At 65.5% G+C, this 57,671-nt stretch carries 48 protein-coding genes and 1 pseudogene (2 of these 49 cut by a window edge); 29 read left to right on the forward strand and 20 right to left on the reverse strand.

Going from position 1 to position 57,671, the window contains the following annotated elements; all coding sequences use genetic code 11:
- A protein-coding gene (locus tag LJ362_RS00250) for an FAD-binding oxidoreductase (RefSeq protein ID WP_264800190.1) crosses the window boundary here: on the reverse strand, positions 1-865 show its 5' portion. Its footprint begins 509 nt before the window's first position; 865 of the gene's 1,374 nt are visible here — the first part of the coding sequence; the start codon lies at positions 863-865; its stop codon lies beyond the left edge, outside the window.
- Positions 866-1,026: 161 nt separating this feature from the next.
- Here LJ362_RS00250 and LJ362_RS00255 point away from each other — a divergent pair, with 161 nt between their 5' ends.
- From LJ362_RS00255 to LJ362_RS00270, 4 genes are all read left to right on the forward strand, one after another.
- Positions 1,027-2,835: a bifunctional 3'-5' exonuclease/DNA polymerase gene (locus tag LJ362_RS00255; RefSeq protein WP_264800191.1), complete on the forward strand. Its 1,809-nt coding sequence runs from the start codon at positions 1,027-1,029 to the stop codon at positions 2,833-2,835.
- A 168-nt stretch (positions 2,836-3,003) separates the two neighbouring features.
- On the forward strand, positions 3,004-4,083 hold the full coding sequence (locus LJ362_RS00260; RefSeq protein ID WP_264800192.1) for an NAD(P)-dependent alcohol dehydrogenase: 1,080 nt from the start codon (positions 3,004-3,006) through the stop codon (positions 4,081-4,083).
- A 192-nt stretch (positions 4,084-4,275) separates the two neighbouring features.
- Positions 4,276-4,740, forward strand: a complete 465-nt coding sequence (locus LJ362_RS00265) for a VanZ family protein (RefSeq protein WP_264800193.1) — start codon at positions 4,276-4,278, stop codon at positions 4,738-4,740.
- A gap of 126 nt (positions 4,741-4,866) precedes the next feature.
- Complete coding sequence (locus LJ362_RS00270) at positions 4,867-5,340, forward strand: VanZ family protein (protein ID WP_264800194.1); 474 nt, start codon at positions 4,867-4,869, stop codon at positions 5,338-5,340.
- An 81-nt stretch (positions 5,341-5,421) separates the two neighbouring features.
- Here the strand turns inward: LJ362_RS00270 and LJ362_RS00275 are convergent, their stop codons facing one another.
- Positions 5,422-5,895: a MarR family winged helix-turn-helix transcriptional regulator gene (locus LJ362_RS00275; RefSeq protein ID WP_264800195.1), complete on the reverse strand. Its 474-nt coding sequence runs from the start codon at positions 5,893-5,895 to the stop codon at positions 5,422-5,424.
- 102 nt (positions 5,896-5,997) lie between these two features.
- Between LJ362_RS00275 and LJ362_RS00280 the strand changes: the two genes are divergently transcribed.
- The gene (locus LJ362_RS00280; protein WP_264800196.1) at positions 5,998-6,456 is read left to right on the forward strand and encodes a VOC family protein; all 459 of its coding nucleotides are present in this window, start codon (positions 5,998-6,000) and stop codon (positions 6,454-6,456) included.
- On the opposite strand, the gene LJ362_RS00285 is transcribed toward LJ362_RS00280, so the two are convergent.
- The 3 genes from LJ362_RS00285 to LJ362_RS00295 are packed head-to-tail and all read right to left on the reverse strand — an operon-like array spanning position 6,457 to position 8,639.
- Positions 6,457-6,720 (reverse strand): DUF1905 domain-containing protein, encoded by a 264-nt coding sequence (locus LJ362_RS00285; protein ID WP_264800197.1) that lies wholly within the window; start codon positions 6,718-6,720, stop codon positions 6,457-6,459.
- A gap of 45 nt (positions 6,721-6,765) precedes the next feature.
- Positions 6,766-7,737, reverse strand: coding sequence for a methyltransferase family protein (locus LJ362_RS00290; RefSeq protein ID WP_264800198.1), 972 nt, complete (start codon positions 7,735-7,737; stop codon positions 6,766-6,768).
- Entirely contained in the window at positions 7,734-8,639 is a 906-nt protein-coding gene (locus tag LJ362_RS00295) for a PhzF family phenazine biosynthesis protein (RefSeq protein WP_264800199.1), read from the reverse strand. The genes LJ362_RS00290 and LJ362_RS00295 overlap by 4 nt, the downstream gene beginning before the upstream one ends.
- Before the next feature lie 178 nt (positions 8,640-8,817).
- Between LJ362_RS00295 and LJ362_RS00300 the strand changes: the two genes are divergently transcribed.
- From LJ362_RS00300 to LJ362_RS00315, 4 genes are all read left to right on the forward strand, one after another.
- Positions 8,818-9,924: a Gfo/Idh/MocA family protein gene (locus LJ362_RS00300; protein ID WP_264800200.1), complete on the forward strand. Its 1,107-nt coding sequence runs from the start codon at positions 8,818-8,820 to the stop codon at positions 9,922-9,924.
- Positions 9,925-10,066: 142 nt separating this feature from the next.
- Positions 10,067-10,816: a M50 family metallopeptidase gene (locus LJ362_RS00305; RefSeq protein WP_264800201.1), complete on the forward strand. Its 750-nt coding sequence runs from the start codon at positions 10,067-10,069 to the stop codon at positions 10,814-10,816.
- 108 nt (positions 10,817-10,924) lie between these two features.
- The gene (locus LJ362_RS00310; RefSeq protein WP_264800202.1) at positions 10,925-11,602 is read left to right on the forward strand and encodes an HAD family hydrolase; all 678 of its coding nucleotides are present in this window, start codon (positions 10,925-10,927) and stop codon (positions 11,600-11,602) included.
- Positions 11,603-11,774: 172 nt separating this feature from the next.
- Positions 11,775-13,964, forward strand: coding sequence for an HNH endonuclease signature motif containing protein (locus LJ362_RS00315; protein WP_264800203.1), 2,190 nt, complete (start codon positions 11,775-11,777; stop codon positions 13,962-13,964).
- Positions 13,965-14,112: 148 nt separating this feature from the next.
- Here LJ362_RS00315 and LJ362_RS00320 read toward each other — a convergent pair whose 3' ends face one another.
- Entirely contained in the window at positions 14,113-15,723 is a 1,611-nt protein-coding gene (locus LJ362_RS00320; RefSeq protein WP_264800204.1) for a nucleobase:cation symporter-2 family protein, read from the reverse strand.
- Positions 15,724-16,172: 449 nt separating this feature from the next.
- Between LJ362_RS00320 and LJ362_RS00325 the strand changes: the two genes are divergently transcribed.
- The gene (locus LJ362_RS00325) at positions 16,173-17,753 is read left to right on the forward strand and encodes an 8-oxoguanine deaminase (protein ID WP_264800205.1); all 1,581 of its coding nucleotides are present in this window, start codon (positions 16,173-16,175) and stop codon (positions 17,751-17,753) included.
- 78 nt (positions 17,754-17,831) lie between these two features.
- Here LJ362_RS00325 and LJ362_RS00330 read toward each other — a convergent pair whose 3' ends face one another.
- Positions 17,832-18,317 (reverse strand): hypothetical protein, encoded by a 486-nt coding sequence (locus LJ362_RS00330; RefSeq protein ID WP_264800206.1) that lies wholly within the window; start codon positions 18,315-18,317, stop codon positions 17,832-17,834.
- A 145-nt stretch (positions 18,318-18,462) separates the two neighbouring features.
- Between LJ362_RS00330 and LJ362_RS00335 the strand changes: the two genes are divergently transcribed.
- The 3 genes from LJ362_RS00335 (at position 18,463) to LJ362_RS00345 (ending at position 21,720) form a co-directional block, all read left to right on the forward strand.
- Positions 18,463-18,945: a DUF2871 domain-containing protein gene (locus LJ362_RS00335; RefSeq protein WP_264800207.1), complete on the forward strand. Its 483-nt coding sequence runs from the start codon at positions 18,463-18,465 to the stop codon at positions 18,943-18,945.
- Positions 18,946-19,034: 89 nt separating this feature from the next.
- Positions 19,035-19,817, forward strand: a complete 783-nt coding sequence (locus LJ362_RS00340; protein ID WP_264800208.1) for a type 1 glutamine amidotransferase — start codon at positions 19,035-19,037, stop codon at positions 19,815-19,817.
- Between the two features lie 226 nt (positions 19,818-20,043).
- On the forward strand, positions 20,044-21,720 hold the full coding sequence (locus tag LJ362_RS00345; protein WP_264800209.1) for an alanine/glycine:cation symporter family protein: 1,677 nt from the start codon (positions 20,044-20,046) through the stop codon (positions 21,718-21,720).
- 97 nt (positions 21,721-21,817) lie between these two features.
- Here LJ362_RS00345 and LJ362_RS00350 read toward each other — a convergent pair whose 3' ends face one another.
- The 8 genes from LJ362_RS00350 to LJ362_RS00385 form a co-directional block, all read right to left on the reverse strand.
- Entirely contained in the window at positions 21,818-22,660 is an 843-nt protein-coding gene (locus LJ362_RS00350; RefSeq protein WP_264800210.1) for a hypothetical protein, read from the reverse strand.
- A complete protein-coding gene (locus LJ362_RS00355) occupies positions 22,657-23,274 on the reverse strand; it encodes a DUF6114 domain-containing protein (RefSeq protein WP_264800211.1) in 618 nt (205 codons plus the stop codon). The genes LJ362_RS00350 and LJ362_RS00355 overlap by 4 nt, the downstream gene beginning before the upstream one ends.
- Positions 23,274-23,888: a DUF6230 family protein gene (locus tag LJ362_RS00360; RefSeq protein ID WP_264800212.1), complete on the reverse strand. Its 615-nt coding sequence runs from the start codon at positions 23,886-23,888 to the stop codon at positions 23,274-23,276. The genes LJ362_RS00355 and LJ362_RS00360 overlap by 1 nt, the downstream gene beginning before the upstream one ends.
- A 339-nt stretch (positions 23,889-24,227) precedes the next feature.
- Positions 24,228-25,772, reverse strand: a complete 1,545-nt coding sequence (locus LJ362_RS00365; protein ID WP_264800213.1) for an AbgT family transporter — start codon at positions 25,770-25,772, stop codon at positions 24,228-24,230.
- 127 nt (positions 25,773-25,899) lie between these two features.
- Positions 25,900-26,721, reverse strand: coding sequence for a creatininase family protein (locus LJ362_RS00370; RefSeq protein ID WP_264800214.1), 822 nt, complete (start codon positions 26,719-26,721; stop codon positions 25,900-25,902).
- The gene (locus LJ362_RS00375) at positions 26,718-27,467 is read right to left on the reverse strand and encodes a FadR/GntR family transcriptional regulator (protein ID WP_264800215.1); all 750 of its coding nucleotides are present in this window, start codon (positions 27,465-27,467) and stop codon (positions 26,718-26,720) included. Before LJ362_RS00375 ends, LJ362_RS00370 begins: the two co-directional genes overlap by 4 nt.
- Positions 27,468-27,550: 83 nt before the next feature.
- Positions 27,551-28,630, reverse strand: coding sequence for an alpha/beta hydrolase family esterase (locus tag LJ362_RS00380; protein ID WP_264800216.1), 1,080 nt, complete (start codon positions 28,628-28,630; stop codon positions 27,551-27,553).
- Between the two features lie 91 nt (positions 28,631-28,721).
- Entirely contained in the window at positions 28,722-29,381 is a 660-nt protein-coding gene (locus LJ362_RS00385) for a GntR family transcriptional regulator (protein WP_264800217.1), read from the reverse strand.
- Positions 29,382-29,552: 171 nt separating this feature from the next.
- On the opposite strand from LJ362_RS00385, the gene LJ362_RS00390 reads away from it, so the two are divergent.
- The 7 genes and pseudogenes from LJ362_RS00390 to LJ362_RS00420 all read left to right on the forward strand — a co-directional run bounded on the left by LJ362_RS00390 (position 29,553) and on the right by LJ362_RS00420 (position 39,533).
- Positions 29,553-30,569 (forward strand): 1-aminocyclopropane-1-carboxylate deaminase, encoded by a 1,017-nt coding sequence (locus tag LJ362_RS00390; RefSeq protein WP_264800219.1) that lies wholly within the window; start codon positions 29,553-29,555, stop codon positions 30,567-30,569.
- A 2-nt stretch (positions 30,570-30,571) separates the two neighbouring features.
- On the forward strand, positions 30,572-32,995 hold the full coding sequence (locus LJ362_RS00395) for a transketolase-like TK C-terminal-containing protein (protein ID WP_264800220.1): 2,424 nt from the start codon (positions 30,572-30,574) through the stop codon (positions 32,993-32,995).
- Positions 32,996-33,333: 338 nt separating this feature from the next.
- A complete protein-coding gene (locus tag LJ362_RS00400; RefSeq protein WP_264800221.1) occupies positions 33,334-34,728 on the forward strand; it encodes an NAD-dependent succinate-semialdehyde dehydrogenase in 1,395 nt (464 codons plus the stop codon).
- 209 nt (positions 34,729-34,937) lie between these two features.
- Positions 34,938-35,216: pseudogene (locus LJ362_RS17015) on the forward strand (GntR family transcriptional regulator); the annotation flags it as partial.
- A 110-nt stretch (positions 35,217-35,326) separates the two neighbouring features.
- A complete protein-coding gene (locus LJ362_RS00410) occupies positions 35,327-36,967 on the forward strand; it encodes a class I adenylate-forming enzyme family protein (protein WP_264800222.1) in 1,641 nt (546 codons plus the stop codon).
- Entirely contained in the window at positions 36,964-38,331 is a 1,368-nt protein-coding gene (locus tag LJ362_RS00415; RefSeq protein WP_264800223.1) for a beta-ketoacyl-[acyl-carrier-protein] synthase family protein, read from the forward strand. The genes LJ362_RS00410 and LJ362_RS00415 overlap by 4 nt, the downstream gene beginning before the upstream one ends.
- Positions 38,328-39,533 (forward strand): acyl-CoA dehydrogenase family protein, encoded by a 1,206-nt coding sequence (locus LJ362_RS00420; protein ID WP_264800224.1) that lies wholly within the window; start codon positions 38,328-38,330, stop codon positions 39,531-39,533. The genes LJ362_RS00415 and LJ362_RS00420 overlap by 4 nt, the downstream gene beginning before the upstream one ends.
- A gap of 110 nt (positions 39,534-39,643) precedes the next feature.
- Here the strand turns inward: LJ362_RS00420 and LJ362_RS00425 are convergent, their stop codons facing one another.
- The 3 genes from LJ362_RS00425 to pdhA are packed head-to-tail and all read right to left on the reverse strand — an operon-like array spanning position 39,644 to position 43,349.
- Entirely contained in the window at positions 39,644-41,164 is a 1,521-nt protein-coding gene (locus LJ362_RS00425) for a dihydrolipoamide acetyltransferase family protein (RefSeq protein WP_264800225.1), read from the reverse strand.
- Positions 41,164-42,246, reverse strand: coding sequence for an alpha-ketoacid dehydrogenase subunit beta (locus LJ362_RS00430; RefSeq protein ID WP_264800227.1), 1,083 nt, complete (start codon positions 42,244-42,246; stop codon positions 41,164-41,166). Before LJ362_RS00430 ends, LJ362_RS00425 begins: the two co-directional genes overlap by 1 nt.
- Positions 42,243-43,349, reverse strand: a complete 1,107-nt coding sequence (gene pdhA, locus LJ362_RS00435) for a pyruvate dehydrogenase (acetyl-transferring) E1 component subunit alpha (RefSeq protein WP_264800228.1) — start codon at positions 43,347-43,349, stop codon at positions 42,243-42,245. Before pdhA ends, LJ362_RS00430 begins: the two co-directional genes overlap by 4 nt.
- 1,140 nt (positions 43,350-44,489) lie before the next feature.
- Between pdhA and LJ362_RS00440 the strand changes: the two genes are divergently transcribed.
- A complete protein-coding gene (locus tag LJ362_RS00440; RefSeq protein WP_264800229.1) occupies positions 44,490-45,050 on the forward strand; it encodes a hypothetical protein in 561 nt (186 codons plus the stop codon).
- A gap of 536 nt (positions 45,051-45,586) precedes the next feature.
- On the opposite strand, the gene LJ362_RS00445 is transcribed toward LJ362_RS00440, so the two are convergent.
- Positions 45,587-46,528 carry a GlxA family transcriptional regulator gene (locus LJ362_RS00445; protein ID WP_062244175.1) on the reverse strand — a complete coding sequence of 314 codons (942 nt, stop codon included), beginning with the start codon at positions 46,526-46,528 and terminating at the stop codon, positions 45,587-45,589.
- Between the two features lie 107 nt (positions 46,529-46,635).
- Here LJ362_RS00445 and LJ362_RS00450 point away from each other — a divergent pair, with 107 nt between their 5' ends.
- From LJ362_RS00450 to LJ362_RS00460, 3 genes are all read left to right on the forward strand, one after another.
- On the forward strand, positions 46,636-46,947 hold the full coding sequence (locus LJ362_RS00450) for a putative quinol monooxygenase (protein ID WP_264800230.1): 312 nt from the start codon (positions 46,636-46,638) through the stop codon (positions 46,945-46,947).
- A 448-nt stretch (positions 46,948-47,395) separates the two neighbouring features.
- Positions 47,396-47,818 (forward strand): hypothetical protein, encoded by a 423-nt coding sequence (locus tag LJ362_RS00455; protein WP_264800231.1) that lies wholly within the window; start codon positions 47,396-47,398, stop codon positions 47,816-47,818.
- A gap of 165 nt (positions 47,819-47,983) precedes the next feature.
- The gene (locus tag LJ362_RS00460) at positions 47,984-49,933 is read left to right on the forward strand and encodes a hypothetical protein (RefSeq protein WP_264800232.1); all 1,950 of its coding nucleotides are present in this window, start codon (positions 47,984-47,986) and stop codon (positions 49,931-49,933) included.
- Between the two features lie 261 nt (positions 49,934-50,194).
- Here LJ362_RS00460 and LJ362_RS00465 read toward each other — a convergent pair whose 3' ends face one another.
- Positions 50,195-50,650 carry an Lrp/AsnC family transcriptional regulator gene (locus tag LJ362_RS00465; protein WP_009883814.1) on the reverse strand — a complete coding sequence of 152 codons (456 nt, stop codon included), beginning with the start codon at positions 50,648-50,650 and terminating at the stop codon, positions 50,195-50,197.
- Positions 50,651-51,068: 418 nt separating this feature from the next.
- On the opposite strand from LJ362_RS00465, the gene LJ362_RS00470 reads away from it, so the two are divergent.
- From LJ362_RS00470 to LJ362_RS00490, 5 genes are all read left to right on the forward strand, one after another.
- Positions 51,069-51,845, forward strand: a complete 777-nt coding sequence (locus LJ362_RS00470) for an electron transfer flavoprotein subunit beta/FixA family protein (RefSeq protein ID WP_259358109.1) — start codon at positions 51,069-51,071, stop codon at positions 51,843-51,845.
- Positions 51,846-51,856: 11 nt separating this feature from the next.
- Complete coding sequence (locus tag LJ362_RS00475) at positions 51,857-52,834, forward strand: electron transfer flavoprotein subunit alpha/FixB family protein (RefSeq protein ID WP_264800233.1); 978 nt, start codon at positions 51,857-51,859, stop codon at positions 52,832-52,834.
- Between the two features lies 1 nt (position 52,835).
- Positions 52,836-55,277, forward strand: a complete 2,442-nt coding sequence (locus tag LJ362_RS00480) for a cytochrome b/b6 domain-containing protein (protein ID WP_264800234.1) — start codon at positions 52,836-52,838, stop codon at positions 55,275-55,277.
- A 254-nt stretch (positions 55,278-55,531) separates the two neighbouring features.
- Positions 55,532-56,881: an MFS transporter gene (locus tag LJ362_RS00485; protein ID WP_062240123.1), complete on the forward strand. Its 1,350-nt coding sequence runs from the start codon at positions 55,532-55,534 to the stop codon at positions 56,879-56,881.
- Positions 56,882-56,949: 68 nt separating this feature from the next.
- A protein-coding gene (locus tag LJ362_RS00490) for an aminopeptidase P family protein (RefSeq protein WP_264800235.1) crosses the window boundary here: on the forward strand, positions 56,950-57,671 show its 5' portion. It continues 532 nt past the right edge of the window; the window shows 722 of its 1,254 coding nt (coding positions 1-722); it begins with the start codon at positions 56,950-56,952; its stop codon lies beyond the right edge, outside the window.

The following is a 57,671-nucleotide window of genomic DNA, read 5'->3' on the forward strand; positions in this document are numbered from 1 at the left end:
TCGCCTGCACAGTGCAGTGCTCGCCGGGCTCGTCGGACTGGATGACGAGCATGCCCTCGGCCTCGCGGTCGAGACCCATCTTCAGCTCATCCTCGACGGCGTTGATCGAGGGCTTGTCCATGAACTCGAGCATCGAGGGGCGCATGGCCTTCGCGATCTCGAGCACGGCGTTCGTGGCGTCGGCGAGCTTGCCGAACATCGCGACGACGGTCGTCGGGGGCAGCTGGGCGGGAATGAGTCGCAGGGTCACCTCGGTGATCACGCCCAAGGTCCCCTCCGAGCCGACGAACAGCTTCGTCAGCGGCAGACCGGCGACGTCCTTGAGCCGCGGCCCGCCGAGCTTCACGGCCCGACCGTCGGCGAGGACGACGGTCATCCCGAGAACATAATCGGTGGTCACGCCGTATTTCACGCAGCACAGGCCACCGGCGTTCGTGGCGATGTTGCCGCCGATCGAGCAGAACTCGAAGGAGGAGGGGTCCGGCGGGTACCACAGGCCGTGTTCGGCCGCGGCGGCCTTGACCTCGGCGTTGAAGGCGCCCGGCTGGACTGTGGCCATGCGGGTGATCGGGTCGATGCTGATCTCGCGCATCTTATCCAGCGAGAGCACGATGCCGCCCTCGACCGCGGAGCTGCCGCCGGACAGGCCGGATCCGGCGCCGCGGGGCACGATCGGGACCTTCGCCTCGGCGGCGATGCGCACCACCGTCTGCACCTCCTCGGTGGAAGTTGCCCGGACCACGGCCAGCGGCACCCCGGCGTCGGGATCGTTGGCCCGGTCCCAGCGGTAGGCATCCATTGAATCGGGATCGGTGATGACGGCGGCGGCCGGCAGGGCGGAGGTGAGAGAGGAGACAACGTCCATGTTGCTTATCTGGCCTTTCGAGCGGAGTTCGGCACCCGGAATTCGCTTCCGACGTTACCAGGATCACATTCACCCCAGGTGGGCAGGGCCAGGGTGCGGACAAGCGAGCGGGAGACCGTCCGAACGACTGTCCGAGCGAGCCCGCGGCGTAGGCTGGATCCATGACCTCCGCCCCCGTTCAGCGGCCCACCGCCTGCGTGCTCGGAACCGTGCCCGGAACCGGGTTCGAGGGGCAGCGGATCGGGATCGTCGACCTCGACAGCGCAGGTCAGGAGATCGGTCGGATCGACCTCGCCGAGGCGGACCTGCCCGATTTCGTCCGTGACCGTGAGAATGGGGCCGGGAGAGAGGCGACCGGGGCGGCCGGAAACACGGTTCGCGCTCCTGCCCCCGGTCCTAGGTGGGTCCTCAGCGACACTGCGAAATGGTGTCCGCCGCTGTTGGCCGCCGGAGTGAGCATCGAGCGCTGCCATGATCTGCGTCTGGCTCACGCGATCCTGGCTCGTTCAGAACTCGTCACCGCCCCCGAATCGATCCGCGACGCCTCCGAGTGGGACGCCGCGCCCGCCGACGCCGCCGCACCCGAACAGGCGGCCGCTCTCTTCGACGTCGATGCCGGTCGCGGCCACATCCCACAGGTGCCGCACGATCTCGAGGCGGCCCTGGCCGAACATGCCCGGCAGACCGCGGCGATCGAGACCGCGAGCCATCCGGGACGCCTGAGGCTGCTGCTGGCCGCAGAATCGGCCGGAGGGCTCGTCGCCGCAGAGATGCGCGCGGCGGGAGTCCCCTGGGACGAAGCCGAACACGACCGAATACTGACCGAGATGCTCGGCCCCCGACCGATCCGTGACGGGAAGCCGGCGAAGATGCTGGCCAAGGCCGATGAGGTCCGCGCTGCCCTCGAGGACCCGCGGCTCAACCTCGACTCCCCGAACCGACTGCTCTCAGGCCTGCGCAATGCCGGCATCAACGTCGCCTCGACGTCGAAGTGGGAGCTGGCCGAAAGTGATCATCCGGCGATCGCACCCCTGCTCGAGTACAAGAAGATGGCTCGGCTCTTAAGCGCCAACGGCTGGCATTGGCTCGACGAGTGGGTCGATGACGGCCGCTACCGGCCCGTCTATGTGCCCGGCGGAGTCGTCACCGGCAGGTGGGCGGCCAGCGGGGGAGGCGCGCTGCAGATTCCACGCCAGCTGCGCCCGGCCCTGCGCGCCGATGAGGGGTGGCGACTCGTCTCCGCTGATGTCGCTCAGCTCGAACCCCGCGCGCTCGCCGCCATGTCAGGGGATCGGGCGATGGCCGAGGCCGGATACGGCAAAGACCTCTACTCCGGGCTCGTCGACGCCGGAGTCGTCGCCACCCGGCAGGAGGCGAAGATCGCTGTCCTCGGCGCGATGTACGGGTCGACGACCGGTGAGGCAGGGGCACTGGTGCCTCGGCTGCGACAGAATTTCCCCGCCGCGATGCATCTCGTCGACTCCGCCGCCGAGGCGGGACGACAGGGAGGGGTCGTGTCCACCTGGTTGGGCCGGACCTCCCCACCCCCGAGCGAGGGATGGCAGAAGCTGCAGAGGGCAGCGAACCGTTTCGACGCCACCGGCAACGATGAGCAGCGGGCCCGCCGCGCCGCGGGTGACCAGGGACGATTCACCCGCAACTTCGTCGTCCAGGGCACCGCGGCCGAATGGGCGCTGGCCTGGCTGGCCGATCTGCGGCTGCGTTTGGCCGGACTGCCCGCGATCGACGAGAAGCCGGCGACCGCCTCGGGGCCGGTGTTCGCTCGGCGGGCCCACCTCGTGTTCTTCCTCCACGACGAAGTCATCGTTCACGCCCCGGCCGAACAGGCCGAGGACGCCGCGGACGCGATCAGGGCGGCGGCCGCCTCGGCGGGTCGATTGCTCTTCGGGGACGCTCCCGTCGATTTCCCGCTCGACCTGAGCATCGGCGAGCGGGCGATCAAGGACTGAGCACAGCCAAGGGCCCGAGCACAGTCAAGGGCTGAGCCTGAACGCCTGCGCGTGCGCCTGCGGGCCTGAATGTGATCTGAAAGATAAGTCCTTATGCATGGAATAGAATTCCTGCGTCAGGCGCTGGACGATGGGGCCCAGCCTCGCACATCCGAACAAGGAGAGCATATGAGCATCAGCGTCAAGGCACTGCAGAAGACCGGACCGGACCAGCCGTTCCGCGTGGCCACGATCGAACGCCGGGATCCGCGCCCCGATGACGTCCTCATCGACATCAAGGCGGCCGGCATCTGCCACAGCGATATCCACACCATCCGCAACGAATGGGGCGAGGCGCACTTCCCGCTCACCGTCGGCCACGAGATCGCCGGCGTCGTCGAAGCCGTCGGCGAGAACGTCACCGATTGGAAGGTCGGCGACCGCGTGGGCGTCGGCTGCATGGTCAACTCGTGCGGCGACTGCGAAGAATGCCTGGCCGGCCAGGAGCAGAACTGCCTGAACGGCAGCGTCGGAACCTACAACGTCGAAGACGTCGACGGCACGATCACCCAGGGCGGCTACGCGCAGAAGGTCGTCGTCAATGAACGATTCGTGTGCCGCATCCCCGATGCCCTCGACTTCGACGTCGCCGCCCCGCTGCTGTGCGCCGGCATCACCACCTACGCACCGCTCAACCGCTGGGGTGCAGGGGAGAAGAAGGACGGGGTGCCGAAGCAGGTCGCCGTGCTCGGGCTCGGCGGACTCGGACACATGGGCGTGCAGATCGCCGCGGCCATGGGCGCCGAGGTGACCGTGCTCTCGCGTACGCTGCGCAAGGAGGACGACGCGCTCGCCCTCGGCGCGAAGCGGATGCTCGCGACGACCGAGGACGAGTTCTTCTCCGACCACCGCGGCGAGTTCGACCTCATCCTCAACACGATCAGCGCCGACATCCCCGTCGACCGCTACCTGCGCCTGCTGAAGCCGCGTGGAGTCATGGCCGTCGTCGGCCTTCCGCCCGAGAAGCAGCAGTTCTCCTTCGGCTCGGTCATCGGCGGGGCCAAGGCGATCGCCGGATCGAACATCGGCGGCATCGCCGAGACCCAGGAGATGCTCGACTTCTGCGCCGAGCACGGCATCGCCGCGCAGATCGAGACGATTTCCGTCACCGAGACGGACGCCGCCTATGACCGGGTCGTCGACGGAGATGTGCGCTTCCGCGTCGTCATCGACACCGCGAGCTTCGACGAAGTCGAGGCTGTGAGCTGACGGTCTCGGCCGAAGTTCTGTCCTGATTCGGTGCGCTGTGGCGATGGCGTGAGACCGCAAGGGTCGGGGGAGTTCCGCAATCTCTGCGGGACTCCCTCGACCCTCCTGCTGCAGGAGGGCACAATGAGACCGGGGCAAGCGAGTCCGGGCAGACTGAGTCCAAGCGGCCGGCCCTCGACGAATAGGGGAGCGATGACGGGTGCGAGGCGGAGGCTGCGAACGGTGCCCTTGGCGCTGCTCATCCTCTACACCGTCTTCATCGGTCTCGTCACCCTCACGCCCAACCAGCTGGACACGGGCCCCGGATCGGTCATCGCGTTGCTGCTCGAGTTCCTCGCTTCCCACCGGGTGACCTCGTGGATCGACTACGACATGCTCGAGAAGCTGGCGAACGTCGGAATGTTCATCCCCTTCGGGCTTCTCCTGGCGCTGCAGTGCGGTCGCGGCCGCTGGTGGGTCGGCTGGGTCACGGGGATTGCCTTCACCTGCCTCATCGAGGGCACGCAGGCGACTCTGCTCTCACCCACTCGCTTCGGCACGATCAGCGACCTCGTGACGAACAGCCTCGGCGCCGGCATCGGAGCGGTGGCCGGACTCATCGCCATGACCCTCTGGCCGGGGTCTGACGACGTTCCCGTCGATCACGAGGTGCACTGAACACGTGATGCACTGATGTCGCGGTGCATGGATCGTGGGGTGCACTGATCGCGGTCAGCTGCGCATTGACCATGCGCAGCTGCGCATTGATCGCACTCCAAGGATTCAGTCGTATGTTGGACGGTGATGACAGATCGTGATCAGCGCACAGTCGGTGCGCCGCTGGCCCTTCTCGTCCTCTACACCCTCTTCATCGCCGCCATCACGCTGACCCCGCAGCAGATGGGCACCGGCCCGGACACCCTCATCGGGCACGCACTCGACCTCTTCGCCGCTCACCGGGAGACTGCCTGGCTGACCTATGAACGGGTCGAGAAGCTGGGCAATGTGGCGATGTTCATTCCCTTCGGCTTCCTCGCGGCCCTGCACTTCGGGCGCCGACGCTGGTGGCTCGGATTCCTCTTCGGCGCGGGTTTCAGCGCCGCCATCGAGATCTTCCAGGGCACCGTGCTCACTCAGTCCCGCTTCGCCACGCTCAGCGACCTCGTCACGAACACTCTCGGCGCCGGCATCGGCGCGCTCCTCGGCCTGTGCTGCCTGGCCGCATGGCCGAAACGGTCGACGAGGCGGGAATCCGAAAAGGAGCTCGCGCCGGTGTAGGTCCGATCACGTCAGTCCGGGGCCCCGGTTGTCCGCCGACCTTCCAGCCGGCCCTTCGGTGACCGCTCGATCTCCCGGCCCTCAGTCGTCCTCGGCTTCTTCGAGGGCCGCGATGCACCGCCCGAGCGCCTCGGTGACCATCGTCCGAGTCTCATCGTCGAGCGATGAGACCATGCGCCCGGAGACCGCCTCGACGCGGGAGACGGCCTGATCGAGCACCTCAAAGCCCGCCGAGGTGAGGCGTGTGGGCAGGATGCGACCGGACTCGGCCGTGGAGGGTCGCTCAATCAGTCCCCGTTCCTGGAGTCCGCGCAGCAGCGTATTCATCGTCTGCCGGGTGACGAAGGCGCCGCGCGCGAGCTCGGAATTCGACGCGCCCGGTCTCCGGCGCAGCTGTTCGAGGCAGTTGTACTGCGGGGTGGTCAGCTCCAGCGGCCGCAGCGTCTCGTCCATCTTCGACCGCAGCGTCGACTGCAGGTGCTTGAGCTGAAAGCCGAGCAGCGACTCGAGGCTGTCTTCTCCTGCGTGGTCTTCAGCATCCTTCTCTTGACTCATGTAAGCATTCTGACATACATTGGGTCATGTCAGGATACTGACATTAAAGGCGAGGGCGGTCCGCCGCGAGGCGGCGAGCTGCCGTGAGATGAGGAGGACGCCATGAACACGTCAATGAGCACAGAGAAGATGGGCACAGAATCGGCCGCCACGGAATCGACCGGTGCGGAGGCAGGCGCCACACAGCAGGTCGGCTCTGTGAGCGGCCCGGACTTCATCGCCTTGCAGGTCCGAGACGTGGAAGCGGCCGCCCGGTTCTACGAATCGCATCTCGGGCTCACCCGTGCCCCGGTCGCTCCTCCCGGAGCGGTCGTCTTCACGACGTCGCCGATTCCCATTGCCGTGCGCGAACCGCTGCCCGGCGTTGATCTCGACGCCGGGGACCTCCCGGGGAACGGGGTGGCATTGTGGCTGAGGTGCGACGATGCCCGCGCTCTTCATGATTCCCTCGCCGAGGCGGGGGTGGAGATCCTCCGGGCGCCAGCTCCCAGCCCCTTCGGACTGACCTTCGCCTTCGCCGATCCCGACGGCTATGCAGTGACCCTGCACGACGCAGGGTGATCAGCCGAGCGAGTCGACGATCTTCTTGATCCGGCGGTCGCGGGTCTCACCGCCGGCGACGCCGATCTTCTCCCGGTGCTCCTTGGCGAGCGGGAGCAGGTACTTCCCACCCATCACCGTGGTCGTCGAGAAATACGAATAGCCTTCGATCGTGACGATGACCGGGACCCGCTTGCCCACGCCGAAGCCGAGCACGATGTCCTCGGGAACTTCGATGCCGACGTCGTTGCCGAGTTTCAGGAGTTCAGTGGTGAACGTGACCATGCGGCCTCCTCGGTGAGTGGATGGTCTTGACCGAGCGTAGGCCGATCAGTCCTCGTCGACAAGGTCGGGAGCGGTTTCGGTGGTCGAGAAGGTCGGCCACCAGCAGCGTACGCGCTTGGCGTAGTCGCGGTATTCGTCGCCGAAGCGCTCGATCAGGTCGGTCTCCTCGTGGGGGCGGATGAGCCAGTTCCACAGCAGTGAGCCGATGAGTGCGTATACGACGACGAGCCACGAACCGATGAGCAGGCCCATCGCCATGCCCTGGACGATGCCTGCGATGGCCATCGGATTGCGGACGAAGGCGTAGGGACCGCGGGTGACGAGGTGATGGGCCATCTGGGAGGGCAGCGGTGTGCCGGAGCCGAAGTTCGCAATCGCTCTGGCCGACCACACGCCGATGACGCTGGAGATGGCGAGCAGGGCGAAACCGACGACGACCAGGAGGATCGGGAACTTATAGGCGAGGTTCCAGCGGTCTTCGAAGGCATTGATGATGACCGGGATGATGATGAGGAACACGCCCCAGAACACGACGATCTGGATGGTGGTCCGCATCAGCAGGCGGGACCGGATGCGGGTATGCGAACTGTGGAACGCGAAGGGTCCGATGAGGAGCTTCTCGGACGGGATGCGCCCGACGATCATGAGCACACCGGCAAGGAGGCTGCCGAGCGCGGCGAGGATCATGAGGACGGCGCCGAGTCCCGCCTCGGTGGTGGCGGTCGCATAGACGACCATGCCCAGGGCCACGAGCACGGTCCAACCGGTCGCGATCCACACCGCCCAGCGGAAGTTGAGCGCGGCCAGGGCCGAGCCGATGACGAAGAGCGGAATATCGACGAATGCGATGAGCAGCGGGTCGATGCTGCCGAGCGTCGCGTCGGCCACCCCGGGAACCATCGCGGTGCCCAGCCACCACGCCGCTCCGGCGAGGGCCTGGAGGGCGAAGTACATCCGGCCGTGGAAGATGCGCAGTCGTTTCTTCGGTTTGTTCACTTCGGTGAGATGTCGATTCATGTGTGCACCGTCCCGCGGATGCAGATGGATGTGTCTCCGCCGACCCAGATCTCGTCGTCCTCGGCGGCGATGGAGATGACTCCGGAGCGGCCGAGCGCGGTTCCCTGGGTCGCGGTATAGCTGTTCGGGGCCAGGTTCTCACCGATGAGCCATTGGGCGACGGAGGCGTTGAGGCTGCCGGTCACCGGATCCTCGGCGACGCCGACTCCCGGCACGAAGGCGCGGATCTCGTACTCGTGGTCCGACCCGTCGGGGTGGGCGCCGAGGACGCCGAGCTTCGCATCCGGGATCGCCGAGAAGTCCGGGGTCAGTGCGAGCACCTGTTCGGCGCTGGACAGTCGCACGGCCGCCCAGCCGGGGCCGTTGTCGGCCCACTGGTGTCCGAGGATCTCGGAGCGATCGACGCCGAGGGCGGCTGCGATCTGCTCGACGTACGCCTCGTCGAGCGGTCCCGAGCGCAGGCGATCGGGGGCGGCGAAGGCGAGGAGTTCGGAGGATGCGGTCGCTGGTTCGGTTGGGGTGGTCGGGCTGGTCGGATCGGTCGGGCCGCCTCGGCGAGGGGATCTGCGGATGTCGACGAGACCGGCACCGCACTCCTGGACGATGCGGTCCGCGTGTTTCGGGGCGCCGCCGGCGTCGAGCCAGGCCGCTGCCGAACCGAGCGTGGGGTGGCCGGCGAAGGGCAGCTCTCGGTGCGGGGTGAAGATGCGCAGGCGGTAGTCGGCCGCGGGGTCGTCGGGCGGGAGGACGAAGGTGGTCTCGGACAGGTTCGTCCAGTTCGCGATGCGGGCCATCTGCGTGTCATCGAGGCCATCGGCGTCGACGGTGACCGCGACGGGGTTGCCCTGGAAGGGCACGGCAGAGAAGACATCGACCTGGGCGAAACGACGGTGCTGTGACAATGACACTCCTTCGCAATATGCGGACCACGCTGCGAGCGGGGGATTGCGCGGGCGCTTCTCACAGTGTAAAGGCCCAGGCCGGAGCGTCGGTGGATTGGCCCCTGTTGGCGCGGGGGTGTCAGCTGCGGAGGGCGGCGGTTCGGTCGACTCGGTGCGACCGGTGATTGCATAATGAGGCATGCACTCAGGTGACACTGCGCGGAGACGAGGTCCTCGCATCGGAATGCTCGGCGGCGGGTTCATGGGCCGCGTCCACAGTCGAGCCGCACGTTCGGCCGGAGCCGTGCTCGACTCGGTCGCATCGTCGCGGCCGGAGAGATCGGCACAAGCGGCGGCGAATCTCGGCTTCGAGAATTCGACTGCGCCCGACGAACTGCTCGGCCGCACCTTCGACGCAATCCACATCTGCACGCCCAACGACGTCCACGCGGCACAGTCCCTGCAGGCGCTGGACGCGGGGTCGAACATCATCTGCGAGAAGCCCTTGGCCACTGATTCGGCCGCCGCGCGTGCCGTGTTGGCCTGCGCCGACGAGGCGGGTCTGCTTGGGACCGTTCCGTTCGTCTATCGCTACCACCCGATGGTGCGCGAGGCCCGAGCCCGATTCCGCGAGGGGCAAGCCGGGACGCTGCTTACCGTCGACGCGGGATACCTGCAGGACTGGCTGCTCGGCTCGGGCGACGAGAACTGGCGCGTCGAGACTGAGCGCGGCGGCCCCTCGCGGGCCTTCGCCGACATCGGCTCCCACCTCGTCGACCTCATCGAGTTCATCGTCGATGACCGAATATCGTCCCTGGTGGCGACCACGAGGACAGTTCACCCACGCCGAGGCGGCACCGCGGTGACCACGGAGGACACCGTGGCTGCAACCGTCGAGTTCTCCGGCGGCGCCATCGGTTCGCTGCTGGTGTCCCAGCTGGCTCCCGGACGCAAGAACGGACTGACCGTGGAGATCGCCGGCACCGAGGCGAGCATGCGCTTCGAGCAGGAGCAGCCCGAGCAGCTGTGGTTCGGCAAGCGCGCCGACAGCCGCCTCCTCGTCCGCGATCCCGACTCCCTGTCCGCCGATGCCGCGCGCCTGTGCATGGTCCCGGCCGGCCATCCGCAGGGATACCAGGATGCGTTCAATGGCTTCGTCGCCGACTCCTATGCCTACTTCGCCGGCGAGCGACCCGAAGGTCTGCCGACTCTGCGAGACGGGGTGCGAGCCGTGCTCGTGACGGAGGCCGTGCTGCGGTCGGTACACGAACGTTCTTGGGTCGATGTCGAGTCGCTGGGCCTCTAGGCGCCGTGACCTCCGGCACCATGGGCACCCCGACTGCCCGAACCGTGGGCGCCTCCTGCCTGAGTCATCGGAGTCCGACCTCCCGAATCGCTGAGGAGGTCCTGAGGGTCCCGCTCAGGAGCGGTTCGTACACTGGGCCGCTATGGACTTCAAGCAGGCAACGGCGACGTGGTGGGATGCCATCACCTCGGGCTTCGGGCGGCAGGACGGGCTCGAGCTCGACATCCTCGGGCTCGTGCTCGTCATCGGAGTTCCCCTGGTCGTGACCCTGACTCCGGGGATCTGGAGGTTCTTCGGACTGTTCGTGACCTTCATCCACGAACTCGGTCACGCATTCGCCGCCCTGATGACGGGACGCGTGGTCAAGGGGATCTCACTGAACTTCGATCATTCGGGGCAGATGAACTCCTTCGGCCGAGTCGGCTTCTCCGCCACTTGGGCGGGTTTCTGGGGATATCCGGCACCGGGCGTGCTCGGGCTCGTCCTGGCCACCTCGGCGGTCTTCGGTTGGGCCCCCTTGGCACTGTCAGTGGGCGCGCTGATCCTGTTGGTCGCGCTCATCTTCATCCGGAACTTCGCGGGCGCGGTCATCGCCGTGATCACGGCGATCGCGGCGCAGCTCGTCGTCGTGTTCCTGCCGCTGGAGTGGATCTCGGTCTTCGTCGCCGCGCTCGGCACGGCGCTGACGATCGGGTCGCTCAAGGACCTCGTCAAGGTCATCCGCGTCCATACGCGCCGGCGCCACGTGCAGCAGTCCGATGCCTATATCCTCGCGCAGGGCTCGGCCTTGCCCGCCGGTGCCTGGCTGACGCTGTTTGCGCTGGTCATCATCGTCTGCGCGCTCGCCACCGCACGGGTGCTGTATACGGCGGTGTCGGTCGGCGCGGTGTGAATGCGGCGAGCTTTGGGCGGCGAGCGTGCGGGGCGTGCCAGCTGTGGGAGGTGCCTCTGACCCGGCGGGCCGCGATTCCACGTCAGTGCCTGGTGGCAGAATCGGAGTATGGCCCCACTTCCGAAGTTCTCCGCCGTCCTCTTCGACTGTGACGGAGTCCTCGTCGATTCCGAAAGCATCACGAACGGCGTCCTCCACCAAATGCTGCAGGAACTCGGCTGGCAGCTGAGCGCCGAGGAATGCATTGCGCGATTCGTCGGCAAGATGCTCCGCGATGAGGCTGATGTCATCGAGGAGCACACCGGATTCCGCATCGACGCGGAGTGGATGCAGGAGTTCCGACGGCGGCGCAATGCCCAGCTCGAGGCCTCCCTCCAAGCGATTCCCGGGGTCGTCGAGGCCGTTCACCGCATCGCCGAGATCTACCCGGGCAGGATCGCCTGTGCTTCGGGAGCGGATCGTCCCAAGATCGAGCTGCAGCTGCGCAAGATCGGCCTGTTCGATGCCTTCGACGGTCGGATCTTCTCCGGCATGGAGCAGCCGAACTCGAAGCCTGACCCGGACGTCTATTTGGCGGCAGCCGAATCCTTGCAGATCGACCCCGCCGAGGCGGCCGTGATCGAAGATTCCCCCACAGGCGTGATCGCCGGGGTTGCGGCCGGATCCCGCGTGCTCGGGTTCTGCCCGGATTCTCCGGTTCATCAGAGTGCGAAAACGCTGTTGGCTGCAGGTGCGGTTGAGACCTTCAGCGCGATGGATCAGCTGCCTGGCCTGTTGACTGAGTAGGTACCTGGCTCGCTGAGCCTCGGCTGGGACGAAATTGAATCATCAAAATGTATCAAACGGCATTCAGAATCATAGCTTTACTTTTCGTAATCGAAATGTTACATTCATTTCTCCTTCTTGGAAGTAAAATGGAGTCAAGGCATTCACATCGACGTGAAAGGCGGCGAGACCGATGAAGGATCCTCAGGATCCGGGCAACAGCGGTCTCGAGCGTGCCTCGAATGAATCAGTCTCCGGTTTCCCCGCCGCATCGGCGGATCCCTCTTCTTCGCCACAGGTCCCTCTGATCGGCCCCGACTCGCCCCGTCGTCTCGACGTCGACCCCGACTCGCCGATGGCCGTGGTCGTCAGTCTGTCTCAATTGAGCACGGGAGTTCGCCTCGCCGAATTCCAAGCCGTCGCGGGCCTGTTTCTGACCGATGTCATTGAGAAGCTCCGTTACGCCGAGGGCGACAAGATCTACTATCACGCAACGTTCTCTGAGACGGCTGGCCGCTTCATCACGGCACGTGACGGACTGCCGCCCAAGGAGGACGACTTCGTGGACCCGTGGACATCCACCGGCTTCGTTCTCGAAGACCGCGAAGTCGTCGGGTCTGATGACACTGATTCTTCCACCGGCACTGCCACGGGCGACAGCGAAACCGGGGAGAGCATCGTCGATCAGCCACTTGCTCCGCCGGCAGCCCCGCTTCCGAACTTTCCCAAATTCGGACTGCACAAATCCTTCAACAGCTGGGTCCATGATCTTGCTGCTCGCGAAGAGATCGCCGAATTGACCGCGGTCCTCGGCTCGTCGAGCGACGGTGCCTACAACGAGATCACGAACGCCGTCACACTGGCGTTCGGCCTGCCGAAGTTCCTGCAGCGCTGCCTGGCCGGTGAGTTCACGATCGAACACGTGCTTGCCGCGACCCGTGCCATCAAAGACGTCGCCTTTGAGTATCTGCCCCGTCTCGATGCCTACCTGGGCGACCGTCGTGCCGATATCACCCTGGAGACCTTCAGGAAGTCGCTGAACCTCAAGATCGCGGCGATCGTGCCTGTCGACGACCGGGCCGAGCTGGCCAAGAAGCGTCGCCGGGTTGACATCATGAATTACCCCGACGGCACCGCCTCGGTGACCCTGTCCGGACCCGCCGTGGAACTCAACGCCTTCTACCTGCGCATCGAGGCCTTCGCCCGGGCGATCCGCAATGGCAACATCTCAGCACTCACCGAAGAGAGCACCGCCGGCCTCGAGGTTGCCGACCAAGACAGCATCGCCGCCCTGATGTTCGACATCGCCACGCGAGCGACCCCGCAGATGAGCATCGCCGTGACGACGCACGACACCACGACCGGTGAGACCACCACCAACGAGATCGCTCTCGAGACTGCCGACGATTCCGACCCCATGGCTCCGATCACCGCATCCGCGGTCGATCGCACCGCGCAGACTGTGCAGCGCGAAGCGGTAGCGGCAGCCAGCACCGGGGTCGACGTGAAGACCACCATCAAGCTCGTCATGCCCACCCACGGACAATGGGTGCGAGAGCAGGCGAAGATGATGGTGACGGTCCCATATCTCACCGCGGTGGGAAAGTCGGAGCTGCCGGGAACGTTCTCCGACGGCACCCCGGTGCCGCCCGACGCAGCACGGGCTCTCGCAGGTGAGAGCCGCACTTGGCACCGGATCCTCACCGATCCCGCCACCGGGACACCGATCGATGCCCGCTCACGCAGCTACCACATCCCGGCAGAAGTGCGCGCGCCCTTGGTCGGCAAATGGCAGTCCTGCACTGCTCCGGGGTGCACCCGACGAGCGGAGATCTCGGAAGTCGACCACATCATTCCGTTCGACCATGCCGATCCGGCCCGAGGCGGTCAGACGACGTTCGAGAACCTCCATCCGCTGTGCAAACCCGACCACCAGGCGAAGACCGACCGCAGGTTCTCCGTGCGAATGACCGAGGACGGGGCAGTGGAGTACTCCTTCACCCGCGGAGTAGTCGCAACAATGTATCCACCGGACAACCCGATCAACGCCGAGCATGCTCGACAGGTGGAGAACTTTGACCAACTGCCGAATCTGCTCGACCGGCAGAATCCCGTCGATGCTGAGCAGCTTCGCGACGTCGGAAATCTGGGCCCAGCCGGACGACTCGACAATACAGATGCATTTCGCCCTCCTGAACCAGAGGGCCACACCGCAACAGGGGACTCCGAACCAGTAGCCTCCGAGCCAAGGGACTCCAGACCAGGCTCCAGGGAACGAGGGGACAAGTGTGCCCCGAGCGCTGGCGCCAAGCCCGTCTTGAGCGTCGGCCGGGAGCCCCCGTGGAACGACTATTGGGACTCCGGAGATCCTCCCCCGTTCTGACGGCGGGTCCGTTCTGACGGCGAACCCTTTCTGACGACCAGCCCGATCTGACTGCAGCCCGAAATCGCACGAGGCCCCGGACGCGCGCCTTCGCAGGCGGCGGCCGGGGCCCAAGCGGTGTAACCGAGCCTAATTGGCGTATCCGGTTTTAGGTCCCGTCCTCGGCGATGAGGCGGCGGACGTCTTCCTGGGTGCGCACCTCACCCTTCTGGGCGGCGTCGACGACCTTCTCATGCTGCTCCTCGGTGACGACGGGAACTTCTTCACCGTTGCAATCGACGATCTTGCCGTCCTTGACGGTATCGCCTTCATAGAGGATGGCTTCGTTGTCGATGAGGCGCTGCAGCTCTTCCTTGCGGATGACCCGTCCGGTGCCGGCCACGAAGACCGATCGGTCGGAGCGATCCTTCGTCTTCACACCGATGTGGTTGAAGATGAGGTTGAGCAGCACGGCCATGAGAGTGGCCGAGGAGATGCCCGAGTGCAGGATGATGCCGACCCAATCCGGGAAGGCGTTGTAGAAGTCGGGCTCGACGACCGGGATGATGCCGAAGGCCAGCGAGACCGCCACGATGATCATATTGAGGTTACCCTCGTACTCGACCTTCGACAGCGTGCGGATGCCCGACGCGGCGACCGTGCCGAACAGGACGATGCCCGCGCCGCCGAGAACCGGAGTCGGCACTGCGGCAATCAACCCGCCCATCACCGGCAGCAGACCGAGCACCACGAGGATCGCACCGCCGGCAGTGACGACGAAGCGCGACTTCACTCCCGTGATAGCGACCAGACCGACGTTCTGCGCAAAAGCCGACTGCGTGAAGGAGTTGAAGATCGGCGAGACCGCCGAGGACAGCATGTCAGCGCGCAGACCCGAAGCGATGCGCTTGGAGTCGACCTTCGTATCGACGATCTCTCCGACGGCGATGATGTCCGCAGTCGTCTCGGCGAAGGTGACGATGATGACGATGAACATCGAGATGATCGCCGCTGCCGAGAATGTCGGCATACCGAAGGCGAACGGCTCGGGGAACGCGAAGATGCCGCGATCGAGTACATGGGAGAAATCGGCCCAGCCGAAGATGAGGCAGCCGATGGTGCCGATGATGATGGCCAGCAGAATCGACAGCTGGGAGATCATCGCGACGGGAATCCGGCTGAGGATGAGCACGATCGCCAGGGTGACCACGGCGATGAGGATATTGCGCGCGCTGCCATAGTCGGCGGCCTCGGCGTCCCCGCCCATGGCCCAGCCTGCGGCCACGGGCATGAGTGACAGACCGATCGTGGTGATGACCGTTCCGGTGACCACCGGCGGGAAGAACTTCACGATGAGTGCGAACGCCGGAGCGACGATCAGACCGATCACCGAGGCGACCAGCACCGATCCGAAGACCGCAGGAAGACCGTCGCCACCGGCCAGAATGGACGTCATCGTGGCGACACCGGCGAACGAGACGCCCTGGACCAGCGGCAGCTGCGAGCCGAAGAACGGCACACCGACCGACTGCAGAATCGTTGCGAGACCACCGACGAACAGACAGGAGGCGATGAGGAGGCTGATGCCGTTGCCGTCGAGACCGGCGGCATTGCCGATGATGAGGGGAACGGCGATGATTCCGCCGTACATGGTGAGCACGTGTTGCAGACCGTAGGCGAACGAGCTGCCGACGGAAAGCCGTTCGTCCTCCGGACGGGCCGGCTTGCTCGCGGCCGCGGACTTGCGGTCGTTGCTGGGTGACTGATGGGATACCGACATCTATCTCTCCATTGAGTGCGTCCTCGGGCGAAGACCTCACGGTGACTGACCGACCTCAGTGGCCGGTGTAGCGTGCGAGCGGGCATCAGATCGACCGAGGGATCGGTTGCATAATTCCGTTATGCGAAAGGAAATTTCCTTATCGCAAAACTCTAAAGGAATACCATTTGCGCCGCAAGCCATTTTAGTGACCCGCGGCACATGTTAGAGTTCACGGCAGTCGTGTACCCATCCCTCGACAATCTACTGATCGTTCGCTCAGTTCGATGGTTGTGCATCATCGTACCGTCTCGCCGACCAGTGGGTACAGTCGGGGATCCCGGATGGGATACCGACCGGCGGAGCAGCAGACGCCGGAAAACCTGAGCTGGTGGCGTCGGCCCCAGTTCTGTCGCCACTGACCAATAGTGCGCGCTCGTCGCGCACGGTTCAAGAGGAAAGGCGACACGATGACCGACATCAACAAAACCGGCACACCGTCAGCAGGAAGTTCCTCGGCTCCAGGGAGTTTCTCGGCACCGGGAAGCTCCCTGACTACGGGAGACCGCGCATCGAGGAACTCCCAACTGTCAGGGAACTCCCCGCGGCCGGGGGACCCTCCGGCGTCCGCGAACTCATCGACAGCGCGACTGTGGCTGCGCGATCCGCTGGCAGTCCACCTCGGTGTCGGTGTCGATCCGAACCGGGCGGCGCGGGGAATCGTCATCGATCGGACAACAGGGACCATCGTCGAACTCGTCCCGGCCGGTGGTGAACCCACCTCCTGCGGAGCCGAAGGGACCGCGGCCTCCGGGGAGAATCTCGAAGTCATCGACGCCTCAGCGCATGTCATCACGCCCGGGCTGATCAATACGCATCATCACTTCTACCAGACGCTGACCCGTGCATGGGCGCCCGTCGCCGACCTGCCCCTGTTCGGGTGGCTGCAGAACCTCTACCCGGTCTGGGCCAGGCTGACCCCGCGGGCGCTCGAACTCGCCACGACCGTGGCGATGGCCGAACTCCTCGAATCCGGATGCACGACCGCCGCCGACCACCACTATCTGTTCCCCACCGGCATGGACGAGGCCATCGACATCCAGGTCGACGTCGTCCGGAGACTCGGCATGCGCGCCATGCTCACCCGCGGGTCGATGTCCCTGGGCGAGGACGACGGCGGACTGCCCCCGCAGCAGACCGTGCAGGATTCGGAAGTCATCCTCGACGATTCCCGTCGCCTCGTCGAGACCTACCATCAGCGAGGGCCCGGCGCTCAGATCCAGATCGGCTTCGCCCCGTGCTCCCCGTTCTCCGTGACCACCGAGCTCATGCGCGAGTCCGCCGCGCTCGCCGCGGAACTCGATGTCCGTCTCCACACCCACCTGGCCGAGACCATCGACGAAGAGGACTTCTGCCGCGAGACCTTCGGCCTGCGCACCGTCGACTACCTCGAATCCGTCGGCTGGCTGGGGGAGCGGACCTGGTTGGCGCACGGTGTGCACTTCGACGATTCGGAGATCGGCCGCCTCGGCGCCGCCGGGGTCTCCGTCGCCCACTGCCCGACCTCGAACATGCGGCTGGCCTCGGGCATCGCCCGCGCCGTCGAACTCGAGGACGCCGGTGTCAACGTCGGACTCGGCGTCGACGGATCCGCGTCGAATGACGCCTCGAACCTCATCCGCGAGGTCCGGCAGGCCCTCTACATCCAACGTCTGCGCTACGGCGCCGAGGTGGTCACCTGCGACCGCGCCCTCGACTGGGCGACCAAGGGATCGGCGGCGGCACTCGGCCGCGACGATCTCGGCACCATCGAGGTCGGAAGGCAGGCCGACCTCGCGATGTTCCGCCTCGACGGCCTCGCATTCTCCGGATCGCACGACCCGATCCCCGCGCTCGTCCTCTGCGGTGCGGAGAAGGCCGACCGGGTGATGGTCGGCGGTCAGTGGCGGGTCGTCGACGGCCACGCCATCGGCGCGGACGGATACGAAATCGACAAGGAAGCGCTCATCGCCGCACATCAGGAGGAGGCGCGCCGCCTCGTGGCGGGATGAGGGCTGGGGCGGCGGTCGCCTCGGCGAACCTGATTTGAGGGCCGGTCGGGCCTTGGGCACAGATGGGCGGCCGGCCGCTCAGTCCTCGGGCTTGCGGAACACCTCGCGCAAGTGGTCGCCGGTGAGGAAGTCGCCGACGCCGATCATGACCACGCTGAACACGATCTGCTCGGTGATCATCCAGACCGGGTAGAGGCCGGGGATCGCGGCCATGACGAGGGTGATGACGGGGAAGATCTGCGTGAACAGCCGCAGACGCTGGTATCCCCAGTAGAAGCCCTTCGTTGCGCGCCAGAAGAAGTAGAAGAGTGTCACGGTCATGCCGAGGACGACGATCGTGCGCATCCACACGGCGAACGGCACGGGCTCGCCGGCTCTGGCGATGAGCACTGCGTAGACCACGGCTCCGAAGCCGAGCACGAGTTCGAACCCGAGCAGCCAGGTGATCCACGCGAAGGCGCGTTTCGTCTTCGGGTGTTCGAGGCCGTCCGAGGGCACGACGATTCCGGCTTTCCTGCCGCCGGCGAGGCGGTCGATCTTCGTGAGCAGGTTCTCCATGGCCATGCCACCAGGCTAGCGGGATTGCCGGCTCCCGAACCGATTTTCCGGGCCTCAGTACCCTGTGTGATGGAGCATCAATCGAAAGTTGGGGATGGAGTTCAATCCTGTGGGTCAGGAAACCGCGCCCGCGCGCTGATGAAGTGGAAGTATGAAGAAGATATTCGATGCAGCTTTCACGTACATGATCATCGGCGTCCTCTCGGGACTGTTCTACCGCGAGTTCACCAAGGCCAACGACTTCCCCTCCGGTGAGTTCACGCAGCTCGGCCTCGTCCACACCCACCTGCTCACACTCGGCTTCGTCGTCCTCCTCATCGTCCTCGCCCTCGACAAGGTGTTCGGACTCTCCGGAACGAAGCTGTTCTCGTGGTTCTTCTGGCTCTACAACGTCGGCGTGATCCTCACAGCGGGGGCCATGGTCTGGCACGGCTCGCTCACCGTCCTCGGCGAAGAGTCGAACGCCATGATCGCCGGAATCGCCGGCCTCGGCCACATCGCCCTGTCCGTCAGCCTCGTCCTGTTCTTCCTCGCCCTGCGCCGGAAGGTCGTGGGCGGCAAAGCTGTGGCCGGCAACGCCGCGACTGGCAAGGCTGTGACCGAAGGTGCGGAGGCGACTTCGCCGTCGCGCTGACCGGAACACCTTCGCCGAGGCGGTTGCATCCAACGACGTCACCGTCGGGGTGCGGGCCCGAAATCCTGCTGAGGGGTGACAATGGTGCCATGAGCAGTGATTCCCAGCGCCGGGTGCGCATCCTCGCCATCGAACACGAACGTGGCACCGGACCGCAGCGGTTCGGTGAATGGCTGGCCGAAGCCGGCGCCGAGGTGGTGGTGACCCGTCCCTACCTCGGCGAGGTCATTCCGGAGCTCGGTACGTTCGACGCGCTCATCGTCCTCGGCGGATCCGCAGGGCCCACCGAGGACGCTGAGAATCCCTGGTTCCCCGAGGTCAGGGACCTGCTTCGCCGGTCGATCACTGGGGAGTTCCCGAGCCTCAACATCTGTCTCGGTGGCGAGATGCTCGCTGTCGCCGGCGATGCTCCGATCACTCGGCGGGCACACCCGCAGATCGGGATCTACGAGCTGGGTGCCACCTCGGCGGGGGAAGCCGACCCGGTATTCGGGGCGCTGGCCAGTGGCGAGTCAGCTGGTGGGGCGACAACCGGTGCCGAGTCAACCAGCGGCACTGGGCTGCCGTCCGTGCTCTTCCATCAGGAGGAGATGGCGCTGCCGAACGGAGCCGAACTCCTCATCACCGGTTCCGACGCCCCGGTCCAGGCCTTCCGCCTCGGCGAATTCGCGTGGGGCACCCAATTCCATCCGGAAACCGATGCCACACAGATCGTTCGCTGGCTGGACGGCAATGACTTGGCCCTGCCCGCAGGCAAGACCGAGGACTCGATCATCGCGGAGGTCGAGGCTCACGACGCAGCACTCACGGAAGCGGGCCGCCGCTTGGCCGGATCCTTCGTCGACTTCCTCTCCGCTCGGCAGCACGGATAAGTCTGTCCGGCGGATAGGAGAGTGCAGTCCGATGGGCGAGGAGACGCTGCTCACTGGTCAGGGGAGTTGGGGAAGTCCTTGAAAACTCAAGAAATTGTGAGAACCCTCAGAGCCACGCACTTTTCCTGAGCGATCGCTGACACTTACCTATCCGGTTGCTACGTTGATGACAGGTGCCGGTCCCGGACCAACCCTCCGGACGAAACGCAATGACGCGCCCGCAGATATGACTTCCATAACCGAACATCTCGCCCACACCGCCTCCGCGGCCGACCTTTCCGCCACAGGGAACGATCTCGTCGCCGCCGGAGTCGACGCAGCCATCGAATCCTTCCTCGGGCCAGCCGCACAGACCTTCAGCAATATCGTCTTCTTCGAGCTGCAGATCGGCTCGCTCGGCATCCCGCTCATCGTCGTGTGGCTCATGGCCGCCGCTGTCTTCATCACCTTCTACCTCCGCTTCCAACCGATCACCGGACTCCGCTACTCCGTCGGCATCATCCGCGGCCGCTTCACCCGCAAGACCGACCCGGGGCAGGTCTCGAGCTTCCAGGCGCTCGCCACCGAACTCTCTGGCACCGTGGGCTTGGGCAACATCGCCGGTGTGGCCGTGGCGATCACGATCGGCGGACCCGGTGCCGCTCTGTGGATCATCATCTTCGGCTTCTTCGCCATGACCGTGAAGATGGCCGAGGCGACACTCGGCGTGAAATACCGGCAGATCAACGAAGACGGGTCCGTCTCCGGCGGACCGATGTACTACCTGCGGGCTGGCCTGGCCGAGATCGGTCGACCCAAGCTCGGGAAGTTCCTCGCCGGGTTCTATGCGCTCACCGCTGTGCTCGGCGTCATCGGTGCCGGCAACCTGTTCCAAGCGAACCAGGCGGCCGCGATCATCGTCCAGGCCACCGGCAGCGAGTCGAGCTTCTTCGCCGACAAGCTCTGGCTCATCGGAGCGATCATCGCCGCCCTCACCGCTCTGGTCATCCTCGGCGGGATCAAGAAGATCGGACAGTGGACGTCGAAGCTGACTCCCCTCATGGCCATCCTCTACTTCCTCTCGATCATCGTCATCCTGATTCTCAACGCCGGGCAGATCCCGCATGCCTTCGGGCTCATGTTCACCGGAGCCTTCAGCCCCGGCGGAGTCGCCGGTGGCGCCGTGGGCGTGGCGATCGTCGGCATCCAGCGGGCACTGTTCTCCAACGCGGCCGGAATCGGCTCTGCAGGTATGGCCCATGCCGCCTCGAAGACCACGAAGCCGGCCACCGAGGGATTCGTGGCGATGTGGGAGCCACTCATCGATTCCGTCATCATCTGCACCCTGACCTCGCTGGCGATCATCACCACCGGTCTCTACAGCGAAAGCACCGAGGATGGAATCGGCTTGACCGCGCAGGCCTTCGGCACAGTGTCGAGCTGGTTTCCGATCCTGCTCACGATCGCCGTCGTGCTCTTCGCCTTCTCGACGATCCTCGCCTATGGCTACTACGGTCAGCAGGCGCTGGGCTACCTGACGAAGAACTCGAAAGTCGCCGACAAGGCCTACCAGATCTTCTGGATCCTCGCAGTCATCGTCGGCGCCTCGATGTCGCTGGACTCGGTCATCGCCTTCTCCGACGCGATCTTCTTCCTCATGGCGTTCCCGAACCTGCTCGGCATCTACTTCCTGGCCCGCATCCTCCGTCTTGAAGTCCTGCGACTGCGCAAGAAGATCGACGCCGGTGTGATGCGGGAGATCACCCCCGTCGAACTCCAAGTCGGAATGGGCGATCACGAACCGACGGCGGAGCAGATCAGGGCCGCCGAGGCGGGGCGGAAACGCAAACGCGACAAGCTCCGCGAAGTCCGCGATACGCTGCGCCGGAAGAAGCTGGAACGCAGCAAGAAGGCCGCGGACTGAGTCCGCGGCCTTCGGGCCTGGTCCTTCTGGGCTGAGCCCGACCCTGTCGGGTGGTTCCTCTTCACGGTGAAGGAGGAACCACCTCGGCGATGGTGGGTCAGTCTTCGACCTTCTTGAGTTTCTGATCGGTGTTCGAGTAGGCGATCGAATCAGCGGTGGATCCGACGAGCCCCATCGTCACGCGCAGCAGTCCGGGTTCGACGTCGTCCATGGGCGGAGGGGTCTCCGGTCCCAGGGTCAGCGACTTTCCGTCCTTCGTCGTGGCTGTGATCGACCCGATGTACGTAGTGACATCGCCACTGAGCGTCATCGTGTCGGCCTTCGTCACCAGTCCTTCGTGCTCCTCGGGAGGTCGAACCGTGAGTAAGAAGCCGGTGATCTTGATCTCATCGGCCTGAATCTTCAGCACCACGATGGACCCGCCGTCGGCGGTGGGCACCGATACGAACGAAATGCCCTTCAGACCCTTGAACGAGAGCCCGTCCGAACCCATTGCGGCCGGAGTCTCCGTGAAGACCGGCGCGTTCTCATCCATCTGTGCATCGGACGGGAACTCGCCGTTGCCCTCTATCTCCGAGTCCTCATCCCCGTCCTCGGTCGGGTCGTCGCTGGGCTCATCGAGTCCCAGACCACCCGGGTCCGTAGGTTCGTCGGACGGCTCCTCCGTCGGTTCCTCGCTCGGTTCATCCGTGGGACCCGGTGCGGGCAGCGAGGGGTCCGACGTCGGTGGATCACTGGGTTTCACCGGCATTCCGGGCGACAGGCTTCCCGCAGGTGAAGAGTCCTTGGTCTTTGCTGAGTCCTCGTCATCGCAGGTGCCCACGAGTGAGCACAACGGTGACGATTGGGCGGCTGCAACCGAACCCGCCCCGAGAGTCGTCGGGAGGATCAGGACAGCTGCCGCGAGGATTGAGGCCGTGCGGCGGCTGTGTGCCCTCATGCAGTCTCCCCCTCAGCGGCTTCGGACTCCTTCGGCCCGCGCGGTCCCATCCATGCGACGACCAGGATCGCGCCGATGGTGGACAGCAGCATGCCGATGATGAACCCGCCGAGGTTCACTCCGATGAGTGAATAGACTGCGAGGACGAGAGCGATGATCCCGTAGAACACATGATGCGTGGGACGGAAGATTGACAGCAGAGCGAGGACGACGATGGTGATCGGAACGACCGTTGCCTGCAGACCCTCGATGCCGAACTGGATCTGCATATTGCCGAGGTCCAGCTGACCCGAGAAGAACAGTTCGATTCCTCCGAGGATGGCAAGCACGCCTCCGATGAAGGGACGCTGCCGACGCCATTGCTTGAACCTCTGGCGCTTGTTCTCGGCGCCTTCGGTCATCTCGGCTCCCTTGCTGTTGTCAGCATCCCCCGTCTCCGGCGTCGGGACGGCGAATTCTGCCGTCTCGACGCCGGAGACGGAATGGTCGCTCCGCTCATCGGCGCGTCGACTCCGCCGGGACAGCGCAAGCAGGCTCGTCTTCTGCACGGTGTCCTCCTGTTCGGCGGCCCCCCGTTCATCGGTCGGCTGCCCGTTGGCTGCTGAGTCCCTCATCAGTCGCACTGCTCAGATCCGTCGGTGAGCTTCAGCGACATGTCCTTGAGGGTGAAGACCGAGGCCGTGGTCGACCAGGAATCCTGCTTGAGGTCCTTGATCGAGATGGTGTCGGCATCCTGGGAGAAGTCGCCCTTGCTGCCCTTGGCCTTCGTATTGACGTCGGAGGCATCGACGCCGATTCGAATGTTCTTGAATTCCGCATCGCCCTTGAGGCCGGTCATTCCGATCTGAAGGTTCTTCGCCGAGGCGGGGGTGCCCTTTCCGCCGGCCTTGATGAGGACGCCCACCTTGCCCAGAGGAGTCTCCTGGACGGCAGACTGACAGAGGTTCTCCAGGGTTGCGTCCTTGATGTTCGCGGTGACGACTGCGTGCTTGCCGCCTTCGGCGTCCTTGGCGACTCCGCTGTACTGGGAGAAGCCGGTTCCCTCGAGCTGCGACGAGGAGATCTTGAACTGTGTGCCGGAGATGGCGAACGAGACCGGGACTGCTCCCTGGGCCACCCCGCCCATGAGCATCGCTGAGACGACGCCTGTGGGAATCGCGACCATGGCGATGCGACCGGCGTGAGATGAGACGAGCCTGCGGATGAGGCTGGGATTGCGGAACTTCATTGATCCTCCTTGACCACCGACAGCACAGTCGGCATCAGCGTGTGATGTAAGTTACTACGGGGTGTTACCCGACAGTATCGCGGGTGAAGTTTGACCGTCAACAGCTTTTGTCGACGAGGCTTGAGAGGGCAGCAGCGGGGGTGGTCGTGCGGTCGGGTCTAAAGCCGCCTTGTCGGATCCTCAGGGTTGCCATCGGCCCAGCTCAGAGGATGTGTCAGGGGCGGTTGTCAGGGTGATCCGAATCACTGGCGACACACCCGCGGTCCCGCCCGAGGCGACGAAATCCGCAGGGGCGCCGTTCGTGAACAAAACTTTCAAAACTCAGCTCGAGCTGAACGCTCAGCGCACCGGAGCATCGGGACCGAGCGGAATGCCCAGGCCCCACCACAGGAAGAACAGCAGGCTCCAGCTGATCGTCATGCACACGGCCAAAGGCAGGGTGTGGGAGGCGAGCGTGCCGATGCCGGCGTTCTTCTGATACTTCTGCATGAACCCGAGCGCGAGGATGAAGTACGGGCTCATCGGGGTGATCGCCGTCGAACCCGAGTCGGCGATGCGGAAGATCGCCTGCGAGGTCTCCGGCGGCACCTCGAGGAGCATGAGCAGCGGCACGATGACCGGGGCCATGATCGCCCACATCGCCGAGCCGGAGGTGATGAGCACGTTGACGACGGAGAGCACGAGCAGGACGAGGATGAACACCACCCACGTCGGCAGACCGAGGCCGGTGAAGAGTTCGGACACGGAGACCGAGACGAGCATGCCGATGTTCGTCCACTCGAAGTACTCGAGGAACTGGGCGATTGCGAAGAAGAGGACGAGGACCCCGGAGATCGAGGCGAGCCCCTGACCCATCAGCTTCGGCACGTCCGACCAGGTCTCGATCGTGCCCTCGCGGAAGCCGTAGACGATGCCGCCGATGCCGAAGAGCATGGCGATGAGGAAGGCGATTCCGGTGAGGAACGGGGACTCGCCGAAGGGGCCGTCGCCGCGCAGGGGCGCGCCCTCGGGGACGACGAGGACGACGATGGCGATGACCGCGGCGATGACGGCGAACATCGCCCAGCGCAGGGCTTTGCGCTCCTTGTCGGTGATGACGAGGTCTTCGTGCTCGGCATCCTCGTCGGCTTCGAGGTTGTCGCGCTTCATGAGCACGAGTTCGGTGACGATCGTGATGACGATGGCCAACAGGAAGGAGCTGGCGATGTTGAAGTACCAGTTGCCGATCGGGGTGACGATGTAGTCGGGGTCGATGATGTTCGCTGCGGCGGTCGTGATGCCCGCGAAGATCGCATCGTTGGGCGTCGGGATCGGGCTGGCATCGTAGCCGGAGGCGATCGAGGTGTAGGCGACGATGACGCCGAGGACGGGGGAGCGGCCCACGGCCTTGAACACCATTCCGCCGAGCGGGACGAGGATGACATAGGCCGCCGCCGAGGCGACGTGGGAGACGGTGCCCATGAACGCGACCGTGAAGACGATGAGTCCGGCCGGGACACGGGCGATCGAGACCTTCATCGCAGTCGACAGCAGACCGGTGCGTTCGGCCAGGGCCACGCCCATGATCACGACCATGATCGTGATGAGCGGCGGGAAGGTCTCATAGGCATCGAGCGCGGTGCTCACGGCCATGGCGATCCCGTTGCCGCTGAGCAGGTTGTTCACCGGGGTCCATTCCCCGGTGCCGGGATCCTCGACTCCCGCGCCGGCGAGGGAGAGGACGAGGCTGAACACGGCGAGGATGGCCGCGAGGATCCAGAACAGCCAGAAGGGGTTCGGCAGCTTGTTGCCGACGACTTCGATGACGTTGAGGGCCCGGATGACCAGCGGCAGCTTCTCCTGCTCGTCGGTCTGCGGGGTATCGGTGGTCTGGGTCGGTTTCATTGTGAGCTCCTGAGAGTCCAGTCAGGTCTTTCGGGCAGGGTCCACCAGGGCACGGTGATTACGGCGCTGGAATCGGGTGATCTGTGGTGGGGTGCGGGCCGGGCGGCCGGTCAGTGAGAAGCGGGTGTCACAGTCTCTGCAGCTCCTGACAGTAGGCGACGAGTCGGTCGATGACCTCGCCGAGGATGTCCTCCCCGGCCGCGGCCGTGGCGGTCCGTGGATCGCCGAGTACGCCGTTGTCGGCGTAGCGGTCGAACGTCACCGCTGTGGACGGTGATTTCGTTCGTGTAAGTCGGGCGCGCGGGTCGAGATCGTCGAGCCGGGTGGCGCCGGGGTTGAGGTGGACTGTGTCGACGAGGGATTCGTCGATGGCGAGCATCTGCGAGGTCTCGGACTCTCCGCAGTGGCCGCTGACCTCGGTGCGCGGCAGCTGGGCGGTCGCCTCGGTGGCCAAAGCGGAGACCGGAGCATAGGCGAAGACGAAGTCCGGGTGGGTGGCGAGCAGAGACTGCTGGACCACTCCGAGCGCGGCGAGGTTGCCGCCGTGCCCGGTGATGACGAGGAGTCTGTCGAATCCGGCATCGGCCAGCTGACGCACGATCGAGGAGACGAGGTCGATGAACAGCTGCGGGCCGATGTTGATCGTGCCGGGCAGGAAGCGGTGATGCGGGGAGACGCCGTAGTCGATGCTCGGCAGGACGAAGGCGCTGCCCGCCCGAACCTGGTCGCCGTCGGCGCTGTCGGTGAGTCGGTCGACGACGGCACGGGCGACGTGAACGGCGCGGATGTTGTCGGTGCCCAGGGGCAGTCCGTCACCGTGCTGTTCGCAGGCGCCGACAGGAAGGACGAGCAGGCTGTTTCGGTCCTTCGCGAGTTCGACCTCCAGAGAGGTGAGTTCGGCGTAGTCGCGGATATGGGGGCGGATCTCGGAGATCGTCGGGCGGCTCATCGCTGGGATCCTTCGGCGGTGTCGGCGTCCCCGGCCTGGTCCGCGGCGTCTGCCTGGACTGTGCTGTTTGCCAAGTCCGTATCGTCCGTCCAGTCCGCGAGGACGGCGGCCTTGATCGCCTCGAGGTGCTTGCGGGTGCGGTGGGAGGCTTCGAAGCCGTCGCCGCGACGGATCGCATCGAGGATGTCCGCGTGTTCGTCGTGGTCGCGCAGTCGGTCGTAGCTCGTGCGCGCCGCCTGCTGGGTCCGCGAATGGATGGCCAGCAGGGACACGAGCATCTCGTGCAGAGCGCGGTTGCCCGAAGCGCGAGCGAGTTCGACGTGGAAATGACCGGCCGGGACCGCGGTCTCGACCTGGAGGGCATTGTCGAGCGCGGACTCCATGGAGGCCACGGCGTCGGCGGCCTGGACCGTCGCTGCGAGCTCGGCGATTCCGGGTTCGACGGCGATGCGCGCATCGAGGAGTTCGATGGCCGCCGCGAGATCGACGGGCACATAATGCGGGTTGTCGAGGATGCGGCGGTTGATCGCTTCGCGGACGTAGGTGCCCGATCCGTGTTTGAGCTCGACCGAGCCCGTCGCTTCGAGGCGGCGCAGGGCCTCCCGGACGGTGGGCACGGTGACCTCGAAGCGTGCGGCGAGGACCTTCGCGGAGGGCAGGGTCTGCCCGGGCTGGAGGTTCTCGGTGCGGATGGTGTCGACGATTTCGCGAGTGAGGCGTTCGACGAGTCCGACGGTGGACGTCATGGTGCTCTCCTTCAAGTGTTTAAGTCATCTAATCACTTTGAGTGATGTGTGTCAACGGTCACTTCTGGGGCGGATCCTGTTGGTCACTTCTGGGTGGGCCCCTGCGTTGCTCCCGGGTGGCTGCGGAAGAAGTCCCAGACCGTTTCCGTGGCAGAGAAGTCCTTCGTGACGTACCCACCGCCGCTGTAGACGACCTCACCTGGCCAGACGTGACCGCCGTCAGCGACGGAGTAGAGCTCGACGGCTGCTGACCTCTTGCCGGACTTGCCGACCGAGCGGCTTTCCGTATCGCCTTCCTTGCTGCATTCCGTCCACTGGGTACGCACAACGTCTTCGCCCTTGCGTCCGACCTGGCGTTCCTTCGTCGTCGCGCAGTCGGAGGCCTCCGCCCAGGGCTCGATCCACTCGCGGACTCCCGGGTAGTCCTCGCCTTGGCGGTGGCCGCCCTCGTAGTGCATCGTGGCGTCCCCGGTGCCGTGGATCGCGAGCATCGGCGTGGGCGTCGAGTATTCGCAGCCCTCTGTCGACTGGGGATAATAGGCACCGGCGACGGGAGCGAACGCGGAGAAGCGATCGCGCAGGTGGCAGGCGAGGACGGAGACCATGCCGCCGCCGTTCGACTTGCCGGTGGCATAGACCCGATTGAGGTCGATGCAGTGCTCGGATTCGATCGAATCGAGCAGATCGGCCACGAAGGCGACGTCATCGGCACCGCTGGCGTAAGGAGCACCCTGCCAGGAACGTTTGCCGCCACCCCGGTCGCCGTCGGGGAAGACGGTGATCGCGGGCAGGGTCGGCAGTCCCGTGTAGTTCTGGAATTCGGCACCGTCTGACCCATTGCCGTGGAACCCGAGGACGAGCGGCAGCGGCGTCGAGATGTCGTAGTCGCGCGGGATGTTGATGCGGTAGCTGCGCTCGCCGTCTTCCGTAGAGATCGTCTTCTCGTCGTTGCCCGGCTTCTGCTCGGTGCCGCAGCCGGCCGATGGGGCGGCCGGCATCGGCGGTGCCTTTGCGCCGGTGCCCGTCGCCGGTCCCGCGGTGCCTGTCAGCAGGGCAATGCTCGCGCGGCCGCGAGCAGAGTGGTCGTGATGCGATTCGTCATTGATGACATCGTCAGTCCTTTGATCGTCGGTGATCGTGGTGTGGACTCTAGCACAGGTCATCAGATGACTAAATGAATTGGCTATGTCGGTCGCGTCGTCGAGGAGGCAGTGGTGTTGCCGATTCGGAATCCGCAGTCGGAAGGTGTTCGACTCAGGCCATCTGCGGCGAATCCCCTTCGATGGTTGACCAGTTCGCCTTCGTCAGTGCGACGGCATGCGCATGTTCACCGGCACGGACGGCGGCGATGATCTCGGTGTGCTGCTCCGGTGAGGCCGATCCCTCCACCGATTCGAAGTGCAGGAACTCCGCTCGGCGCAGAGTGGCGGTGACGACCTCGAGGTGATCGGGAATGAGGGGATTGCCGGATCGAGTGAGGGCCACCTCGTGGAAGTCGTCATCGGCGGCGATCGCCGCCTCGGCGTCGCCGACTGCGAGAGCCGCGCTCAATCGGCCGTTCGCCTGCTCCATCTCAGTCAGTGCCGCCTCATCGAGGGCGGGGAAGGCGAGGTCGATCGCCAGACCGTGGAGTTCGGCGGCGATCTGCCGGGCCGCGAGGATGAGTTCCGGATCCTCTGGGGCCACGCGCGTCATCCGGCCCGGCTCCGCCACGACGAGTCCGGCCTGCGCCAACCGTTGAAGCGCCTCGCGCACAGGCGTTCTGGACACCTGCAGCCAGGCGCCGAGCTCCTGATCGCGCAGCTGTTCCCCCGGGGCGAGCTGGCCGCGGACGATGGCGTCGCGGATCGACCGATAGACGTCATCGCGAAGCAGGCTGCGCTGCAGGGCGGGGGAATCCGTGGGGATCGGCACGCTCGGTCACCTTGTCTCTGAGTGGGCAATTCTCGTCCCGCGGAATGGGACGCGAACTCTGACCCATTGTAACCACCAGCAATATGCAATATATTGCATATTGCGATCCAGGACATATCGCACGAGAGAGTGGTCGCCCCGAAGCGAACGCCCCAGATAACAGAGGACATCATGGCCATCACCGACTTCGAACGCCACCCACTCACCTTCGGGCCGAGCCCCGTGCACGAGCTCCCGCGACTGAGCGACCACCTCGGCGGGGCCCGTGTCTGGGCCAAACGCGAAGACGTCAACTCCGGACTCGCCTTCGGCGGCAACAAGACCCGCAAGCTCGAATACATCGTTCCCGACGTCCTCGCCTCGGGCGCGGACACGCTCGTGTCCATCGGCGGCTACCAGTCCAACCACACCCGCCAGGTCGCCGCGGTCGCCGCTCACCTGGGGTTGAAGGCGCGCCTCGTGCAGGAACGCTGGGTCGACTGGGAGGACCCGGTCAACGACAAGGTCGGCAACATCGAGCTCTCGCGCATCATGGGCGCCGACGTCCGTCTCGACTCGGCCGGATTCGACATCGGCATCCGTTCGAGCTGGGAGAACGCCCTGGCCGAGGTCGAAGAATCGGGCGGCAAGCCCTACCCGATCCCGGCCGGCGCCTCCGAGCACAAGTTCGGCGGACTCGGCTTCGCGAACTGGGCGTATGAGGTCGCCGAACAGGAGAAGGAACTCGGCGTCTCCTTCGACACCATCGTCGTGTGCACCGTGACCGGCTCGACGCATGCCGGAATGATCGCCGGATTCGCCGCCCTTGAAGCCGCCGGCGGACCGAAGCGCAAGGTCATCGGCATCGATGCATCGGCCACGATCGGGAAGACCCGCGACCAGGTGAAGAGAATCGCGAACAACACCGCCGCACTCATCGGCCTCGGGCGTGAGATCACCGACGACGACATCGATATCCGCACCGGATGGGAAGGCCCGGCCTACGGCATCCCCGACGAGACGACCGTGAACGCGATCCGCACCACCGCCCAGCTCGAAGGCGTCATCCTCGACCCCGTCTACGAGGGCAAGTCGATGGCCGGACTCCTCGACCTCGTCGGAGGCGGCACGATCGGCAAGGATTCCACCGTCCTCTACGCCCACCTCGGCGGACAGCTCGCACTCAACGCCTACTCCTCGATCTTCTGACGATGAGCACCGCACAGGAACCGAGCGCACAGGACACGGACCGCCACCAATTCGAGACCTCCCTGCAGGTCAGCCCGCCCGGGACGAACGACCGTCCGCTGCGGGCCTCGACCTCGGGTGATGATGAGATCCTCGACGAGATCGCTCAGCGCGTGCTGTGGCTGGCGACCTCGATCATCGACCGCGCCAACCGCGGCCGAGTCAACCCGGACGGGGTCAAGGTCGGCGGTCATCAGTCCTCGTCGGCCTCGATGACCGGGATCATGACGGCGCTGTGGTTCACCCGACTGCGCGCCATCGACCGCGTCTCGGTCAAACCCCACGCCTCGCCGGTCCTCCACGCGATCAACTATCTGCTCGGAGACCTCGGCGAGGAATTTCTCGACACCCTGCGCAGCCGCGGGGGACTCCAGCCCTACCCGTCACGGACGAAGGATCCGGACACGGTGGACTTCTCCACCGGATCCGTGGGCATCGGCGCGACCGCTCCGATCTGGGCGGCCCTGTCCCACCGCTACGTCTCCGACCGGTTCCCCGAGACTCCGGAGGCCGGCCGCTTCTACTCCCTGCTCGGCGACGCGGAGATGGACGAAGGGGCGGTGTGGGAGGCGATCATCGATCCGGAGGTGCGCAGCCTCGGCGAGATCGTGTGGATCGTCGACCTCAACCGGCAGTCGCTCGACAGGGTCATTCCCGATGTCCAGATCCGCCGTCTGCAGGGCATGTTCGATGCCGCCGGGTGGCAGGTGCTCACCTGCCCGTGGGGGCGCCGACTCGAAGCCGTGTTCGCGGCCCCCGGCGGTGAGGCGCTCAAAAAGCGGCTCGTGCAGATGCCCAATCCGGAATACCAGCGGCTGCTGCGCGCCCATCCGTCCGAGATCCACGACCGGCTGCTCGCGGGGCTGGCCGACACCGAGGCGGCCGCCCTGTCCGCGGTCATCGACGACTTCGACGCGGACGGTCTCGCTTCCCTCATCCGTGACCTGGGCGGACATGACCTCGGCCAGCTCGTGTCGACGTTCGACGCGATCGACGACGACCGGCCGACGGTGGTCTTCGCCTACACGATCAAGGGCAAGGGGCTGGCCACGGAGGGCCATCCCGGCAACCATGCCGCGCAGCTGACCGAAGCGCAGATGCGCGAACTCGCTGCCGCCTCGGGGATGGACCTCGATGACCCGTGGGTCACCTTCGCTCCGGATACCCCGGCCGGCCGATTCTGTGCCGAAACCGCGCAGCGGCTGCGGCGGGAACCGGTGACCGACCACGCCGTGGCCGAGGTGCCCGCCGAACTGGGCTTCACCCCGCGACCGCAGATCTCCACCCAGGCGGCGCTGGGGCGGTTCCTCTCCGACCTCAAGCACGTCGCCCCCGAGGTGGCCCAGCGCGTTGTGACCCTGTCGCCGGACGTCGCGACGTCGACGAACCTCGGCGGATGGATCAACAAGACTGGGATCTGGTCGCCGGCGGGCCGGCATGACTGGTTCTCCGATGATCGGGAACGAGTGCTCCGGTGGCAGGAGGGCACGAGCGGACAGCACATCGAACTCGGCATCGCCGAGGTCAATCTCGTCTCCCTGGCCGGGGAACTCGGGTCGACCGGGCAGCGGTGGGGACAGCCGCTGCTGCCGATCGCCACGATCTACGATCCCTTCATCAACCGGGCCCTGGAGCCTTGGACCTTCAGCCTCTATGCAGGTGGGCGCTCGATCATGGTCGGCACGCCCTCGGGTGTGTCGCTCGCGCCGGAAGGTGGGGCGCACCAGTCGTTCAACACACCCTCGGTGACTTTGGAGATCCCGGGTCTGACGAGCTGGGAGCCGGCCTTCGCCCAGGACCTCGAGTGGGCCCTGCTCGAAGCGCTGCGCGAACTCGCCGACCCGGACGGCGACTCTGCCTACTTCCGGCTGACGACGAGGCCCGTTTCCCAGGAACTCGCGAGCGTGCCCGAAGATCCGCTGCTGCGGGAACGTCGCCGTGACCAGGTCATCGCCGGCGGCTACCGGCTCTCGGCCAGACCGGCCGCCGAGGATGAGGTCACTCTCGTCGGTGCAGGGGCCATCATGACCGAGGTGATCGAAGCGGCGACCCGGCTGGAATCCCTGGGAGTGCGGGCCGGAATCGTCTGCCTGAGCTCCCCGTCGAAGGTGTTCCGGTCGGTGCAGGCGCGGTCGCAGGTCCGTTCGAGTGTCCGCTCGGCCATCGCCGACGAACTCTTCCCCGCAGAGCATCCGGCCCCGCTGGTCACCGTCCTCGACGGGCACCCGCACACTCTGGCGTTCCTGTCCGGAGTGCGCGGGGATCGCACACGGAACCTCGGGGTCACCGAATTCGGTCAGGCATCCTCGGTGAGCGAGGCGTACGCGATCCACGGGATCGACACGGATTCGATCGTGCGCGCCGGACTCGACCTCGTGGGACGGTGACCGAGCGGCGAGATGAACCGTTTCGGTCCTCTGGTTCGATGAACAGGGACCGGAGCGGACCCCTCGCCGAGGAGGGTGGTCCCCGATCGCGGCCAGTGTCCCTCGCCGGGGGCGCGGTTCGGATTTCGTCGTGAATGATTCGGAATCCGCACCGCCTCGCCGAGGGGATCGCGGTCGATCCGGGACTGAGGATTCCCCCAGGTTTCGGCACTTGTTGCGCGGGTCACGTCTTGATAGCGTGGGTGGCAGGCATACGCATTCCGTCGATTCTGACGGCAAACAGGTATGCAATTGCTTCAGCGGCGCCAACAGGCGCGCACAAGTCAAAGGAGTCTGGAATGAGCAACGTAGGCAGTGCTGCAGGCGGCTACCGTGTCGAGAACCCGGCCACGGGCGAAGTCGTCGAGAAGTTCGACAATGCCACCGACGAAGAGGTTCAGCAGGTCCTCGAATCCGCACACAAGGGCTACCTGAGCTGGCGCGAGAAGACGATCGAGGAACGCGCCGCGATCGTCAACAAGGTCGCCGCTCTCTTCGGCGAGCGCAAGGAAGAGCTCGCGAAGATCATCGCCGAGGAGATGGGCAAGCCCACCGCCGAAGGTGAGGAAGAGGCCGAGTTCTGCGAAGAGATCTTCAACTACTATGCGAACAACGGACCGAAGTTCGCCGCCGATGAGCCGATCGAATCGATGTCGGGCGGCAAGGCCTTCATCCAGCGTCGCCCCGTTGGCCCGCTGCTGGGTATCATGCCCTGGAACTTCCCCTACTACCAGGTCGCCCGCTTCGCCGCACCGAACCTCGTGCTCGGCAACACGATCATCCTCAAGCACGCGGAGATCTGCCCCCGCTCCTCGGCGAAGATCGCCGAGATCATGAAGGAAGCCGGCATCCCCGAAGGCGTGTACAACAACATCTACGCCACCCACGACCAGATCGAGACGATCATCGCCGACGACCGCGTCGAAGGCGTGTCCCTGACCGGTTCCGAGCGTGCCGGATCCGCCGTGGCCGCGACCGCGGGCAAGCACCTCAAGAAGGCCGTGCTCGAGCTCGGCGGTTCCGACCCCTACATCGTCCTCGACACCGATGACATGAACGAGGCCGTCGACACCGCGTGGGGCACCCGCCTGTACAACACCGGTCAGGTCTGCAACGCGAATAAGCGGATGATCGTCATGGACGACATCTACGACGACTTCGTGTCCGGGTTGACCGAGCGGGCCCAGTCCTGGGAGAAGGGCACCCCCGCCGAGGCGGGCGACGGCAAATACTCGCCCTTGTCCTCGCGTTCGGCCGCCGAGAACCTGCGCAAGCAGCTCGACCGCGCCGTCGAGCAGGGTGCGACTCTCGTCGGCGGCGAGCTCGCCACCGACGGTTCGGCCTATGTCTCGCCGGCCGTTCTCACCGGAGTCACCTCGGAGATGGACGCCTACCGCGAAGAGCTCTTCGGCCCTGTGGCCACCGTCTACAAGGTCAGCAGCGATGACGAAGCACTGGCCCTGGCCAATGACTCGCGTTTCGGCCTCGGCGGCGCCGTGTTCGCCAAGGACGAGGAGCGCGCCGCGAAGCTCGCTCAGCGCCTCGACGTCGGCATGTCGAACGTCAACACCCCTGCCGGTGAGGGCGCGGAGATCCCGTTCGGCGGCACCAAGCGCTCGGGCTTCGGTCGCGAGCTCGGCCCCTACGGCATGGACGAGTTCGTCAACAAGCGCATGTACTACGTGGCTGACTGACTGAGGGCTGGCCTCAGCCTTCGTCGAGAAACGGGCTGGGTGTCGAGAAACGCATGTGCGCATGTGTTTCTCGACACCCAGCCCGTTTCTCACTGTTTTCGCCGCCTCCGGAGGGCCGGGCAATCGTTGCCGCAGGATGCGAAAGGAGACGCGCAGCTCCTGAAGGGCGCTCAGGCGACTGTGAATCTCAGATTCTGAAACGACGCGAGACGAAGACCGGCAGCGGCACCTTCGTCATCGCCTCCGCGCCGGAGACCGGACTGCACCTCGGCGACTACTCTTCCCAAGACCTCCACGAGGCCCGCCCGCACATCGAAGTCCCGGCTGCCGAGCTCGCGGCCACTCGCCGCACCGTGGCCGATCTCGTCCGCCTCCACGTCGTCATCGCCCGTGCCAGTGGGAATCGCGTGTTCGAAAGCGTCATCGCCGAACTCCGCGGAGCCCTGACCGCCCAGCCCGAGCTGCTCAACCTCGCCGCCAGCCGCCAGCCGGAGGACGCGGTTGGCGGCGCCGCTCCTATACTGGGGATCGGTGCTCGGTGCATGCCCAAGACGGCCCGGGAACGGGCCCGCGAGGAACGAATTCGAGGAGGACGGAATTGCCCATCACGTCGAGGATCCTCGAGGTTGCGGCCGCCGATCCGGACCAGTTGGCCATCGTCGGAGGCCCCTCTGGCAGCCCCGCCCACGATGAGAGCGCCCACCATGCCGAAGGAGCAAAGGTCCCACGCTCCCTCACCCATGCGCAGCTCGTCGCCGACTCGGCCACGATGTTCGCCGCCGTCGACGCCCTCCACCGTGCCCAGACCGATCCGCCGACTCCCGCGCCCGAGACCCACGCGATCCCGATCACGGCAGTGAGCCTCACCTCGGCGTTCGAGACCTCCCGCATCATCGCGGGCCTCGCCGGCTTCCGCGCGGTCTCGGCCACGATCGACCCCCGCTGGCCGCTCGACCATCAGGTCGGAGTCATCACGACCACCGGCATCGGCCTCGTCATCAGCGACTCGCCCCCACTCGCCGAGGCGCTCGCCGCCGCCGGCTGGACCGGAACCGTCATCACAGCGACCGACCTCCAAGCCCGCGAAGCCGCCATCGACCCCGCCGACACCGCACCGCCGACCGTTCGCGAGGCGCATGAGCCGTTCCTCATGCTCTTCTCCTCCGGCACGACGAGCAACCCGAAGGCCTTCATCAAGACCCGCCAGCAATACCGCGACAACGTGGCCGTGTCCTCGGCCCACCTCGAACCCTTCGCCGGAGTGGCCACCTTGGCGCCTGGCCCCGTGTCCTACAGCCTCACCCTCTACGCCGTCGTCGAAAGCCTCGCCACCGGCGGCAGCGTCCACGTCGCCGACGACTTCGACCCCTTCACCATGGGCTCGCGCATCACCGACGAAGCCATCACCCGCGTCGTCGCCGTGCCCGCCGTCGTCAAGGCCCTCGCCGAGGCGGCCCGCCGAACACCTGAGAACTTCCACGGTCTCGACCTCGTCGTCACCGGAGGAGCGAACCTGCCCGCTTCCATCCGCTCGGCACTCGCCGACGTCCTCCCCGACGCCCGGCTGATCAGCTACTACGGTGCCGCCGAGATCGGATTCATCGGCGACAGCCGTGATGGCGACGGCACCTGGATCTCGATCTACGACACCATCGGCGTCGAGGTCCGCGACGAATCCGGCGCCTGGCTGCCGGACGGAGAGATCGGCACGGTCTGGATCCACGCCGCCGCCTGCTCCGACGGCTATGTCACCGGCACCACCGACGCTCAGCTGCGACGCCCCGACGGCTGGGCCACCGTCGGCGACCAGGGACGGATCGAAAACGGACTCCTCCAACTCGCCGGACGGGCCGGTGACATCGCGATCACCGGAGGGCACAAGGTGTCCCTGCCCGAGGTCGAACGAGCCTTTGAGGGATTCGACCGCGAGGATCCGCGGTCGGGGCCGGGCCGCCTCGGCGAGGTCTGCGCGATCGCACTGCCCGACGACGGTCTCGGCAGCATCGTCGCCCTCGTCATCGAACCGGGTGCTCTGGGCTCCGGGAGCCATGCCGGGGATGGCGAATCGACTTTGCCCGACAAGGCAGCTCTGCTCGCCCAGGCACGGGCGAAGCTGGCCCCGCAGTTCGTGCCGCGACGGTTCTACTTAGTCGACCGGCTGCCGCGGACCGTCGGCGGGAAGATTCGACGCCACGAAACCGTTGACCTGGTCATGAGCGGAAAGGCACAGCGGCTGTGAACGCCTCCCGGAGCCATCAGCACCGACCGGACAACACGCGTGACGTCACCATCACCGGACTCGGCGCCATCACCCCGAGCGGCCAGGACCCCGAAACCCTCTGGCGATCTGTCCGCAGCGGTACCAGCGCCATCGACGTCCTCGCAGGTGAGCAGTTCGATGACCTAGCAGTGCGAATCGGCGGGCAGATCAAGGACTTCGACGCCGAGGCGGTTCTGCCCCGAGCGCTCGCCCGCCGGCTCAGCCCCGTCCAACATTGGGCCATCGCCGCGGCCGACCAAGCGCTGCGCGCAGGCGGCATCGAGTCCGCCGTCGACGATCTGCCCTGGGATCGCGACCGCACGGCCGTCATCGCAGCCACCGGATCAGGACCGGTCGACGCCATGCAGGAGGCCACGCGCCGCCTAGACGCCGACGGCCCCAGGTCCGTGCCGCTGACCCTGTCCATCCACGGAGCACCGGACTCCGCGGCAGCGCTGATCAGCCAGCGCTTCGACCTGCGCGGTCCCGGCCAGGGAGTCTCGGCGACGTGCGCTTCGGGGGCAATCGGCCTCGGCGAGGCGATGCGCCGCATCCGCCACGGCTACGCCGACGCCGTGCTCGTCGTCGGCATGGAGGACTGCCTCGGCCCGGTCAATCTCGCCTCGAACGCGAACATGCGCGCGCTCGCCGCCGGATACGAAGACGATCCGACCGCCGCCAGCCGCCCCTTCGACCGGGGCCGAAACGGCTTCGTCATGAGCCAAGGTGCGGCCGCGATCCTCCTCGAATCCGCCGACTCGGCGGCCTCACGTGGGGCGACGCCGCTGGCCGAGCTCGTCGGATTCGGCGCCGCCAGCGATGCCCACCACCCGACGAACCCGCATCCGGGCGGACGGGGAGCCGCTTCGGCTGTGGTCCAGGCAGTGAACGATGCAGGGCTGGAACCCTGCGATATCGACCACATCAACGCTCACGCCACGGGCACACCGGCCGGCGACCGCGCCGAACTCGCCGCCTTCGGCGCGGCCCTGGGGGAGGCGGGACGGTCGACCCCGATCTCGGCCACGAAATCGACGACAGGGCACCTCCTCGGCGCATCGGGGGTCGTCGAGGCGATCATCGCGACCCTGTCGATGCGTGATCAGACGCTGCCGCCGACGCTCAACCTCGACGACAACGAGTTCCCCGACTGGGACATCGTCACAGGTCACGCCCGTGAGATGGGCGGTGAACCGAACCTCGCCGAGGCGGCCGTCGACACTGTGCTGTCAACGTCGTTCGGCTTCGGCGGGCACAACGGCGCGATCATCCTGCGCCGCACCGCGCAACACACAACACCGTCAGCAGAAGCGACCGACCCCTCGACGAAAGAGAGACGATGACCGACCGTGAGACACGCGTGAGCGAACTCGCCGCGCGGTACCTGCCCGATGATGTGCTCGAACGATTCCGCGAACGAGCCGACGTCTATGACCGCGAGAACCGATTCTTCGACGAGGATCTGGCCGAGCTTAAGGACTTCGGCTACCTCACCCTCTTCGTGCCCGAGTCCCACGGCGGGCCCGGTTTGAGCCTGTTCGAGGTCACCCGACTGCAGCAGAGGCTGGCAGCGGCGGCGCCCGGAACGGCGCTGGCGATCAACATGCACCTCATGACCACCGGAGTGGTCAAGGCGCTGTCCGATCGCGGCGACGACTCGCTGAACTGGGTGTTCGACGAGGTCATGGCCGGCGAGATCTTCGCCTTCGGCATCTCGGAGCCGTCGAACGACTGGGTGCTGCAGGGCTCGAACACCGAGGCGGTGCCGACGTCCGACGGCGGATACGAACTGACCGGGGTCAAGATCTTCACTTCGCTGTCTCCTGTGTGGACCAGGCTCATCGTCCACGGTGCCGTGGCCTCCGACGACGACGGGATCGCCGGTCCCGATGCGGAGGAGCCCGCCGAGGGGCAGCTCGTCTACGGATTCATCGAACGCGATGCACCCGGGATCACGGTCTCGGACGAGTGGGATGTGCTGGGAATGCGGGCCTCGCAGTCGCGGGCGACGATCCTCGACCACGTGCCGATGAAACCCGAACGGGTCTCACGCGTCATCCCCGCCGGCAAACACCCCGATCTGCTCACCTTCGCGATCACGAGCAACTTCCAGCTGCTCATCGCTGCCGTCTATGCCGGAGTCGCGGCCCGTGCGCTCGAGCTGGGCGCCGCCGGACTGCACAAGCGGAAGTCAGCGAAGGCCGGCGTCACCTTCGCCGAGGTCCCCGAAGCCCGGACGCGCCTGGCCGACGCCCACCTCGACTTCAAGCCCGTGACGGCGATGATCGACGCGTATGCTCGGGACTTCGATGACCTCATCGACCACGGCTCCGGGTGGCCGTTGCGCCTGGTGGGGGCGAGGATCAAGTCCGCCGAGGCGGCCCGCCGCAGCGCCGAGACCGCGCTGATGTGCACGAGCGGCAGCGGATTCGGCAACAAGCACGAACTCTCCCGCCTCTTCCGCGATGCCACGGCCGGGCTCTTCCACCCGCCGAGCGCGGATGCGGCCCGTCCGATGTACGCGGCAGCGCTGCTCGACGGGTAGGGAGTTCGGCCCGCCGCTCGTTCAAGGCGAAGCGCACTTGTCGAAAGGTGTACCCCACGAAAAGTGCGCTGACGCTTGAACGACACCGAGGCGACCCTCGCCGGATGGCCTCAGAGCTCGGGCAGCAGCGAGATCGGGTTCTCGATGCAGTCGGCGACGAAGGTGAGGAACTCGCTCGGCTCCTGACCGTCGCACGCCCGGTGGTCGAAGACGAACGACAGGTACATCACTTTGCGTACCGTGAGCTCGCCGTCGACAACCCACGGGCGGTCCTTGATCCGACCGAGACCGAGCATGGCCACCTCGGGGAGATTGATGATCGGGGCCGAACCGTCGACGCCGAACACCCCGTAGTTGTTCAAGGTGAACGTGCCGCCGGAGAGTTCCGCCGGATCGAACTTCCCCGAGGCGGCCTTCCCAACGGTCTCGGACACGGAGTCGCGCAGCTGCCGCAGGCTCATCTCGCCGGCCCCGTGCACGACGGGAACCATGAGTCCGCGCGGGGTCTGCGCGGCCAAGCCGAGGTTGATGTCGCCGTGGGTGACGATCTCGCCGGCGGCCGTGTCGATCGAAGAATTGATGATCGGGTACTTCTTCAACCCGGCCACGACGAAGCGGGCGACGAGGGACAGCAGCGAATACTTCTCACCCGTGCGCGCCTCGAGCGCGCGCTTCGTTCCCAGCAGCTCGGTGGCGTCGACATCGAGCCAGATCGTCGCCTCGGGGATCTCCTGCCGCGACTTCGTGAGACGTTCGGACACGACCTTCCGCAGCCCCGTGATCGGGGTGCGGGTATCGCGGTCGGCCCGCCCGACAGGCGAAGGTGCCCCCACCGAGGTGGCGCTGCGTTGCGTGGTCGACTGAGGTTCGCCGGCTGGTGACGTCCCCGCGTGGACGTGAGCGCTCGCCGCTTCGACGTTCGCAGCCGTGCCCGACTCGATCGCGGCGAGGACATCGGCCCTGGTCACGACCCCACCCGGACCCGTGCCGGGCATGTGTTTGGCGCTGATGCCGTGGTCCTTCGCGAGCTTGCGCACAAGTGGGGAAGAGACGGGGGAGACGCGCTCGCTTGCCTCCGTCGATGACTCATCGGTGGAGGTCGACGTCTCTGCCGGCGGCTGCGATGGGGCGTCCGGGATGACGGTCGGAACAGCGGGCGCTTCAGCCGGGCTCGGAGTGGATGCCGCACCAAATTCGGCCGCACCAGGCCCGGCCGTGTGCTTGCCGCCGAACGAGCGCTTCTTCGTCGACCGGGTCTTCGGCTCCGATGTACCGTAGCCGATGAGGTTCGCGCCGCTCGATTCGCCGGCACCAGTTTCGCCGCCGTCCACAGCCCAGGCGCCCGCGCCCGCCTCAGCGCTCGCCTCGGCGCTCGCCTCGGCGACGGAGAGCAAGGGCTGACCTGCGCTCACGGTGTCCCCGGCGTTCGCGTGAAGGCTGACGATCCGCCCGGCGTACGGGCAGGGGAGTTCGACGACGGACTTCGCGGACTCGACCTCGACGACCATCTGATCGACGTGGACCTCGTCCCCGATCTCGACCTTCCAGGAGATCAGCTCCGCCTCGGTGAGGCCTTCGCCGAGGTCGGGAAGGATGAACTCGCGCGTGCCCGTATTCAGATCAGCACTCATCACAGCTCCCAATCCCAGGACTCGAGCGCATCGAGCACGCGTTCGACGGTGGGCAAATAGAACTCCTCGAGCTTCGGCGACGGATACGGCACATCGAATCCAGCGACCCTCAGGATCGGGGCCGACAGGTGGGTGAAGTTGCGCTCGGTGAGGCGGGCGGCCACCTCGGCGCCGTATCCGCCGAACTGCGCGGCCTCGTGGATGATCGCCGCGCGCGAGGTCTTGCGCACGGACTCGGACACCGTCTCATCATCGAACGGCGACAGCGTGCGCAGGTCGATGACCTCGATGGACAGTCCGTGCTCGGCCCCGGCCTCGGCGGAATCGAGCGCCGTCCGCACCGTCGGACCATAGGCGAGCAGGGTGACGTCGGTGCCCTCGCAAATGACCTGGGCCCGATTCATCGGCGCCGTCGTCACCGGCAGAGACAGCGTCTCCTTCATCCAGTACCGCGACTTCGGCTCCATGAACACGACCGGATCATCGGAGGCGATCGACTCGCGCAGCAGCGAATACGCATCGGCCGGATTCGACGGCGTGACGACGGTCAGACCCGGCGTCGACGTCCAATAGGCCTCGGACGAGTCCGAGTGGTGTTCGACTCCGCCGATGTCGCCGGCATAGGGAATCCGGATCGTGATCGGCAGGCTGACCCGGCCTTTCGTCCGGTTCCGCATCTTCGCCACATGGGACACGATCTGCTCGAACGCGGGGTAGGCGTAGGCGTCGAACTGCATCTCGACCACCGGGCGCATGCCGTTCATCGCCATGCCGATTGCGGTGCCGATGATGCCCGACTCCGCAAGCGGGGAATCCCAGACCCGGTTCGACCCGAATTCGGCCCTCAGTCCTTCGGTGACGCGGAAGACCCCGCCGAGGCGGCCGACATCCTCACCGAAGACGAGCACAGTGTCGTCGTCGGCCAGAGAATCGCGCAGCGCCTGGTTGAGGGCCTTCGTCATCGTCACCGATGACGGTGCTGCCATTGTCGCCGGTTCGGTGCTCGCCGAGGCGGCCGGTGCTGTTTCGTCGTTCACCGCGGTCGGATCGGACGTCGGGTCGGTGCCTGTTTCGACGCTCATGCGTGGCCTGCCGCGGCGAGTTCGGCTTCGAGGACCTGCTGCTGTTCGGCAAGGGCCGTGCGCGGGGTCGCATAGACGTGGGCGAAGAGTTCGCGCGGGTCGACCTCGGCCTCTTGGTTCATCGCATCGCGCACGGACGCGGCCAGGGTCTCAGCCGCCTCGGCGACCTCTGCGACCGTCGAATCGTCGAGGGCACCGGTCGTTCGCAGATACTTCTCGAGACGGTCGATGGGATCGAACTGCTTCCAGTGCTCGACCTCTTCTGAGTCGCGGTACTTCGTCGGATCGTCGGAGTTCGTGTGCGACTCCATCCGGTAGGTGAGGCACTCGATAAGGGTCGGACCGTCCCCATTCCGACCCTTATCGAGTGCCGCGGCGACGGCGGCGAACACGGCAGCGACATCATTGCCGTCGACGCGCAGGCCCGGCATCCCGTAGCCGGCGGCGCGATCGGCGAGCATCGTCGCGTTCGTCTGCTCCCGCAGGGGAGTGGAGATCGCGTACTGGTTGTTCTGCAGCACGAAGACCGTCGGGGTCTGCCAGACGGAGGCGAAGTTGAAGGCCTCGTGGGTGTCGCCTTCGCTGCTGGCGCCGTCGCCGAGGAAGGTCAGAGTCGCTGCATCCTCGCCTTTGAGCTTGGCGGCCATCGCGAATCCGGTGGCATGCAGAGTCTGCGTTGCCAGCGGTGTCGCCGCAGGTGAGGCGTGATACTCACGCGGGTCGAAACCGCAGTGCCAGTCCCCGCGGAAGGCGGCGAGGATCTCGGCGACGGGCACTCCGCGGGTCAGCAGCGCTGCCGAGTCGCGGTAGGTGGGGAAGAGCCAGTCGTTCGGGGCCAGCGCGGTGGTGGCCCCCACCTCGGCGGCTTCCTGTCCTGCCGCGGAGGGGTAGGTCGCAAGTCGACCCTGCCGGGTCAGATGCGTGACCTGCGCTTCGAACCGGCGGACGAGGACCATCTGCCGGTAGAGACCGGTGAGGGCGGCATCGCTGGGGATCCGCAGCCCTTCGGTCGGAGTGTCGGTGAGCCGGCCATCTGCGCCGATGAAGCTGATCGGCTGCAGCTGGGGCAGTGAGCGGCCTGTGGTGGGAACGTCAATGGTCATGGCCCCATGGTGGCGTGAGCCGAGTCACGATTCCATGGCTTAGGTGCAGGTGAGGACGGGCGGCCAAACGTGTCGCGAACTCGGGACGAAGGGGCCGGTTCCGGCAGGTCGAGTGGACGTTTGGCTGGACGGTGAGGGCTCTTTCACACAGCCGTGCGTGCAAGTCCAGCGCAGTAGATCAACATTTCTTGTGCAATTTCATCTTTCTGGGGGATGTGCGGAGGCCGAGTATGAACATAACCTCTATACCGGCCGAGAACTACCGGAGTTCCAGCAGAGAGGAATCATGTGAAGAAGATGGAGCTCAAGGCCCGGTGTCGTGGTCCGGAACCTACAAGATGAAGTCGAAGCAAACAAAGACAGCGACGTTCTCGGGCTCTGCGTCGTTGAGCAGCAAACGGCCATGCGCTCGTGCTCTGATGAAAGACACGATTTCGGGCAAGAACTACTACACGAGAACGACGTTCTGTGCAGGACTGTAAATGCTTAGATATCTAACTGCACTGCCCTACGCACTTCCGGTCGCGGCAGTTGGTGCGATCGTTGCAGCAGTAATCGCAAAGCCTGTTGGCCGACGGCTTCGAGAGCATCCAGTAATCGTGTTCTTCTGGATGGCAAGCGTGTCCGTTGTGATCGCTGCGACAGTGACACCGTCAGGGCACGCGCCTGGATTGAACGATGGTTTGACGACGACCCGAGTCTGGGCGTGGTCGTTCCCGGCCCCAGGGGCGCTATTCTCGGTCAATTGGCAGTCGATGAACCTGTTGCTTTTTGCGCCATTAGGGGTATCTAGTGGACTGTTCCTTCGGTTCCGCCACATTGTCGGGGCCGCTTCCATTGCAGCGTTACTGTCGCTGGCTGTCGAACTTGTCCAGTACATGGTTATCCCGCTGGGCAGAGCACAGTTCAACTCAGCGACGGTCGTAATCGGATGGGTCGGGATTGTAGTGGGAATGCTGGTGGGAAGACTGGTAGCGAGCCAGATTCGGAAGACTAAACAAAAAGGGGATCAAGGCCAGCTGCAGAGCTGACTATGCCCCAAGTGTCAATACTTCAGACACGCAGATAGGGAACGAACATAGATGGGTCGAGGCGAATACGATGATTGGACTCCGGCCGCACTGGATAGAACGGATAATTATGAAGAAGCTTGTCTCAATTGTTGGTGGGCTTGCCCTGGTCGCCGGTTCAACGTTCGCCGCGGGACCAGCATCGGCAGTGTTGAGTGAAGACATCCAGCCGGTAGCGTCTTCGCCTGCAGATGAAGACGCTCAAGTTGATTCGCTGCTGAAAGACGGTGCCGAAGCAGACCCGCTGGAGCTTGTACCCGGTGCGACCACCGACCCTGACAAGGTCAAAGAGATTGACGAGTCGGGAGCTCCAGCAACTGTAGTGGTCGATCCTGACAACGGGAAGATCGTCGCAGCAAAACTGGAAACCACAATCTCGGCCCACAAGATATCAATTGTCGGCCCTGGGTGTTCGGCGGCGAGCGGATATTTCTGTACGAGGGGCTCTAATTACTACGGGTTCAAAGGAACTGGCTCTCTGTCCGGGAAGTGGAAGAGCATCAAGTGGTTCCACACCGGCAATAAGCAGGGTGCAGTTCGATATGGAGGAAAGTGGCAAAGCTGGCACCCGAAGAACCGGGCCGTGCAACTGACGAAAGCCGTTACAGTGACTGGGCTAAAACGGCAGTAAAAGAAAGAAACGCAACTGTCACACTAAACACAGCTGAAGCCATGGACTATTCAGTTTTCGGCATCGAATTATGCGCGTTGTATTTGGGAACGTCCTCAGCGCTAGATGCTTTCGGGGTCTCTGCCCTGGTTCGCGGATAAGTGGCTCTTCCCAGATGAGGGTGTAGGTCGGCCGGGCGCGTCGGTCCGCAGATAGACGTCGAGATCTCCCTACGACGGAGGTTCCTACGCCATCCATCCGAAAGACCCCGACGTGTCCGACGCTACCCCGCCGGCCGGCTTCGGCCGCCCTGACCTGACCGCCTTCGCGTCTTATCCCAATCGACTCTGATCGGGTCTGCTGATCCTCTCGACGAGAACGCAGCGACATCACAGCCACCCAACCCCGACCGTCCGGGAAGCCGGGAGACGTCACATGGCCTATGCTGCGGGCGTGTCGAGTGGGTCGTCCAGGGGCGACGCAGGAGCGTCGACGCGACGTGCTGAGAGCTGGTTCCAGTCGAGTACCAGCACACCGGCTACAGGCATGGCGATAGGTCAGGAACGGCGTCGCTCCCTACGCAGGAGGGAGCGCAGAGTCTCGGCGTTCGCGTAGCCGACCCGTAGCGCGATCTCGGCGGAGGTGAGGTCCGTGGTTGCTGAGAGGTGCCGAGCTCGCTCGATGCGAAGCCGTTGGACGAAGCCGAGCGGAGTGAGGTTGAGCGCCGCACGGACTCGTCGTTCGAGGGTGCGCCGGCTGGTGCCGAGCGACTGCGCGACGAAGGCGACGTTGAACGGTTCGTCCAGGCGGGCGCGCACGAAGCGTTCGAACTCGACGACGATCGGGTCCTCGTGCCGGAGATGTTCGTAGGCGACGAAGGCCGCCTGCGACGGGCGCTCGTCGATGATGAGGAGCTTGGCGACGTGTTGGGCCAGGTCGGGGCTGATCGATCGCACGAGTGAGAGCGCGAGGTCGATGTGGGCGAACGCGGCGCCGGCGGTGACGAGGTTCCCGTCGACCACGACCATGGTGTCGAGATCGAGGGCGACGGTCGGATAGCGCTTCAGGAACTCCGGCCCCAGGAACCAGCTGGTCGTCGCCCGCCGATGATGCATCCGTCCGGTCTCGGCGACAGCGAACACGCCGGTGCACGCCGCGGCGATCCGGGTGGTCGCCTCGTCGAGGCGCCCGAGCGAGGCGATGACCGAACGAGCATCTCGGCTCTGGAGGGCGTCGTTGGTAGCGGCGGCCGTAAGGGTTCCAAGCGCAGGGACGACGACCACGTCGAACTCTGCGGACTCCGACAGCGGGTGGTCCACCGACAGGGTCATCGATGCCGTCGTGGTCACTCGCCGTTTCGGTCCGAGGATGGCGAGTTCGATCGGGTCGATCCGCGGGTCGACATCGCCGCGGGCTCCGTCGGCCACCCGCACGATGTCGATGATCGACGCGATAGCCGAACCGAAGCAGCCGTCGATCGCGATCAGTCCGATACGCATGACGTAAACAATAGCAATACTGCCGTATACGCCACTACCCACCGGCCCTCGCTCGTCATACGCTGAACTCGTCTCACAAAGAACCTCGACGTCAAGGAGAGTCCCTCATGTCCACACCCGCATCACTTCCGTATGCCTTCGTCGCCAAGATCGTCGCGGCCGATGGCCAGCACGACGCGCTCGCCGATCTGCTCGCCGGCGCTGTCGCACTCGCCAACGAAGAAGTAGGAACGATTGTCTGGTTCGCGGTCAGGACCCACGCCGATACCTTCTGGATCTTCGATGCATTCCCCGACGAGGCCGCTCGCGACGCCCACGCCAACGGCGCCATCGTCGCAGCCCTGATGGCCAACCAGCACCTCCTCAGCGCAGAACCCGAGATCATGGCGGCCGACGTCCTCGCGTCCAAGCTCCCGTAGTCCGCCAACGCACGAGACGATCGCGCCCCGCCGAGCCGTCGCCAGGTCGCGACGCAACGCCACGCTGCGTTGCCGAGCGGCGCGAGGCCTATCGGCACACCACACGGACAGGATGCCGGCCGCGAGCGCTCAGCCGGCGAGGGTCCGTCGCAGAGGAGAGCGACGTCGGTGTCGGGCAGAGCCGGGAGGCCAGCGCTTCGCGCGACCACCAGAACCGAACAGCCCCTGCCCTGCGTTTCCGCAGGTCAGGGGCTGTTCGCCGGGGCCGCCTGTCGGAATCGAACCGACGACCTGATTACGTCGGCTTTGCGTCTATCGCTTGATGCGCCCACTGGGCGAACGAACCGCTGACCTGCGCAAACGCCGAGCGTGGGGGACGCCGCCATCCGGTGGTGACCGACGACGACCGACCAGTACCGATCGTTTCACCGGAGCTTGCGGCGGCGTCATGAAGGCCCGTCCCGGCGAAGGGACCGGGCTGGCTGCGCTCGAGCGGATCTGTGCGGAGCTGTTCACTCTGCCCGATGTGCTCACCTTGCTCTTCGCCGACAACCCGATCATCAGCGATGAATCCTTCGCCGAGGCGGCGGCCGAGTCCCGGTCAGGCGCTGAGTCCAGCACGTGCGCTGAATCTGCGGATGCCGAGGATGATCCCCTCGAGGCCGTCATCGCGAAGGGGCAGGCGGACGGTTCCATCGATGAAGGCGTGCCCATCGGATGGGCGGCGGCGTTCGTCTACCTCACCATCGGCTCCGGACACCTCTACAGCGTGAGCGTCGGCGTCGACGATCCGACCGCACGCGCCCAGTCTCTCGAGCTGACCATCAGGGCGGTGCGGAAGACCCTCGCCTCGTCAGGGGCTGAGTGCTGACCAGGGCGTGAACACCGACCGGGCCCGCAGAGCTGTGTGCGGTACCGCCGACTCCCGAAATGTGATCTCGGTGAAGCCGCGGGGCCATGCCGAGGCAGTTGTGCGGCCGACGAGGTCTGACTTGTTACCGTTATTGCTTCAGTTCATCCTCGGCAGGAGCAATGCGTGTCTACTTTCTTCGACGGTCCCGAATTCCACGGAATGGCAGCGGGCGGCAGTATCAGCCATAACCCCGGCATGGGCGATCGGATGATGCGGGAGCTGGCGCCGTTCCTCAAGGCCGAAGGCGTCGACATCGACGATCCGAATGCGGACTTCACCGAAGCCGAATTCCACGCAGCCATGGAGAAGGCGCAGGAGGAGTACAACCGCCGCCTGTTCACCCCGGTCGGTGCCCACCGCGGACTGGCTCTGGGGAAGCTGCGGTCATTCTCCGTGGCCTTTGCCGAAGGCGACATCAAAACCGCGGAGGCTGTTGTGGCCTCCCTGCCCTCTGACCCCCAGGACTTCAACCCGAGCGTCGCGCAGGTGACCGGGGCGGCGATGGACCTCCTCGACGAATGGTTCACCGACGACGTGCACGGACCGAAGCTCGGCGGAGTGATGGCACCGAAGTGGTCGGCGAAGAAGTCCCGTGCCGTGGCCCGCGACATCCTGGCCCTGGCACATAAGGGCCGCGTCGTCGACAGCCTCGATCGCCTCATCGCCAGCAACAGCGGACGTCCAGTCCTCGAGGGCTCCATGCTCGCCGTAGCCGCCGCCGTCGCGCGGTTGGCCAAACGAAACAAGGTCTCGGAGCAGCAATTCGTCGACGAGCTCATGCCGCTCGACGGCTATCCGGAACCGGTTGCGGGCACCTACGGTTCCACCGACCGAGTGTTCCAGGACGACCAGGACGTCCAGGACGGCCCTGCCGCAGAACAGGACCTGCCTGAGTGGCTCGGCGGATCGAGCGCCGAGGCGAGCGCACAGGCGAATCCCCACGCCGACCCGCAGAGCGTCGACGAACGAATGGACGCGGTCGAGAAGACCGTCTACGAGATGCCGCTCTATCAGCGCTTCCGCGACTGGCTGGCCGAGACCTACGACGACGTCGACGAGGACTCAGAGGTCTTCGACATCGCCCACCTCCTGTTCTGCATCGCCGTGTCCTCCCGCGCAGATATCGACGAACCGGAGGGAATCGACGACCTCCTCGACGTCCTTGAAAGCTTCGCAGTCGACGGACAGGAGGAGGCCGAGAAGTCCGATGGCGAATCGCCGTCGACGGTGATCTTCCTCGACAGCCTCGAAGCTCTCGACAACTATCTCCGCTTCCGCATGGACACCGACGAGAACCCCGAACGCTGGAACGCCGCCCGCGCCCGAGCCGAGGCCGCGAGCATGCGCACCGACCCGCTGCCCTCGGCCCTGATGGCCGCAGTCGAAGCCAATGCCCTGAGTGAGGAGCAGCTCGCGCAGCCCATGCCGCACAATCGCCTCGTCGCCGGTGTAGCCGGCATTCTCGACTGGATCGGCGACTCCCGCCCGCTGACAGGTACGGGACGGGTGAAGCGGGCCGATATCGCCGAGGCGGCCGAAAAGTTCGGCATCAAAGCCGTCGGAGTTGCGTCGAACGCCCGGTACGAAGACGGCGTGAACTATGCGCGCAGCGCCGATGAGGTGCCCGTCCTCGAAGCGATGTGGGCCGTGATGCAGAGTGCTGAGATCACCGAGATCACCGGCACCAAGGTCCGCCCGGGAAGCGCCGCCGACGAGTGGAAGAAGGGTGAGGTGAGCGCGGATACCGCACTGCCGGTCATCGGCGCCTTCATCTACGAGCGGCTGCTCGACGTGATCAACCTCGTTCCCGGAGAGGACTACGGCGCCCCTGCGATCACGATCGCCCAACGCCTCATCGAGATCCTCACTCCTGACTCGGCACCCGAACGCCCCGACCTCGACCTCGGCGAGGTGCGCGCCGAGCGACTCTCCACGCTCTTGGCAGACGAGCTGCAGGAGCTCACCGAGCTCGGGCTCCTCACAGCCGACGGAGACACGCTGTCTGTCGAGCCGGTGTACAAGCGCATCGTCGCCGGTGCCGCGCTCATGCTGCTGTCGGGGCCGCGCAGCTGAACAGTGACTGCCTCGCAGGCAGTGCGACCGAAAAAGTCTCCATCGATCTGTTGTGTACTCTCAATCCTCGGTTAGGCTAACCTATGAGAAATACGCAACGCTGATCTTTCCTAAGGTGGTTGACACGCTAGCTTGAAGTGTTGGATCCGGCGTGGGCGGTTCTCTCTGTTTCACGTCAAGAAGCCCTCGGCACAAATTCCGGTGCCGGGGGCTTCGCTCTGTCAGAACTGAGTGCCCTATCGGGCGGAAGCGCCGCGTTCCTCAGCCGGCGCCCGGCCTGTGGCCCTCCGCCTCATCGAGGATGAGGAGTGAGCGGGAGGACACGACGCCCGGGACTTCGTGGATCCGGCGGAGGATCACCTGCGACAGCGCAGTGTTATCCGGGGCATTGACCGTCACCAGGGCGTCGATGTCCCCGCTGACGGCTTGGACCTTCTCGACGAAGGGAAGGGCTGCCAGGTCATCGCGGACCTGCGGCCAGGGGCGCTCGCCGATCTTGACGACGACGACCGCGGTCACGGTCATGCCGAGAGCCTCGCGGTCCACCTCGGCGGTGAATTTTCTGATCGCACCCGATTCGATGAGGGTGGTGAAGCGCTTATGTGCGGCGGAGCGGGAGATGTGGACACGTTCGGCCAGCTGGCGCACGCTCAGGCGCGAGTCCTCGACGAGGGCGGCGATGATGCTGCGGTCGATGTCGTCGAGGTCGAATGCCACGGGGCGCTCCTTCACCGTTGATGTCTGCGTCTTGCCTGCGACCTCTGCGTTCAACCTGCCCTGATGCACTCGCGCGGAGAGGCGGCGATGGCACCGGGAGGACTGGTCGTTCTCCTTCCCATTCTAGGGCCCCGCCTCGGCGAGGGGATGGCCCTGCGTCGAGGTCCCGTCGTCGACGACAGGGGGACCGCCTCGGCGAGGAGAGTCCGCATGGTTGCGGAGTCCGGCGCACTGGACAAATTCTGTCGATCGTTCGTACAGTTACGGAGATATCTGTGGTGCCTACCACGTACCATGGGTGATGGACATGATCGGTTCTAACCCGGACCCGGTCAACGGACGGAAATCAGCCACCTGTAGATTATGAGACGAAAGTCTCACGCAGCTGGAACTGCTTCACGAACCTAAGGAGTCATCCTTGAAGATCGCGGTGTTGGTCAAAGAGGTCCCGGATACGTACGGCGACCGCAAGTTGAACTTGGAAACCGGGCTCGCCGATCGCGGCGCCTCGGAAGCCGTCCTCGATGAGATCGGTGAGCGTGCCCTCGAGGTCGCCCTGACGCAGAAGGACTCCGACGGCGACACCGAGGTGACCGTCATCTCCATGGCGCCCGATACCGCGACTGCGACGATCCGCAAGGGTCTGGCCATGGGTGCCGACAATGCCGTGCACGTGGCCGATGAAGGCTTGGCCGGTGCGGACCTGGGCCTGACCGCCGAGGTGCTCGCCGCCGCTCTGCGCCGCGGTGAGTTCGACCTCGTCGTGACCGGCAACGTCTCCACCGACGGCAACGGCGGCATGATGCCGGCGATGCTCGCCGAGCACCTCGACTACCCGCACGTGACCGGCCTGACGACCGTCGAACTGGGCGACGGCAAGGTCTCCGGCACCCGCGCGGTCGAAGGCGGCAAGCAGCAGGTCTCGGCCGAACTGCCCGCCGTCATCTCCATCACCGAGGCGCTTCCCGAAGCCCGATTCCCGAACTTCAAGGGCATCATGGCGGCGAAGAAGAAGCCCTTCGAGGTCATCAGCCTGTCCGATCTCGACATCGATGCCGAGGACCAGTCCGTGGCCCGCTCGATCATGGTCACCGTCGCCGAGAAGCCGCCGCGCGAAGCCGGCGAGAAGGTCGTCGACGAAGGCAATGGCGGAGTCGAACTCGCCGAATACCTCACCAAGAACCGTCTGGCCTAAGGAGAATCGTCATGTCAGAATTCCCGCAGGACTCCATTCTCGTCGTCCTCACCGCCGATGCCGAAAGCCAGCTGGAGAAGCCGGCCGCCGAACTGCTCGGCGGAGCCGCTGAGATCGGCTCGCCCGTCGCCCTCGTGCTCGCCGTCGGCAGCGCCGAAGCCGCTGCCGAGAAGGCCGCCGAACTCGGCGCCGTGGCAACACTGACCGCCGCAGCCGCCGAAGGCAACCTCGGCACCGCAGCCGTCGACGCCGTGGCCGCAGCCGCGGAGCTCACTGCTCCCGACGCCGTGCTTGTGCCGAACACCCTCGACGGTCGCGACATCGCCGGTCGCTACGCCGTGCGCAGCGGATCGGCCGTGTGCGTCGACGCCGTCGGACTCGAACGCGACTCCGAAGGCATCGTGGCCAACCACTCCGTCTACGGCGGCGGCTACACCGCTTCCTCGGCTCCGACCTTCGGTGCCCCCATCGTTACCGTGCGCCTGGGCTCGATCGAGGCGCGTGCAGAAGCTCAGTCCGCGAACACGCAGGCCCTCGAGGTCGCCGATTCCGGTAAGCGCTCGGCTGCGATCGACTCGTTCGAAGCCGTCGTCGAAACCTCCTCGCGTCCAGAGCTGCGCGGTGCGCAGAAGGTCGTCTCCGGTGGTCGCGGCGTCGGTTCGGAGGAGTCCTTCGAGCTCGTCGGCGAATTCGCCGACACCCTCGGCGCAGCCCTCGGCGCGTCCCGTGCGGCCGTCGACGCCGGCTACATCGCCCAGTCGCACCAGGTCGGCCAGACCGGTGTGTCGGTGTCCCCGCAGCTCTACGTGGCTCTCGGCATCTCCGGCGCGATCCAGCACAAGGCCGGCATGCAGACGTCGAAGACCATCGTCGCAGTCAACAAGGACGCCGAAGCCCCGATCTTCGACATCGCCGATTTCGGCGTCGTCGGCGACCTGTTCAAGGTCGTTCCCCAGGCCATCGAATCACTGAACGAGAACAAGTCCTGATATGGCAACCTATTCCAGTTCGCTGCGCTCGGGTCTGCCCCGGGTCGAAGGCGGAGACCCCTGGCCCCCGGAGGGCACCATCGGTGAACCCTTGGAAGAGGGCGCGTCGTGGCTGCCGGAGACTGCCGAGACGGAGGAACTGGATGAAGGTTCCCCCGCCGAGGCGGCCGAGTCCGATGTGACCGAAGCCGAGGAATCGACGGGGGCAGATGCTTCCGCTGAAACCGATGAGCCCGTTGAGGATTCGGTCGAGGAGCCTGCTGAGGCAGTTACTTCTGCCGAGGTGCCTCTGCGTCGTGGTCTTCCGCGCGTCGAGGGTGGAGAGCCTTGGCCGCCGGAAGGCCTTGCTCCTGCCGGAGTGAAGGCCACCGCTGCTTCTGCTGCGCCCGCAGTGTCGGCCGAAGTACCAGCTGCCGAAGGGGATTCCTCTGTCGAAGATTCGACCGAGGAATCGGCGCCCGTCGAGTCGGACGAAGAGTCCTCGGCCGCTCCTGCTGCCGCCGCGGCAACGGCTGGAGCCGGCGTGGCTGCAGGCGCTGCCGTCGCCACCTCTGCCTCTGATGATGAGTCGGCTGCGGCAGAACCTGCCGCCGCCGATGCTCCCGCTGCGGAATCGGCTCCTGCCGCCGAGGTTCCCCTGCGTCGCGGTCTGCCGCGTGTTGCCGGTGGAGATCCTTGGCCGCCGGAAGGCTTCGCGCCTGCCGGGGTCAAGGCTGCAGGTGGCTCGGCCGCCGGTGCTGCTCCGGCAGCGGCTGTATCCGCTCCTGTCGAGAGCACAGCGGACGAATCCGCGGCTCAGCCCGATTCCGCCGAAGCCGCCTCGACTGATACGTCAGCCGATTCCACGTCTGAATCGACATCCGCTGCTCCCGCGGCCGCCGCTGCTGGCGCGGGTGCTGCCGGTGCCGGTGTGGCCGCAGCTGCTGCTGGCCGCTCGGACTCCGGAGAACTCTCCGATGTACCTCTGCGCCGCGGACTTCCCCGCACCGCCGGGGGAGACCCCTGGCCGCCGGAAGGCTTTGCTCCAGCACGCGCTGCCAAACCTGCCGCAGGCTCGGCCGCCGCTTCGGCTCCGGCTGAAGAGAAGGCCGCAGACGCTAAGTCGACCGATGCCGCATCTGCCGAGGCAGACAAGCCGGCCGAGGCGAAGCCGGTTGCAGCTGACGATTCCGCTGAGAAGAAGCCCCAGGGGCGGCGCACCGGAATCGGCGGCGTCGGTGCCGGCGCGGCAGCCGCAGGTGCGGGAGCCGCCGCCGGCGCAGGTGCCGCAGCAGCGGGAGCCGCCTCGGCGTCGGAGAAGAAATCTGACGAAGCCGAGAAGAAACCCGCTCAGCGCAAGCCGATGGCCAAGCCTCCAGCGAAGACGGCGGACAAGCCCGCTCAGCGCAAACCGATGGCCAAGCCCGCCGCGAAGGCGGACGACAAGGCTGCCGCACGCACCGCGGACAAGCCGGCTGCGAAGACGGCACCGGCCGCGAAGGCCACATCGTCCGGTTCGGGCAGTACTGCCTCGGCGAAGCCCGCAGCGAAGAAGGAACCGGTCATGATCGGTTCGAAGTCGCTGGGACAGTGGTCCAAACTCGTCGGGCTGGGACTCGGCGGACTCATCGTCGTGGCCGGGATCCTCATCCTCGCCGCGCGCGGTGTCACGACCCTGCCGGGCGTGCCGGAGTTCCTCGAACGCTACCCGGGCGAATACAACATCCCGGAATTCGTCGATCCCGGTTTCCCGGGCTGGGTGCGGTGGACGCACTTCCTCAACATCTTCTTCATGGTGCTCATCATCCGTTCGGGTCTGCAGGTGCGTCACCAGCAGAAGCCGCCGGCGTTCTACACCCCGAAGAAGGGCGGGAAGAAGGTCAGCATCAACCTCTGGCTGCACACGAGCCTCGATCTGCTGTGGCTGGCCAATGGTGTGGTCTTCGTCGTGCTGCTCTTCGTCTCCGGGCACTGGGCACGCATCGTGCCGACCAGTTGGGAAGTCTTCCCGAACGCGCTGTCGGCGGCGCTGCAGTACGGAACGATGGAATGGCCGATGGAAGATGCGTGGGTCAACTACAACGCTCTCCAGCAGCTGATGTACTTCATCATCGTGTTCATCGCCGCCCCGCTGGCCGCGATCACGGGTGTGCGGATGAGCGAATGGTGGCCGAAGAACGCGACGACGCTGAACAAGATCTACCCGGCGCCGCTGGCGCGGGCGATCCACTTCCCGACGATGCTGTTCTTCGTGTTCTTCATCCTCGTCCACGTGTTCCTCGTGTTCACGACCGGACTGCGGCACAACCTCGGCTACATGTTCGCGGGTACCGATATGCTCGGTTGGGCCGGACTCGTCTGGTTCCTCATCGCGATGGTCGTGGTCGTGGCCGGTTGGTTCGCCGCCAGGCCGCTGCTGCTGGCCCCGATCGCGAATCTCTTCGGACGCGTCTCGAGCAGGTAGGCGACACCGGACGCATCAGCGAAGCCCCGCACGATCGAATGGTCGTGCGGGGCTTCGCTGTGTCGGTGAGTACAGTTCCAAGGCCCTGTCGGACATGCAGTCCGGCAGGGCCTTTCGCCTGCCGCTTTCTGATTGCGCGCAGTTCTGAGCAGAAATCTCTTGACCGGGTGACCGGGACAGAATAATCTTAAATGCAACGCAGTTGTAAAGAATGCAACACCGCGTTGTCACCGTTCACAACGATGGAGAAGACAATGAAGTCCGACCTCGCTCCAGAGGACAACGACGCTGTGAAATCAGATGCGTCGGCGACCGCGCAGCCGAATATCGAGCAGAAGCGGACGCTGCGGCGCGTCGTCTCCGCCAGTTTCGTCGGCAACTTCGTCGAATGGTTCGACTACGGCGTCTACGGGTATTTTGCGACGACCATTGCGATCGTCTTCTTCCCTGAGTCCGAAGGCAATCTCGCGCTTCTGTCCACCTTTGCGGTCTTCGCCGTCTCCTTCGTCGTCCGCCCCATCGGAGGCTTCATCTGGGGTCATATCGGAGACAAGATCGGACGACGTTCCGCACTGTCCGTCTCGATTCTCATCATGTCTGTCTCGACCTTTGCGATCGGTCTGCTGCCGAGCTTCGCGGTCGCCGGCTTCCTCGCTCCGGTGCTGCTGCTCGTCGTCCGCCTCGTCCAAGGATTCTCTGCGGCAGGCGAATATGCGGGGGCCTCGGCGTTCCTCGTCGAATACGCACCACCGCGGCGACGCGGACTGTACGCGGCAGTGGTTCCCGCCAGCACCGCCACCGGATTGCTATTGGGATCGGTGCTCGCCGCAGTCCTCTCGTCGACGCTGAGCGATGGACAGCTGGAGAGCTGGGGTTGGAGGCTCCCATTCTTCCTTGCCGCGCCCATGGGACTGATCGGCCGCTATATCCGAACCCGACTCGAGGACACGCCGGCATTCCGTGAACTCGCTCAGCAGGATGAAGTGATCAAAGCCCCGGTCTTCGCCATGTTCCGGGACCACTGGCGGCCCCTGGTCATCTCGATGTGCGCAGTGCTGCTCAACGCCGTCGGGTTCTATGTCGTCCTGACCTATATGCCCACCTATCTCACGACCGAGCTCGGCTATGGGGCTACTGAATCGTTCGTCGCCACCACCATCGCTCTCGTCACCTATATCGGTTTCATCCTGCTCACCGGTCTGGCCTCGGATCGGTTCGGTCGCAAGAGGATGCTCATCATCGCGTCAGTCACTTTCATCGTCCTCACGGTGCCGGCCTTCATGCTGCTGGACGCCGGCAGCTTCACGCTCGTCGTCCTCGTCGAGATCGGACTCGGAGCCATGCTCACCCTCAACGACGGCACTCTGCCGAGCTTCCTTGCCGAGATGTTCCCGACACGTATCCGGTACACCGGGTTTGCCGTGAGCTTCAACGTGTCGAACGCCCTGTTCGGCGGCACCGCACCTTTTATGGCCACTCTGCTCATCGGCCTGACCAATTCGCATCTTGCCCCCGGTTGGTACCTCATGGCTGCGGCCGCAATCTGTCTCGGTGCAGTCATCTGCGCCAAGGAGACCTTCCATAAGCCTCTGCGCGACGTCTGAAGTCGTCCAGAACCCCACCACACCGCCGCGGCACCGAGATGGCGGTGTCGAACGAATAGGAGAAACCCATGACCACCTTTGCTGACAATGCCTCCGTCGCTGACCTCGAGCGGCTCAAGGTCCTCCACAACGGGTCCAAGACACCGCTGACCTTCTCCGATGGGGAGATGGAGCGGAGACTGACCGGACTGCGCGCCATTATGGCCGAGAAGGAGCTCGACGCAGTGGTCCTCACCTCTTATCACAACATCAAGTACTACTCGGACTTCCTCTTCACCTACTTCGGTCGCTCATATGCCATGGTCGTCACGGCCGACGACACGGTGACGATCACCGCGAATATCGATGCAGGCATGCCGTGGCGAACCAGCTACGGGGAGAACATCGTGTACACGGATTGGCGTCGTGACAACTACTACTACGCGATCCAGGAGGGCCTGCGTCAGCGCGGAATCGGAAACCCGCGCCGTCTCGGCGTCGAGGACGACAACCTGCCCCTCGAGAATCGCAACAGGCTCCAAGATGCCTTCCCTGCAGTGGAACTCGTCGACATCTCGAAGGAGTCGATGCGCCAGCGGATGATCAAGTCACCCGAGGAGATCGAGGTGATCAAACACAGCGCTCGAATCGGTGACCTCGGCGGTGAGGCGATCAAGGCCGCCATCACCGAAGGCATCAGCGAGTACGAACTCGCGCTCATCGGCACTGAGGCGATGACTCATGAGATCGCTAGGACGTTCCCTGACCAGGAGATCCGTGATACCTGGGTGTGGTTCCAATCGGGTATCAA

The sequence above is a fragment of the Brevibacterium sp. JSBI002 genome, from assembly GCF_026013965.1.
GTDB lineage: Bacteria > Actinomycetota > Actinomycetes > Actinomycetales > Brevibacteriaceae > Brevibacterium.

Coding starts and splice junctions, on each gene's coding strand:
- LJ362_RS00480 (WP_264800234.1), top strand. CDS start 52,836: ATGGCAACCTATTCCAGTTCGCTGCGCTCGGGTCTGCCCCGGGTCGAA.
- LJ362_RS00265 (WP_264800193.1), top strand. CDS start 4,276: ATGACGGGTGCGAGGCGGAGGCTGCGAACGGTGCCCTTGGCGCTGCTC.
- LJ362_RS00375 (WP_264800215.1), bottom strand. CDS start 27,467: ATGACGTCCACCGTCGGACTCGTCGAACGCCTCACTCGCGAAATCGTC.
- LJ362_RS00450 (WP_264800230.1), top strand. CDS start 46,636: ATGTCCACACCCGCATCACTTCCGTATGCCTTCGTCGCCAAGATCGTC.
- LJ362_RS00255 (WP_264800191.1), top strand. CDS start 1,027: ATGACCTCCGCCCCCGTTCAGCGGCCCACCGCCTGCGTGCTCGGAACC.
- LJ362_RS00280 (WP_264800196.1), top strand. CDS start 5,998: ATGAACACGTCAATGAGCACAGAGAAGATGGGCACAGAATCGGCCGCC.
- LJ362_RS00275 (WP_264800195.1), bottom strand. CDS start 5,895: ATGAGTCAAGAGAAGGATGCTGAAGACCACGCAGGAGAAGACAGCCTC.
- LJ362_RS00345 (WP_264800209.1), top strand. CDS start 20,044: ATGACTTCCATAACCGAACATCTCGCCCACACCGCCTCCGCGGCCGAC.
- LJ362_RS00425 (WP_264800225.1), bottom strand. CDS start 41,164: ATGAGTGCTGATCTGAATACGGGCACGCGCGAGTTCATCCTTCCCGAC.
- LJ362_RS00485 (WP_062240123.1), top strand. CDS start 55,532: ATGAAGTCCGACCTCGCTCCAGAGGACAACGACGCTGTGAAATCAGAT.
- LJ362_RS00445 (WP_062244175.1), bottom strand. CDS start 46,528: ATGCGTATCGGACTGATCGCGATCGACGGCTGCTTCGGTTCGGCTATC.
- LJ362_RS00305 (WP_264800201.1), top strand. CDS start 10,067: ATGGACTTCAAGCAGGCAACGGCGACGTGGTGGGATGCCATCACCTCG.
- LJ362_RS00335 (WP_264800207.1), top strand. CDS start 18,463: ATGAAGAAGATATTCGATGCAGCTTTCACGTACATGATCATCGGCGTC.
- LJ362_RS00475 (WP_264800233.1), top strand. CDS start 51,857: ATGTCAGAATTCCCGCAGGACTCCATTCTCGTCGTCCTCACCGCCGAT.
- LJ362_RS00430 (WP_264800227.1), bottom strand. CDS start 42,246: ATGAGCGTCGAAACAGGCACCGACCCGACGTCCGATCCGACCGCGGTG.
- LJ362_RS00355 (WP_264800211.1), bottom strand. CDS start 23,274: ATGAGGGACTCAGCAGCCAACGGGCAGCCGACCGATGAACGGGGGGCC.
- LJ362_RS00310 (WP_264800202.1), top strand. CDS start 10,925: ATGGCCCCACTTCCGAAGTTCTCCGCCGTCCTCTTCGACTGTGACGGA.
- LJ362_RS00370 (WP_264800214.1), bottom strand. CDS start 26,721: ATGAGCCGCCCGACGATCTCCGAGATCCGCCCCCATATCCGCGACTAC.
- LJ362_RS00420 (WP_264800224.1), top strand. CDS start 38,328: ATGACCGACCGTGAGACACGCGTGAGCGAACTCGCCGCGCGGTACCTG.
- LJ362_RS00440 (WP_264800229.1), top strand. CDS start 44,490: ATGAAGAAGCTTGTCTCAATTGTTGGTGGGCTTGCCCTGGTCGCCGGT.
- LJ362_RS00300 (WP_264800200.1), top strand. CDS start 8,818: ATGCACTCAGGTGACACTGCGCGGAGACGAGGTCCTCGCATCGGAATG.
- LJ362_RS00455 (WP_264800231.1), top strand. CDS start 47,396: ATGAAGGCCCGTCCCGGCGAAGGGACCGGGCTGGCTGCGCTCGAGCGG.
- LJ362_RS00290 (WP_264800198.1), bottom strand. CDS start 7,737: ATGAATCGACATCTCACCGAAGTGAACAAACCGAAGAAACGACTGCGC.
- LJ362_RS00380 (WP_264800216.1), bottom strand. CDS start 28,630: ATGACCTGTGCTAGAGTCCACACCACGATCACCGACGATCAAAGGACT.
- LJ362_RS00285 (WP_264800197.1), bottom strand. CDS start 6,720: ATGGTCACGTTCACCACTGAACTCCTGAAACTCGGCAACGACGTCGGC.
- LJ362_RS00365 (WP_264800213.1), bottom strand. CDS start 25,772: ATGAAACCGACCCAGACCACCGATACCCCGCAGACCGACGAGCAGGAG.
- LJ362_RS00360 (WP_264800212.1), bottom strand. CDS start 23,888: ATGAAGTTCCGCAATCCCAGCCTCATCCGCAGGCTCGTCTCATCTCAC.
- LJ362_RS00400 (WP_264800221.1), top strand. CDS start 33,334: ATGAGCAACGTAGGCAGTGCTGCAGGCGGCTACCGTGTCGAGAACCCG.
- LJ362_RS00325 (WP_264800205.1), top strand. CDS start 16,173: ATGACCGACATCAACAAAACCGGCACACCGTCAGCAGGAAGTTCCTCG.
- pdhA (WP_264800228.1), bottom strand. CDS start 43,349: ATGACCATTGACGTTCCCACCACAGGCCGCTCACTGCCCCAGCTGCAG.
- LJ362_RS00395 (WP_264800220.1), top strand. CDS start 30,572: ATGAGCACCGCACAGGAACCGAGCGCACAGGACACGGACCGCCACCAA.
- LJ362_RS00390 (WP_264800219.1), top strand. CDS start 29,553: ATGGCCATCACCGACTTCGAACGCCACCCACTCACCTTCGGGCCGAGC.
- LJ362_RS00350 (WP_264800210.1), bottom strand. CDS start 22,660: ATGAGGGCACACAGCCGCCGCACGGCCTCAATCCTCGCGGCAGCTGTC.
- LJ362_RS00260 (WP_264800192.1), top strand. CDS start 3,004: ATGAGCATCAGCGTCAAGGCACTGCAGAAGACCGGACCGGACCAGCCG.
- LJ362_RS00315 (WP_264800203.1), top strand. CDS start 11,775: ATGAAGGATCCTCAGGATCCGGGCAACAGCGGTCTCGAGCGTGCCTCG.
- LJ362_RS00270 (WP_264800194.1), top strand. CDS start 4,867: ATGACAGATCGTGATCAGCGCACAGTCGGTGCGCCGCTGGCCCTTCTC.
- LJ362_RS00320 (WP_264800204.1), bottom strand. CDS start 15,723: ATGTCGGTATCCCATCAGTCACCCAGCAACGACCGCAAGTCCGCGGCC.
- LJ362_RS00330 (WP_264800206.1), bottom strand. CDS start 18,317: ATGGCCATGGAGAACCTGCTCACGAAGATCGACCGCCTCGCCGGCGGC.
- LJ362_RS00340 (WP_264800208.1), top strand. CDS start 19,035: ATGAGCAGTGATTCCCAGCGCCGGGTGCGCATCCTCGCCATCGAACAC.